The 57,671-nt window shown below is 54.2% G+C and carries 49 protein-coding genes and 1 pseudogene (1 of these 50 only partly in view); 29 read left to right on the top strand and 21 right to left on the bottom strand.

Annotated elements, in window-relative coordinates; all coding sequences use genetic code 11:
- Positions 1-281: 281 nt before the first annotated feature.
- The 5 genes from asnB to nagB all read right to left on the bottom strand — a co-directional run bounded on the left by asnB (position 282) and on the right by nagB (position 6,227).
- Positions 282-1,946 (bottom strand): asparagine synthase B, encoded by a 1,665-nt coding sequence (gene asnB / locus QLG09_RS14050; RefSeq protein WP_010428626.1) that lies wholly within the window; start codon positions 1,944-1,946, stop codon positions 282-284.
- Between the two features lie 249 nt (positions 1,947-2,195).
- Entirely contained in the window at positions 2,196-2,948 is a 753-nt protein-coding gene (nagD, locus tag QLG09_RS14055) for a ribonucleotide monophosphatase NagD (protein ID WP_020884984.1), read from the bottom strand.
- A gap of 45 nt (positions 2,949-2,993) precedes the next feature.
- A complete protein-coding gene (locus QLG09_RS14060; protein WP_014169139.1) occupies positions 2,994-4,214 on the bottom strand; it encodes an N-acetylglucosamine repressor in 1,221 nt (406 codons plus the stop codon).
- Between the two features lie 8 nt (positions 4,215-4,222).
- On the bottom strand, positions 4,223-5,371 hold the full coding sequence (nagA, locus tag QLG09_RS14065; protein WP_014169141.1) for an N-acetylglucosamine-6-phosphate deacetylase: 1,149 nt from the start codon (positions 5,369-5,371) through the stop codon (positions 4,223-4,225).
- Positions 5,372-5,426: 55 nt separating this feature from the next.
- Positions 5,427-6,227 (bottom strand): glucosamine-6-phosphate deaminase, encoded by an 801-nt coding sequence (gene nagB / locus QLG09_RS14070; RefSeq protein WP_008501061.1) that lies wholly within the window; start codon positions 6,225-6,227, stop codon positions 5,427-5,429.
- Positions 6,228-6,553: 326 nt separating this feature from the next.
- Between nagB and nagE the strand changes: the two genes are divergently transcribed.
- The gene (gene nagE, locus QLG09_RS14075) at positions 6,554-8,503 is read left to right on the top strand and encodes a PTS N-acetyl glucosamine transporter subunit IIABC (RefSeq protein WP_282488995.1); all 1,950 of its coding nucleotides are present in this window, start codon (positions 6,554-6,556) and stop codon (positions 8,501-8,503) included.
- Positions 8,504-8,672: 169 nt separating this feature from the next.
- Entirely contained in the window at positions 8,673-10,340 is a 1,668-nt protein-coding gene (gene glnS / locus QLG09_RS14080; RefSeq protein ID WP_282488996.1) for a glutamine--tRNA ligase, read from the top strand.
- 270 nt (positions 10,341-10,610) lie between these two features.
- On the opposite strand, the pseudogene QLG09_RS14085 reads toward glnS, so the two are convergent.
- Positions 10,611-10,694: pseudogene (locus QLG09_RS14085) on the bottom strand (methionine synthase); the annotation flags it as partial.
- A gap of 92 nt (positions 10,695-10,786) precedes the next feature.
- On the opposite strand from QLG09_RS14085, the gene chiP reads away from it, so the two are divergent.
- A complete protein-coding gene (gene chiP / locus QLG09_RS14090; RefSeq protein WP_086532792.1) occupies positions 10,787-12,184 on the top strand; it encodes a chitoporin in 1,398 nt (465 codons plus the stop codon).
- 47 nt (positions 12,185-12,231) lie between these two features.
- Complete coding sequence (gene chiQ / locus QLG09_RS14095; RefSeq protein ID WP_025204664.1) at positions 12,232-12,561, top strand: ChiQ/YbfN family lipoprotein; 330 nt, start codon at positions 12,232-12,234, stop codon at positions 12,559-12,561.
- A 108-nt stretch (positions 12,562-12,669) separates the two neighbouring features.
- Here chiQ and fur read toward each other — a convergent pair whose 3' ends face one another.
- The 4 genes from fur to ybfF form a co-directional block, all read right to left on the bottom strand.
- Positions 12,670-13,116, bottom strand: coding sequence for a ferric iron uptake transcriptional regulator (gene fur / locus QLG09_RS14100; RefSeq protein ID WP_014169146.1), 447 nt, complete (start codon positions 13,114-13,116; stop codon positions 12,670-12,672).
- A gap of 288 nt (positions 13,117-13,404) precedes the next feature.
- Entirely contained in the window at positions 13,405-13,935 is a 531-nt protein-coding gene (fldA, locus tag QLG09_RS14105; protein ID WP_008501067.1) for a flavodoxin FldA, read from the bottom strand.
- Between the two features lie 155 nt (positions 13,936-14,090).
- Positions 14,091-14,378, bottom strand: coding sequence for a LexA regulated protein (gene ybfE, locus QLG09_RS14110; protein WP_014169148.1), 288 nt, complete (start codon positions 14,376-14,378; stop codon positions 14,091-14,093).
- A 128-nt stretch (positions 14,379-14,506) separates the two neighbouring features.
- The gene (ybfF, locus tag QLG09_RS14115; protein ID WP_282488997.1) at positions 14,507-15,280 is read right to left on the bottom strand and encodes an esterase; all 774 of its coding nucleotides are present in this window, start codon (positions 15,278-15,280) and stop codon (positions 14,507-14,509) included.
- A gap of 183 nt (positions 15,281-15,463) precedes the next feature.
- On the opposite strand from ybfF, the gene seqA reads away from it, so the two are divergent.
- Both seqA and pgm read left to right on the top strand, forming a co-directional pair.
- Positions 15,464-16,012 (top strand): replication initiation negative regulator SeqA, encoded by a 549-nt coding sequence (gene seqA, locus QLG09_RS14120; RefSeq protein ID WP_020884977.1) that lies wholly within the window; start codon positions 15,464-15,466, stop codon positions 16,010-16,012.
- A 24-nt stretch (positions 16,013-16,036) separates the two neighbouring features.
- A complete protein-coding gene (pgm, locus tag QLG09_RS14125) occupies positions 16,037-17,677 on the top strand; it encodes a phosphoglucomutase (alpha-D-glucose-1,6-bisphosphate-dependent) (RefSeq protein ID WP_041162495.1) in 1,641 nt (546 codons plus the stop codon).
- A gap of 70 nt (positions 17,678-17,747) precedes the next feature.
- Here pgm and potE read toward each other — a convergent pair whose 3' ends face one another.
- From potE to kdpF, 9 genes are all read right to left on the bottom strand, one after another.
- Positions 17,748-19,061, bottom strand: coding sequence for a putrescine-ornithine antiporter (gene potE, locus QLG09_RS14130; RefSeq protein WP_282488998.1), 1,314 nt, complete (start codon positions 19,059-19,061; stop codon positions 17,748-17,750).
- On the bottom strand, positions 19,058-21,256 hold the full coding sequence (speF, locus tag QLG09_RS14135; protein WP_044866355.1) for an ornithine decarboxylase SpeF: 2,199 nt from the start codon (positions 21,254-21,256) through the stop codon (positions 19,058-19,060). Before speF ends, potE begins: the two co-directional genes overlap by 4 nt.
- Before the next feature lie 255 nt (positions 21,257-21,511).
- Positions 21,512-21,616 (bottom strand): leader peptide SpeFL, encoded by a 105-nt coding sequence (gene speFL, locus QLG09_RS14140; protein WP_106503839.1) that lies wholly within the window; start codon positions 21,614-21,616, stop codon positions 21,512-21,514.
- Positions 21,617-21,894: 278 nt separating this feature from the next.
- The gene (gene kdpE / locus QLG09_RS14145) at positions 21,895-22,572 is read right to left on the bottom strand and encodes a two-component system response regulator KdpE (RefSeq protein ID WP_014169154.1); all 678 of its coding nucleotides are present in this window, start codon (positions 22,570-22,572) and stop codon (positions 21,895-21,897) included.
- Complete coding sequence (gene kdpD / locus QLG09_RS14150; RefSeq protein ID WP_014169155.1) at positions 22,569-25,256, bottom strand: two-component system sensor histidine kinase KdpD; 2,688 nt, start codon at positions 25,254-25,256, stop codon at positions 22,569-22,571. The genes kdpE and kdpD overlap by 4 nt, the downstream gene beginning before the upstream one ends.
- Positions 25,257-25,832, bottom strand: coding sequence for a potassium-transporting ATPase subunit KdpC (gene kdpC / locus QLG09_RS14155; protein ID WP_282488999.1), 576 nt, complete (start codon positions 25,830-25,832; stop codon positions 25,257-25,259).
- A 12-nt stretch (positions 25,833-25,844) separates the two neighbouring features.
- On the bottom strand, positions 25,845-27,893 hold the full coding sequence (gene kdpB, locus QLG09_RS14160) for a potassium-transporting ATPase subunit KdpB (RefSeq protein WP_014169157.1): 2,049 nt from the start codon (positions 27,891-27,893) through the stop codon (positions 25,845-25,847).
- 18 nt (positions 27,894-27,911) lie between these two features.
- Positions 27,912-29,591, bottom strand: a complete 1,680-nt coding sequence (gene kdpA / locus QLG09_RS14165) for a potassium-transporting ATPase subunit KdpA (RefSeq protein WP_020884973.1) — start codon at positions 29,589-29,591, stop codon at positions 27,912-27,914.
- Entirely contained in the window at positions 29,591-29,680 is a 90-nt protein-coding gene (gene kdpF / locus QLG09_RS14170) for a K(+)-transporting ATPase subunit F (RefSeq protein ID WP_015386886.1), read from the bottom strand. The genes kdpA and kdpF overlap by 1 nt, the downstream gene beginning before the upstream one ends.
- Positions 29,681-29,987: 307 nt before the next feature.
- On the opposite strand from kdpF, the gene QLG09_RS14175 reads away from it, so the two are divergent.
- The 7 genes from QLG09_RS14175 (at position 29,988) to nei (ending at position 35,908) form a co-directional block, all read left to right on the top strand.
- Positions 29,988-30,194: a YbfA family protein gene (locus tag QLG09_RS14175; protein ID WP_014883027.1), complete on the top strand. Its 207-nt coding sequence runs from the start codon at positions 29,988-29,990 to the stop codon at positions 30,192-30,194.
- Between the two features lie 413 nt (positions 30,195-30,607).
- Positions 30,608-32,020, top strand: coding sequence for a deoxyribodipyrimidine photo-lyase (phrB, locus tag QLG09_RS14180; RefSeq protein WP_113656839.1), 1,413 nt, complete (start codon positions 30,608-30,610; stop codon positions 32,018-32,020).
- Positions 32,021-32,030: 10 nt separating this feature from the next.
- Positions 32,031-32,774, top strand: coding sequence for a type 2 GTP cyclohydrolase I (locus QLG09_RS14185; RefSeq protein WP_086532787.1), 744 nt, complete (start codon positions 32,031-32,033; stop codon positions 32,772-32,774).
- A 14-nt stretch (positions 32,775-32,788) separates the two neighbouring features.
- A complete protein-coding gene (pxpB, locus tag QLG09_RS14190) occupies positions 32,789-33,445 on the top strand; it encodes a 5-oxoprolinase subunit PxpB (protein ID WP_014169163.1) in 657 nt (218 codons plus the stop codon).
- On the top strand, positions 33,439-34,371 hold the full coding sequence (pxpC, locus tag QLG09_RS14195; protein WP_025204656.1) for a 5-oxoprolinase subunit PxpC: 933 nt from the start codon (positions 33,439-33,441) through the stop codon (positions 34,369-34,371). Before pxpB ends, pxpC begins: the two co-directional genes overlap by 7 nt.
- Positions 34,358-35,095: a 5-oxoprolinase subunit PxpA gene (gene pxpA / locus QLG09_RS14200; protein WP_044857125.1), complete on the top strand. Its 738-nt coding sequence runs from the start codon at positions 34,358-34,360 to the stop codon at positions 35,093-35,095. Before pxpC ends, pxpA begins: the two co-directional genes overlap by 14 nt.
- Before the next feature lie 21 nt (positions 35,096-35,116).
- Positions 35,117-35,908: an endonuclease VIII gene (nei, locus tag QLG09_RS14205; RefSeq protein WP_252068265.1), complete on the top strand. Its 792-nt coding sequence runs from the start codon at positions 35,117-35,119 to the stop codon at positions 35,906-35,908.
- Between the two features lie 100 nt (positions 35,909-36,008).
- Here the strand turns inward: nei and QLG09_RS14210 are convergent, their stop codons facing one another.
- Positions 36,009-37,292: a citrate synthase gene (locus QLG09_RS14210; protein ID WP_014169167.1), complete on the bottom strand. Its 1,284-nt coding sequence runs from the start codon at positions 37,290-37,292 to the stop codon at positions 36,009-36,011.
- Positions 37,293-37,933: 641 nt separating this feature from the next.
- Between QLG09_RS14210 and sdhC the strand changes: the two genes are divergently transcribed.
- From sdhC to sucD, 8 genes are all read left to right on the top strand, one after another.
- The gene (gene sdhC / locus QLG09_RS14215; protein WP_025204654.1) at positions 37,934-38,338 is read left to right on the top strand and encodes a succinate dehydrogenase cytochrome b556 subunit; all 405 of its coding nucleotides are present in this window, start codon (positions 37,934-37,936) and stop codon (positions 38,336-38,338) included.
- Positions 38,332-38,679: a succinate dehydrogenase membrane anchor subunit gene (gene sdhD, locus QLG09_RS14220; protein ID WP_010428702.1), complete on the top strand. Its 348-nt coding sequence runs from the start codon at positions 38,332-38,334 to the stop codon at positions 38,677-38,679. The genes sdhC and sdhD overlap by 7 nt, the downstream gene beginning before the upstream one ends.
- Positions 38,679-40,445, top strand: a complete 1,767-nt coding sequence (gene sdhA, locus QLG09_RS14225; RefSeq protein ID WP_014883036.1) for a succinate dehydrogenase flavoprotein subunit — start codon at positions 38,679-38,681, stop codon at positions 40,443-40,445. The genes sdhD and sdhA overlap by 1 nt, the downstream gene beginning before the upstream one ends.
- Positions 40,446-40,460: 15 nt before the next feature.
- Positions 40,461-41,177: a succinate dehydrogenase iron-sulfur subunit SdhB gene (gene sdhB / locus QLG09_RS14230; protein ID WP_014169170.1), complete on the top strand. Its 717-nt coding sequence runs from the start codon at positions 40,461-40,463 to the stop codon at positions 41,175-41,177.
- A gap of 226 nt (positions 41,178-41,403) precedes the next feature.
- Positions 41,404-44,211: a 2-oxoglutarate dehydrogenase E1 component gene (gene sucA, locus QLG09_RS14235; RefSeq protein ID WP_014169171.1), complete on the top strand. Its 2,808-nt coding sequence runs from the start codon at positions 41,404-41,406 to the stop codon at positions 44,209-44,211.
- Between the two features lie 14 nt (positions 44,212-44,225).
- Positions 44,226-45,452, top strand: a complete 1,227-nt coding sequence (odhB, locus tag QLG09_RS14240; protein WP_025204653.1) for a 2-oxoglutarate dehydrogenase complex dihydrolipoyllysine-residue succinyltransferase — start codon at positions 44,226-44,228, stop codon at positions 45,450-45,452.
- An 85-nt stretch (positions 45,453-45,537) separates the two neighbouring features.
- On the top strand, positions 45,538-46,704 hold the full coding sequence (gene sucC / locus QLG09_RS14245) for an ADP-forming succinate--CoA ligase subunit beta (RefSeq protein ID WP_006809579.1): 1,167 nt from the start codon (positions 45,538-45,540) through the stop codon (positions 46,702-46,704).
- Entirely contained in the window at positions 46,704-47,573 is an 870-nt protein-coding gene (gene sucD, locus QLG09_RS14250) for a succinate--CoA ligase subunit alpha (protein WP_014169173.1), read from the top strand. The genes sucC and sucD overlap by 1 nt, the downstream gene beginning before the upstream one ends.
- A gap of 83 nt (positions 47,574-47,656) precedes the next feature.
- Here sucD and QLG09_RS14255 read toward each other — a convergent pair whose 3' ends face one another.
- On the bottom strand, positions 47,657-48,373 hold the full coding sequence (locus QLG09_RS14255) for a GntR family transcriptional regulator (protein ID WP_025204652.1): 717 nt from the start codon (positions 48,371-48,373) through the stop codon (positions 47,657-47,659).
- A gap of 169 nt (positions 48,374-48,542) precedes the next feature.
- Between QLG09_RS14255 and mngA the strand changes: the two genes are divergently transcribed.
- From mngA to tolQ, 8 genes are all read left to right on the top strand, one after another.
- Positions 48,543-50,459, top strand: coding sequence for a PTS 2-O-a-mannosyl-D-glycerate transporter subunit IIABC (gene mngA / locus QLG09_RS14260; RefSeq protein WP_049023274.1), 1,917 nt, complete (start codon positions 48,543-48,545; stop codon positions 50,457-50,459).
- A 21-nt stretch (positions 50,460-50,480) separates the two neighbouring features.
- Positions 50,481-53,117 (top strand): mannosylglycerate hydrolase, encoded by a 2,637-nt coding sequence (gene mngB / locus QLG09_RS14265; RefSeq protein ID WP_049023273.1) that lies wholly within the window; start codon positions 50,481-50,483, stop codon positions 53,115-53,117.
- A 678-nt stretch (positions 53,118-53,795) separates the two neighbouring features.
- Complete coding sequence (gene cydA / locus QLG09_RS14270; protein ID WP_020884962.1) at positions 53,796-55,364, top strand: cytochrome ubiquinol oxidase subunit I; 1,569 nt, start codon at positions 53,796-53,798, stop codon at positions 55,362-55,364.
- Between the two features lie 15 nt (positions 55,365-55,379).
- Complete coding sequence (gene cydB / locus QLG09_RS14275; RefSeq protein WP_014169180.1) at positions 55,380-56,519, top strand: cytochrome d ubiquinol oxidase subunit II; 1,140 nt, start codon at positions 55,380-55,382, stop codon at positions 56,517-56,519.
- A gap of 14 nt (positions 56,520-56,533) precedes the next feature.
- The gene (gene cydX, locus QLG09_RS14280; RefSeq protein ID WP_049023272.1) at positions 56,534-56,647 is read left to right on the top strand and encodes a cytochrome bd-I oxidase subunit CydX; all 114 of its coding nucleotides are present in this window, start codon (positions 56,534-56,536) and stop codon (positions 56,645-56,647) included.
- A complete protein-coding gene (gene ybgE, locus QLG09_RS14285) occupies positions 56,647-56,937 on the top strand; it encodes a cyd operon protein YbgE (protein WP_020884961.1) in 291 nt (96 codons plus the stop codon). The genes cydX and ybgE overlap by 1 nt, the downstream gene beginning before the upstream one ends.
- Positions 56,938-57,085: 148 nt before the next feature.
- Positions 57,086-57,490, top strand: coding sequence for a tol-pal system-associated acyl-CoA thioesterase (gene ybgC, locus QLG09_RS14290; RefSeq protein WP_014169183.1), 405 nt, complete (start codon positions 57,086-57,088; stop codon positions 57,488-57,490).
- Positions 57,487-57,671 carry the beginning of a Tol-Pal system protein TolQ gene (gene tolQ, locus QLG09_RS14295; RefSeq protein WP_014169184.1) on the top strand. The gene runs 508 nt beyond the window's last position, so 185 of the gene's 693 nt are visible here — the first part of the coding sequence; it begins with the start codon at positions 57,487-57,489; its stop codon lies off the right edge, out of view. Before ybgC ends, tolQ begins: the two co-directional genes overlap by 4 nt.

The raw sequence follows: 57,671 nt of genomic DNA on the forward strand, positions 1-57,671 counted from the left end.
CCTGTGACCCCATCATTATGAGTGATGTGCTCTAACCAACTGAGCTACGTAGCCATCTTTTTTTCGCGTTACCTTATCGGCGTTGCGGGGCGCATTATGCGTATAGACCCTTGCAGCGTCAACACCTTTTTCAACGAAAATAGCCGGAATGTGACTGTTTGGTTAGGTTGCGAACAGCGTGACCGAATATTCGGCAATTATTGGTTATTTATCGTTTTTGGGGAGTGAAATAGGGGGCAAAAAAAATCAGGCCCCGCAGGGCCTGATTGGATGCTTTTCGATTACTTATAGGCAGACTGGTGTACGCCTACCGCACGTCCTGATGGATCGTTCATTGACTTGAAAGATTCATCCCATTCAATGGCTTTAGCCGAAGAACAGGCAACGGACGGGCCGCCCGGAACACACTCCGCCGCACTCGGCACCGGGAACAGCTCTTCAAAGATTTCACGGTACAGATACGCTTCTTTGGAGCCTGGCGTGTTGTACGGGAAGCGGAAGCTCGCGGTTTCCAGTTGCTGATCGGAAACCTGTTTTGCCGCCACCTCTTTCAGGGTGTCGATCCAGCTATACCCGACACCGTCAGAGAACTGCTCTTTCTGACGCCATGCCACGCTCGCCGGCAGGTAGGATTCGAAACATTCACGCAGGATATGTTTCTCCATTTTGCCGTTGCCGCACATTTTGTCCTGCGGGTTGATGCGCATTGCCACGTCGAGGAATTTCTTATCCAGGAAGGGAACACGGGCTTCCACACCCCAGGCAGACATCGCTTTGTTGGCGCGTGCGCAGTCAAACATATGCAGCGCCTGCAGTTTACGTACTGTCTCTTCGTGCAGCTCTTTTGCGTTCGGCGCTTTGTGGAAATAGAGGTAGCCGCCAAACACTTCGTCAGACCCTTCACCGGAGAGCACCATCTTAATGCCCATCGCTTTGATCTTACGCGACATCAGGTACATCGGCGTGGAAGCGCGAATGGTGGTCACATCGTAGGTTTCGATGTGATAGATAACATCGCGGATCGCATCCAGGCCTTCCTGCACGGTGAAGTGGATCTCATGGTGCACAGTACCGAGATGGTTTGCCACTTCCTGCGCGGCTTTCAGATCCGGTGCACCTTCCAGGCCCACAGCAAAGGAGTGCAGTTGCGGCCACCAGGCTTCTGAACGTTCCTGATCTTCAACACGACGCGCGGCGAATTTCTTGGTGATCGCGGAGATCACGGACGAGTCCAGCCCGCCGGAGAGCAGTACGCCGTAAGGCACATCTGACATCAGGTGGCTTTTAACAGAATCTTCCAGCGCCTGACGTAGTTCGGCTTTATCAGTCACGTTGTCTTTAACCGCATCATAGTCGAACCAGTCGCGCTGATAGTACTGACGGATCTCGCCGTCTTTACTCCACAGGTAACTTCCTGCCGGGAACTCTTTAATGGTGCGGCAAACCGGTACCAGGGCTTTCATTTCTGAGGCGACATAAAAGTTGCCGTGTTCATCGTGACCCATATACAGCGGGATAATACCAATATGGTCGCGGCCAATCAGATAGGCATCTTTTTCGCTGTCGTACAGGGCGAAGGCAAACATACCCTGCAGATCATCGAGGAATTCCGGGCCTTTCTCCTGATACAGCGCCAGGATCACTTCACAGTCAGAACCGGTCTGGAAGGCGTAACGGTCGCCGTACTCGGCGCGCAGCGCCTGATGGTTATAGATTTCACCGTTGACAGCCAGCGCGTGTGTTTTTTTCTCGTTATACAGCGGCTGAGCACCGGCGTTGACGTCAACAATGGACAGACGTTCGTGTGCCAGGATGGCTTTATCGCTGGCGTAAACGCCGGACCAGTCCGGGCCGCGATGGCGCATCAGGCGGGACAATTCGAGTGCCTTTTTACGCAGTTCGCCTGCGTCAGTTTTAATATCCAGTACGCCAAAAATTGAACACATAACCTTCTCCGTTAACCCTGTTGCTTTGTAATGTTGCTTGCTTATGAAAATGCCGCAAAGGGGGAGGGCGCGCAAGGGTTTTACGGGATAAAACGGAAATAGTGCAATGCTGATTGCCGAATAGTGAAAAACGAGTACGTCATGAACGCTTTTATTGATGATTATGCAATAAATCGGCTGTTTTGTTAGCTGTGGGTTTTTTTGTCGGGCGTGAAAATAAAAAACCACGCGCTGAGGCGTGGTTTGGGATCAGATAATATCAATCTCTTCGACGGAGGGATAAATCCAGCTCGGCCGGAAGGGCATGGCGTCAATATCGTCGAGCGTGGAGACACCGGAAAGCACCAGAATGGTTTCCAGGCCCGCCTGGAATCCGGCCAGGATATCGGTGCGCAGGTTGTCGCCGACAATCACCGTTTCTTCAGAGTGGGCCTGCATCTTGTTCAGCGCAGCACGGATGATCCACGGGCTGGGCTTGCCCACGTAGAACGGTTTCCGGCCAGAGATCTTTTCGATACCGGCACACAGCGCGCCGCAGGCAGGGTAAAAACCACGGCCGTGGGTATCCGGGTTGGTGGCAATAAAACGCGCACCGTTGGCAACAAAGTAGGAGGCTTTGTGCATCATCTCCCAGTTATAGGAGCGCGTTTCGCCAACGATCACAAAGTCCGGGTTCACATCTGTGATGGTAAACCCTGCCTTATATAACTCGTGGATCAGCGCCCCTTCACCCACCACGTAGGCCTTTTTTCCTTCCTGGCGCTTGAGGAAATCAGCGGTGGCCATGGCAGAGGTATAAAACACGCTGTCCGGCACGTTGACGCCTGCTGTGGCAAAGCGGTTTGCCAGGTCCTGACCGGTCTGAGAAGGGTAGTTCGTGAGAAGAACCAGAGGCATTCCTTTGTCGATGATGCGGTGAAGAAACTCCGCAGCACCTGGTACAGCAACGTTGTCGTGCATCAGCACGCCGTCGATATCACAAATTACATTCTTAATGGTCATGGACATTCCGACATCAAAAAAAGAAGGCGTTACTATAAGACCCGATCAACTTTCCAGCAAATGTTGCAACAGAATACCGTTGAGCATGGCGCGTTTAACCAGCGCAAATGCGCCTATTGCTGAGCGATGGTCAAGCTTAGAACGAACGACGGGAAGGTTCTGGCGGAAGGCTTTCAGCGCCTGAGTGTTAATGCAGCCTTCAATGGCGGGCAGCAGGACCTTCTCGGCCTCCACAATCTCACCGGCGATCACCACTTTTTGCGGGTTAAACAGGTTGATGGCGATGGCGATGGTTTTACCCAGATGGCGACCCACCTGCTCAATAACTTCACAGGCCAGCGCGTCGCCTTTGTTGGCGGCTTTGCAGATAGTCCCTATCTTGCAATCGTCCAGCGTGACGCGGCTCTGGTAACCCTGTTCAAGCAGATGGCGCACCCGCTGTTCAATCGCCGTGTTGGCGGCAATCGTCTCCAGACAGCCAAAGTTTCCGCAGTGGCAGCGTTCGCCAAGCGGCTCTACCTGAATATGACCAATCTCACCGACGTTACCGTTGCGGCCAATAAAAATGCGGCCGTTAGAGATGATGCCTGCCCCTGTCCCCCGGTGTACGCGCACCAGAATCGAATCTTCACAATCCTGGCTCGCACCAAAGTAGTGCTCTGCCAGGGCCAGAGAGCGGATGTCGTGCCCCACGAAACAGGTCACTTTAAAGCGTTTTTCCAGCGCATCTACCAGCCCCCAATTCTCAACCTTTATATGGGGCATATAACGGATCACGCCGCTTTCGGGGTCTACCAGGCCTGGCAGGATCACCGAGATCGCAATCAGTTCACGGATTTTGCGCTGACAGCTCTCGATAAAGTGTTCAATGGTATTCAGCAGCGCGTGTTCCAGCGTCTCCTGAGTGCGCTCCGGAAGCGGGTAGTGTTCTTCCGCGATGGCTTTGCTGCTCAGATCATAGAGCGTAAGCGTGGTGTCATGACGACCAAGACGGACGCCGATCGCCTGAAAATTGCGGGTTTCGGTAATAATGGAGATGGCGCGGCGGCCTCCGGTGGAGGCCTGCTGATCGACTTCTTTGATCAGTCCGCGCTCAATGAGCTGACGGGTAATTTTTGTCACGCTGGCGGGAGCAAGCTGGCTTTGTTCGGCTATCTGAATGCGCGAGATTGGCCCGTGTTGGTCAATCAGACGATAAACCGCCGCGCTGTTAAGTTGTTTAACGAGATCGACATTACCGATTTGAGCTTGTCCGCCTGGTGTCATACTTTTACTTACTCAGTGACGACCTCGTTACCATTAACGATGGTCTTGATAATTTTATAATCGTGTGTGAATGCCGTCAGGTTTGCAACCATACCTGGTGCAATTCCGCCAAGCTGTTTATCTACGCCCATCGCGCGCGCAGGATAAAGGGTCGCCATACGCAGGACTTCATCAAGCGCAATCCCGCAATGTTCAACCAGGTTACGCACCCCTTCAATCATCGTCAGGGAGGAACCACTCAGCGTACCGTTTTCATCAACACACAGTCCATTGCGGTAGTATATTGTTTTACCGGCAAAAATGAACTGCTCAATATTTGCCCCTGCCGGTGCGGTGGCATCGGTTACCAGACAGAGTTTGTCACCTTTCAGGCGCTTGGCGTTGCGAATGTTGGTGTAATCGACGTGCAAGCCGTCAGCAATAATGCCGCAGTAAACGTCCTGCTCATCGAGAATTGCCCCGACCAGCCCAGGTTCACGACCGGTGATATACGGCATCGCGTTGTACAGGTGCGTCGCAAAGGTAATGCCGGCGCGGAAACCTGCTTTCGCTTCTTTTTGCGTTGCGTTTGAATGGCCCGCTGAAACGACAATCCCGGCGGCGGCCAGTTTGCTGATAACGTCAGGTCCCGCGATTTCAGGAGCCAGCGTCACTTTGGTGATCACATCGGCGTTGGCACACAGGTAGTCGACCAGCTCAGCGTCAGGTTTACGCACGTAATCCGGGTTATGCGTCCCTTTTTTCACGATGTTCAGCCACGGTCCTTCAAGATGCAGACCCAGCGCCTGATTAGGGTGTTTTGCCAGGTAGTCGCGCATCACGCGGATACCCTGTTTCATGAGATCATCACTGCTGGTGATGAGGGTTGGCAGATAGCTGGTGCAGCCCGATTTCTCGTTGGCTTTCTGCATGATTTCCAGCGTGTCGACCGTCACCGCCTCCGCGGTATCATTAAATTGCACACCGCCGCAGCCGTTCAGCTGTACGTCGATGAAACCGGGGGAGATTACTGCTCCATTGAGTGAGCGCTGTTCAATCCCCGGCGGCAGCTCTGCCAGCGGGCAAACACGTTCAATCAGGCCATTGGCGATAACAATCGCATGGTCATCCAGAATATCATGGCCGGTATAAATCCGACCGTGGGTTAAAGCGTACATAACGACCCCCGGTTAAAAAAAGCGGCCGCCTCTTGATGAAGAGGCGGTTATTCAATTACAGACCTTTGATGTTCTCAGCTTCTAACTCGTTGAAGTATTTCAGCGTTTTCACTTTCAGCTCCATCGTGGACGGTTCGTCGCACACGATGACTGATTTTGGATGCAGCTGCAGGCAGCTGATGGTCCACATGTGGTTAACGTTGCCTTCAACGGCAGCCTGGAGCGCCTGCGCTTTCACGCCGCCCAGAACCAGAATCATCACTTCTTCGGCATCCAGCAGGGTACCTACGCCTACGGTCAGGGCGTATTTTGGAACCTGGTTAACATCACCGTCAAAGAAGCGGGAGTTTGCCACGCGCGTGTCATGGGTCAGGGTTTTAATACGCGTACGGGAAGCCAGAGAAGAGGCCGGTTCGTTGAACGCGATATGGCCATCGTTGCCCACGCCACCCATGAACAGGTGGATTTTACCGTAGGAACGGATTTTTTCTTCATACTGACGGCATTCTGCGTCAATATCAGGCGCGTTTCCATTGAGCAGGTTAATGTTTTCAGCCGGAATATCAACGTGATCAAAGAAATTACGGTGCATAAAGCTATGGTAGCTTTCCGGATGATCCTTGGGTAAGCCGACATACTCATCCATGTTGAAGGTCACAACATGTTTAAAGCTAACCTGGCCTGCTTTATGCATTTCAACCAGGGCTTTATACGCGGTCAGCGGCGTGCCGCCGGTAGGAAGGCCGAGAACGAAAGGACGATCGGCGGTGGGTTTGAACGCGTTAATACGGTTTACGATATGACGGGCGGCCCATTTACCGACTTGTTCAGCAGTTGCCAGGGGAATCAGTCTCATTGTTCACCTCAAGAGTTAAAGTAGAAGAGTGGGCGGATGGCTATCGGAACCTGAACTAAGCGTAACCTGGAACCTTTCAGGCCGGATCAATCCGTCTTGATTTTTTGAATGATAAAATAAGTTTTCACTGTTAGCCAGAGAAAGGGAGGGTTATTAACGATATTTGGTGACAAAAATCACAAAAAATACGTGTTTAATTTGCGATACGAATTAATTTTTCACACACTCACAATGCCAGTGAATCATCAACTGTATTTATCGTTGTCGACACAATAAAAACATAGTTTATGCACGAGCCTTAATAAGGGTCTCGTAGGGGGAATAGGATGAATATTTTAGGTTTTTTCCAGCGCCTCGGTAGGGCTTTGCAGCTCCCTATCGCCGTGCTACCGGTTGCAGCACTGCTGCTGCGATTCGGGCAACCCGATCTGCTTAATGTGCCATTTATCGCGCAAGCGGGTGGCGCGATTTTTGACAATCTGGCGCTGATTTTCGCCATCGGTGTGGCATCCAGCTGGTCAAAAGACAGCGCGGGTGCAGCGGCGCTGGCCGGGGCTGTCGGTTACTTCATCCTGACGAAAGCGATGGTGACGATAAACCCAGAAATTAACATGGGCGTTCTGGCAGGTATCATTACCGGTCTGGTCGGCGGGGCTGTTTATAACCGTTGGGCGGGGATCAAACTGCCAGACTTCCTGAGCTTCTTTGGTGGAAAACGTTTTGTGCCGATTGCGACAGGCTTCTTCTGTCTGATTCTGGCCGCGATCTTTGGCTACATCTGGCCACCGGTGCAGCACGCTATCCATGCGGGCGGTGAGTGGATTGTTTCCGCTGGCGCAGTGGGTGCGGGTATCTTCGGTTTCATCAACCGTCTGTTGATCCCAACCGGCCTGCATCAGGTGCTGAACACCATTGCCTGGTTCCAGATTGGTGAGTTTACCAACGCCGCGGGCGCGGTATTCCACGGTGATATCAACCGCTTCTACGCAGGTGACGGCACCGCGGGCATGTTCATGTCGGGCTTCTTCCCTATCATGATGTTTGGTCTGCCGGGCGCGGCGCTGGCTATGTACCTGGCCGCACCGAAAGCGCGTCGTCCAATGGTTGGCGGGATGCTGCTGTCAGTTGCCATCACCGCGTTCCTGACCGGTGTTACTGAGCCGCTGGAATTCCTGTTCATGTTCCTGGCTCCGCTGCTGTACCTCATGCACGCTGTGCTGACGGGTATTAGCCTGTTTGTTGCAACGCTGCTGGGTATCCATGCGGGCTTCTCCTTCTCCGCCGGCGCGATCGACTACGTGTTGATGTACAACCTGCCCGCGGCGAGCAAGAACGTCTGGATGCTGGTCGCAATGGGTCTGGTGTTCTTCGTTATCTACTTCGTTCTGTTCAGCGCAGTCATTCGTATGTTTAACCTGAAAACACCAGGCCGCGAAGATACGAAAGACGACATCGTTACTGGCGAAGCTAACAGCAATACCGAAGAAGGGCTGACCCAGCTGGCAACCAATTATATTGCCGCAGTAGGCGGTACGGATAACCTGAAAGCTATCGATGCATGTATCACTCGTCTGCGCCTGACGGTAGGTGATTCTGCGCGCGTTAACGATGCCATGTGTAAACGCCTTGGCGCATCCGGCGTGGTGAAACTGAACAAGCAGACCATCCAGGTTATCGTGGGTGCGAAAGCGGAATCGATTGGCGATGAAATGAAGAAAGTGGTTGCCCGTGGACCGATCGCGGCTTCTGCAGCGAACAGCGCGCCAGTGACGGAAGCCCCGGTGGTAAAACCGCAGGCCGTCCCTAACGCAACGACCATTGCCGCGCTGGTTTCACCGATTACCGGTGAAGTGGTTGCGATTGAGCAGGTGCCTGACGAAGCGTTTGCCAGCAAAGCTGTCGGTGACGGTGTGGCGGTGAAACCAACGGACAAAACCGTGGTGTCACCGGCTGCCGGGACCATTGTTAAAATCTTCAACACCAACCATGCGTTCTGCCTCGAAACAGAAAAGGGCGCGGAGATCGTTGTCCATATGGGTATCGATACCGTCGCGCTGAACGGTCAGGGCTTTACTCGCCTGGTGGAAGAGGGGGCCGACGTGGTGGCAGGTCAGCCGATTCTGGAAATGGATCTGGATTACCTGAACGCTAACGCGCGCTCCATGATTAGCCCGGTCGTTTGCAGCAATATCGACGACTTCAGCGGCCTGGTAATTCAGGCGAAAGGTCAGGTCGTTGCGGGCCAGACGCCACTGTATGAGATTAAAGGCAAGTAATCGCTCCTGAGTAGAGTCATGCCTTAAGCGGCGGGGGTTTTCCTCCGCCGCTTTTTTTTGCAGCAATTGCCCCCATTATTTTCTTCAGAGACGTTTTAAGGGTTGTCACTACGTCCGGCTTATAAGATCATATGCCGTTATACGTTGTTTACGCTTTGAGGAATCCACGATGAGTGAGGCTGAAGCCCGCCCGAGTAACTTTATTCGTCAGATCATCGATGAAGATCTGGCCAGTGGTAAGCACACCACAGTTCATACCCGTTTCCCGCCGGAGCCAAACGGCTACCTGCATATTGGTCATGCAAAATCGATCTGCCTGAACTTTGGCATCGCGCAAGACTACCAGGGACAGTGCAACCTGCGTTTCGATGACACCAACCCAGTAAAAGAAGACATCGAATACGTTGAGTCTATTAAGAATGACGTGCAATGGCTGGGCTTCAACTGGTCTGGCGATATCTGCTACTCCTCTGACTATTTTGATCAGCTGTATGCCTATGCGGTCGAGCTTATCAATAAAGGTCTGGCGTATGTCGACGAGCTGTCTGCTGAAGAGATCCGCGAATACCGCGGCACGCTGACCGCGCCGGGTAAAAACAGCCCGTTCCGCGATCGCAGCGTTGAAGAGAACCTGGCGCTGTTTGAAAAAATGCGTGCGGGTGGCTTCGAGGAAGGTAAAGCGTGCCTGCGTGCCAAAATCGACATGGCATCACCGTTCATCGTGATGCGCGATCCGGTTCTGTACCGTATCAAGTTCGCTGAACACCATCAGACCGGTAACAAGTGGTGCATCTACCCGATGTACGACTTTACCCACTGCATCAGCGATGCGCTGGAAGGCATTACGCACTCCCTGTGTACGCTGGAGTTCCAGGACAACCGCCGTCTGTACGACTGGGTTCTGGATAACATCACCATCCCGGTGCATCCGCGTCAGTACGAATTCTCTCGTCTGAATCTGGAATACACGGTGATGTCCAAGCGTAAGCTGAACCTGCTGGTGACCGACAAGCACGTTGAGGGCTGGGACGATCCGCGTATGCCAACCATCTCGGGTCTGCGTCGCCGTGGTTATACTGCCGCGTCTATTCGCGAGTTCTGTAAGCGCATCGGCGTGACCAAGCAGGATAACACCATTGAGATCGCCTCTCTGGAATCCTGCATCCGTGAAGATCTGAACGACAACGCGCCGCGCGCAATGGCCGTCATCGATCCGGTAAAACTGGTTATCGAAAACTACCCGCAGGGCGCGAGCGAAATGGTCTCCATGCCTAACCATCCGAACAAGCCGGAAATGGGCACCCGTGACGTGCCGTTCAGCGGTGAAATCTGGATCGATCGTGCTGACTTCCGCGAAGAAGCGAACAAGCAGTACAAGCGTCTGGTGCTGGGTAAAGAGGTGCGTCTGCGTAACGCATACGTGATCAAAGCTGAGCGTGTTGAGAAAGATGTGGAAGGGAATATCACCACCATCTTCTGCTCTTACGACGCTGAAACCCTGAGCAAAGATCCGGCAGATGGCCGCAAAGTGAAAGGCGTGATCCACTGGGTAAGTGCAACACATGCGCTGCCGGTTGAAATTCGCCTGTACGATCGTCTGTTCAGCGTGCCTAACCCAGGTGCAGCAGAAGACTTCCTGGCGACAATCAACCCGGAATCTCTGGTCATCAAGCAGGGTTATGCTGAGCCGTCTCTGAAAGCCGCTGAAGTGGGCAAAGCGTTCCAGTTCGAACGTGAAGGCTACTTCTGCCTCGACAGCCGTCACAGTACCTCGGAAAAACCGGTGTTTAACCGTACCGTTGGTCTGCGTGATACCTGGACTAAAGTCGGCGAATAATAACGCTGCTCTGGTCAATGAGAGACAAACGCCGCGTAATGCGGCGTTTTTTTATTGAATGATCATATCGTTAAGCGCGAGCAAAAATAATGTCTGCGCAATATTCAGGTCAATGTGGTGCTACTTATTTTTCTAAAAAAAGTTTGTATATTTCTGAAAATAGTGAAGACCTGAAAATAACCAGTAATTTACACAATTACTGGCTTAAATTTAATGACTTGCCCCGCCAAATCTCGTCTCCCGCTAAATGTTACAAAGCACTACGAATTATGTGCACTTCGTCATAATCCTGACTTTTGCCCACTGAAAAGCATTGATAATTCGCGTCGCGAAAAATAACCTAAAGGCGGTAGTTAATTCGAGGGTATTTCTGACTACCCCTGACCTTTTGGTCTTTTATATTTTTCGCCGTTCAGGCGTTTTAATTCGTCAAAGAGGAATAATCTATGCGTACGTTCAGTGGCAAACGTAGTGCGCTGGCGCTGGCTATCGCCGGTGTGACAGCAATGTCAGGCCTGGTGATTGCGCCAGAGGCTAAGGCAGCAGGTTTCATCGAAGATTCTACCCTCACGGGCGGTATTTATTACTGGCAGCGTGAACGTGACCGTAAAGACGTTACTGAAGACAAATACAAAACCAACCTTTCTCACTCTACCTGGAACGCCAACCTCGACTTCCAGTCAGGCTATGCCGCCGATATGTTCGGCCTGGATATTGCCGCATTCACGGCAATCGAAATGGCGGAAAATGGCGACAGCGGACACCCGAACGAAATTGCCTTCTCGTCCAGCAATAAGGCCTATAAAGAAGACTGGTCCGGCGATAAAAGCGGTATCAGCCTGTATAAAGCCGCTGCAAAATTCAAATATGGTCCAGTCTGGGCGCGCGGCGGATATATTCAGCCAACTGGCCAAACCCTGTTAGCGCCACACTGGAGTTTTATGCCTGGTACTTACCAGGGCGCTGAAGCTGGCGCTAACTTTGACTACGGTGATGCGGGTGCGTTGAGTTTCTCCTATATGTGGACCAACGAATACAAAGCCCCGTGGCATATCGAAATGGATAAGTTTTACCAGAACGATAAAAAGACCAAAGTGGATTACCTCCACTCGCTGGGTGCGAAGTACGATTTTAAAAACGACCTTGTGTTAGAAGCCGCCTTTGGTCAGGCTGAAGGTTATATCGATCAGTATTTTGCCAAAGCCAGCTACAAGTTTGATATCGCAGGGAGTCCGTTGAGTACCAGTTACCAGTTCTACGGCACGCGAGACAAAGTCAGCGATGGTGGCGTCAACGATATTTATGACGGCACGGCCTGGCTGCAGGCGCTGACCTTAGGCTACAAAGTGGGGCAGGTGGATTTGCGTCTGGAAGGGACATGGGTGAAGGCGGAAGGGCAGCAGGGCTACTTCCTGCAGCGTATGACCCCGACTTACGCATCTTCCAACGGTCGTCTGGATATCTGGTGGGATAACCGCTCTGACTTCAACGCCGACGGCGAAAAAGCGGTCTTCTTCGGCGCAATGTATGACCTGAAAAACTGGAACCTGCCGGGCTGGGCGGTGGGCGCCTCCTACGCGTATGCCTGGGACGCCAAACCGGGCGACATGGCCACACCGGATGCGTACTACGATCCGAACTACCGTCTGAAAGAGTCCTCTTACAGCCTGGATGCCATCTATACCGTGCAGGATGGACGTGCGAAAGGCACGATGTTCAAGCTGCACTTCACGCAGTATGACAACCACTCTGATATTCCAAGCTACGCGGGCGGTTACGGCAACATCTTCCAGGATGAACGTGACGTGAAATTCATGGTTATCGCACCATTCACTATCTTCTGATGAACGCTCCGGCGGGTTCCGTCCCGCCGGAATGGAGACTGCACATGATGAAAAAAATGGTAATCGTCGCGTTGCTGGCCTCGGGGCTGGTGGCTTGCGCCCAGGACCCGGCACCGAAAGAAGATTCTCGCCTGAAGGAGGCTTACAGCGCCTGCATTAACACCGCTGAAGGCTCACCGGAGAAAATTGAAGCCTGCCAGAGCGTGCTGAATGTGCTGAAGAAAGAGAAGGCGCATGAGCAGTTTGCGACGCAGGAAAATGTTCGCGTGATGGACTATCAGGCCTGCATTCAGGCGCGTAAAACCGGTAACGATCAGGAAGTGGCGAAGCGTTGCGACCAGATCTGGAAGGAAATACGCAGTAACAACGGAAATTAATTAAGCGTGTTAAGGCCCGGTGGCGCTGTGCTTACCGGGCTTTTTTTCGCCGGGTGACAGGCAAAAAAAAGCCAACCTTGCGGCTGGCTCAGAGTATGAAAGTTCGACTTATTTGGCGTCGTGTGCGTGATCGTCTTCGCGGCAATCACCTTCAGCACAGTGACCATACAGATACAGGCTATGGTTGGTCAGGCGGATACCATGACGAGCAGCGATTTCACGCTGACGTGCTTCGATGGAATCATCGCTAAATTCAATGACCTTGCCACAATCCAGGCAGATCAGGTGATCGTGGTGCTGCTGCTGGGTCAGTTCGAATACAGATTTACCGCCTTCGAAATTATGACGGGTAACAATGCCCGCGTCATCAAACTGGTTCAGCACGCGATAGACGGTTGCCAGCCCAATCTCTTCACCCATGTCGATAAGACGCTTGTAAAGGTCTTCCGCACTGACATGGTGATTGTCTGGACCCTGAAGCACTTCAAGGATTTTTAACCGAGGAAGCGTAACTTTCAGGCCAGCCTTCTTTAATGCGGTATTGTTGTCAGTCATGCGGAATCTGTCCTGTTGCTAAACGATTCACTTCTGGAGGAAGTGACAGAAAATGCACCTGGAATAATGCGTCTCATTATAGAACTGCCATGGCTAAATGAAAACTGCAAGTCTCAGGCAAAGTATGCTTATAAAAACGTGGTATCACCGACAAACTTACTCAATGGCACCCCATTTTACCTGGGAGACATTGTACAGGTCTGGGCGAAAAAGTTAAAAGATTGTAGCGATTAATTTAATCGTTTGACCCGGTTCCTGGGCGCAACCGGGGTTGCGCCACACTAACAATCAGGCGTTAAGAATATCGTCCAGGTGCAGTTCTTCGCGGATCTGCTTCACCCACTTCTCAACGCGCTCTGCGGTCAGTTCTGGCTGACGGTCTTCGTCGATCGCCAGACCCACGAAGTGGTCGTCATCGGCCAGGCCTTTAGACGCTTCGAAGTGGTAACCTGCAGTCGGCCAGTGGCCTACGATAACTGCACCATTCGGTTCAATGATATCGCGGATAGTGCCCAGCGCGTCACAGAAGTACTCAGCGTAGTCTTCCTGATCGCCGCAGCCAAACAGGGCGACCAGCTTGCCGTTGAAGTCCACTTCTTCCAGCGTCGGGAAGAAATCATCCCAGTCACACTGGGCTTCACCGTAGTACCAGGTTGGGATACCCAGCAACAGGATGTCATAGCCTTCGAGATCTTCTTTGCTGCTCTTGGCGATGTCATGCACATCGGCAACGTCTTTACCGAGCTGTTTTTGAATGTTTTTTGCGATATTTTCGGTATTGCCGGTATCACTGCCGAAGAAAATGCCGATGATTGCCATGAGTAAAATAACCTCTTGAAACTTAATGGTATGGTGGCGCAATTTGTCCACGGATAAGGGCAATAATAGCAGAACTGGCAACCCCGCGGAAACAGCTATCGCGCAGGACTGCACTCTGTGCTACATGAAAAGGGTAAGAAAGGGGATTTTCAGACTTATGCCTGGCGGCGCAACGTCTCAAGCTGGGCGATCAACATCTCTTCAATGAGCTCGCTACGGCTGATATTACGCGCTTCAGCCAGTTCGTTAAGCGCATCGACGGCGTCGGCATTGAGCTTCAGTTCGACACGCTTAAGCCCACGATTTTTATCGCGTTTAAGCTGGTTGCGTTTATTAATACGCAGCTGTTCATCGCGCGAAAGCGGATTCGTTTTCGGTCGTCCCGGTCGACGCTCATTCGCGAACAGATCTAGTGTCGTACGGTCCGTTTGTTCTTTGGCCATGATTCTGAGACTTCGGGGGAAACAAGCCGCCCTGCTATTGCCCGGGCGATGAGCGCGCCATCATACATCACCAAAAACGGCACGCCAACGACTGGAAGCCCGCAACCTTCCAGTCGCTCTCTTTTTAATCAATTCGCAGTATCAGAGAGATAGCGGCGGATGGCGCGTAACACGGCGTCAGGTTTTTCCGCTTGAACCCAGTGTCCGGCACCGGCGATGACATGGGCGCGGGCCTGCGGGAATTGCGCCAGCAAGGTGTCGCGGTAGGCGTCAGTGACATAAGGGGAGTTACCGCCGCGAATAAAGAGGGTAGGGTGTTGCCAGGCGGGCACCGTATCCCAGCCGACGATGTTGTTGTACTGCGCCCAGAGTACCGGCACGTTGAAACGCCACTGGCCGTCGACAAACGACTTCAGCAGAAACTGAATAACGCCTTCTTCATTAAGATGTTCGCGCATGACGGCTGTGGCCTGTTGGCGGGTTGAAACCCCAGCCTCTGTCACCGCAGTGATGGCAGCAAAAATGTCGTCATGACGGCGCACGTCGTAATCCACCGGAGCAACGTCGATCACGACCAGACCGTTGATTCTGTCCGGTGCCAGCGCCGTCAGGGCCATTACCGCCTTACCGCCCATAGAATGCCCGATGAGCGTCACCTTCTGAAGATGGTTGGCATCAAGCGTATCGAGCAGATCCTGGGCCATTGCCGCGTAGGTCATCTCCTCTGAACGCCCGGAAAGACCGTGATTTCGCATATCGACCTGCAAAATATCGTGATCGGTAACCAGATCGCGCGCCAGCACCCCCAGGTTATCCAGGCTGCCAAAAAGCCCGTGAACCAATACGATGGGAGAATTATTGTTCGGCGATTGTGCAGTTTGCGCTCGGGTATTCAATTTCATGGCAAAGTTCTTTTTTTACGTATGTCAGGTTAGGGTATCATGTTGACCATTCTGCCGCCCGGCTGCAAGGTTCCAGTTTAATCTGACTTTTGCCGCCAACCTGGTTTGACGCTATCCGCTGTTGGAATTTAACTTTATAATCCCAACGACTTGTATTCAGATAAGATATCGCACTGGATTAAGATGAAAACAATCGAAGTTGATGACGAACTCTATCAGTATATTGCCAGCCAGACGCGGCATATCGGGGAGAGTGCGTCCGACATTTTACGGCGCATGCTTAAAATTTCCGCCGCCTCACAGCCTGCTACCCCAGTCACTAAAGATGTCGTGTCTCAACAAAACGTTGTTGCACAAGCAAAACCTGCCGTCGCGCAAGTGAAAGACAAAGTACGTGCGATGCGCGAGTTGCTGCTCTCTGATGAGTACGCCGAGCAGAAAAAAGCGGTTAACCGCTTCATGCTGGTGCTGTCTACACTCTATTCACTGGATAACAAAGCGTTTGCTGAAGCGACCGAGTCGCTGCACGGTCGTACCCGCGTCTATTTCGCAGGCGACGAGCAAACGCTGCTGCAAAATGGCAACCAAACCAAACCTAAACATGTCCCGGGCACACCGTACTGGGTCATCACCAATACCAATACGGGCCGCAAGTGCAGCATGGTTGAACACATCATGCAGTCCATGCAGTTCCCGGCGGAATTGATTGAAAAGGTTTGCGGTACAATTTAACCCTTGCATCAGAAGGACCCGGTAATGGCAAATCACAGCCGTGCAGGCCAACCTGCACAACAAAGCGATTTGATTAACGTCGCTCAGCTGACCGCGCAGTATTACGTGCTGAAACCGGTCGTGGGCAACGCAGAACACGCAGTGAAGTTTGGTACATCTGGCCACCGCGGTAGCGCGGCGCGCCATAGCTTTAACGAACCGCACATTCTGGCTATTGCTCAGGCCATCGCGGAAGAGCGCGCTAAAAACGGCGTTACCGGTCCGTGCTATGTGGGAAAAGATACCCATGCTCTGTCTGAACCGGCGTTCATTTCCGTGCTGGAAGTGCTGACGGCGAATGGCGTTGACGTCATTGTTCAGGAAAATAACGGCTTCACGCCGACCCCTGCGGTCTCTAACGCGATCCTTGTCCACAACAAAAAAGGCGGCGCGCTGGCTGACGGGATTGTGATCACCCCATCACACAACCCGCCGGAAGACGGTGGGATCAAATACAACCCGCCTAACGGTGGACCGGCAGACACGAACGTCACGAAAGTGGTTGAAGATCGTGCCAATGCACTGCTGGCGGATGGCCTGAATGGGGTGAAACGCCTCTCTCTGGATGCAGCCATGGCGTCCGGCCATGTGAAAGAGCAGGATCTGGTGCAGCCATTTGTGGAAGGTCTGGCGGATATCGTCGATATGGCGGCCATCCAGAAAGCCGGTCTGAAGCTGGGCGTTGACCCTCTCGGCGGCTCCGGTATCGAATACTGGAAACGCATCGCAGAGCATTACAAGCTGAACCTGACCATCGTTAACGATCATGTTGATCAGACCTTCCGCTTTATGCACCTGGATAAAGACGGCGCAATCCGTATGGACTGCTCTTCCGAGTGCGCGATGGCGGGCCTGCTGGCGCTGCGTGATAAATTTGACCTGGCGTTTGCCAACGACCCGGATTATGACCGCCACGGTATTGTCACCCCGGCAGGGCTGATGAACCCGAACCATTATCTTGCGGTTGCCATCAACTACCTGTTCCAGCATCGTCCACAGTGGGGCAAAGAGGTGGCTGTAGGTAAAACGCTGGTCTCCTCGGCGATGATTGACCGCGTGGTTGAGGCGCTGGGCCGTAAGCTGGTGGAAGTACCGGTAGGCTTCAAATGGTTTGTTGACGGTCTGCACGACGGCAGCTTCGGTTTTGGCGGTGAAGAGAGCGCGGGCGCATCCTTCCTGCGTTTCGACGGCACGCCATGGTCTACCGATAAAGACGGGATCATCATGTGCCTGCTGGCGGCGGAAATCACCGCTGTCACCGGTAAAAATCCGCAGGAACACTATAACGAGCTGGCGGCACGCTTTGGCGCGCCAAGCTATAACCGTATTCAGGCTGGCGCGACCTCCGCGCAGAAAGCAGCGCTGTCTAAACTCTCTCCGGAGATGGTCAGTGCCAGCACGCTGGCCGGTGACCCTATCACGGCCCGTCTGACGGCGGCCCCGGGTAACGGTGCCTCTATCGGTGGTCTGAAAGTGATGACCGAAAACGGCTGGTTTGCCGCGCGTCCATCCGGTACGGAAGATGCGTACAAAATCTATTGTGAAAGCTTCCTCGGCGACGAACACCGTAAGCTGATTGAGAAAGAAGCGGTAGAGATTGTCAGCGAAGTGCTGAAAAACGCGTAAATCGCGGTGGGCTGATGCCCTCATGATGCAGTCAAAACGGCAACCCCAGGGTTGCCGTTTTGCTTTTGCATTAACTGTGTTTATTTTTCAATTCAAACCGTGGTGATACCAGACCGTACAGCGTCCAGCCCATAAAGGTCACCATCGCACCATATAGCATGGCTTCCTGGCCGGAAGAGTAGAGCGCATAGAAGCTGTAAATTGCCCCATTCAGCGCCACAATATTCGCCACCCTCGCTTTGCCTGCGTCCACCTTCGCCACCTTCTGAATGATGACCAGCGCCGCCATCGACAGAATATACGGAATGATATTGGTCACTACCGCCAGGTTGACCAGCACGTTGAACTGGCTGTTCAGCGACGGGCTGATGGTCATCAAAGATAACCCACTCTGGAAGATAACAATCGCCAGCATGCCCTGAACCGGTGCCTCTGCTTTGCTGACCCGGGAGAAGATTTTCGGGAAATACCCTTCGTCAGCGGATGATTTAAAGACCTGAGCAATGGTGAACTGCCAGCCGAGGAGCGAGCCGCAGCAGGACATCACCATCAGCCCCATGATCACTTTCCCGACACCCGGCGTAAACATCTGCGCAAAGGCCAGACCGAACGGTGCCGTCGAACTGGCAAGATCCATGTTCGGTACAATCCCTGCAATCACGTTGGTTGAGACAATGTAAATGGCTGCTGCGCCCAGCGTACCGCCAAGCACGGCAATCGGTACGTTCTTCTCCGGGTTTTCCACCACTTCGGCGTTAGCACACGCAGATTCCAGCCCCAGGAAGGCCCACAGCGTCATGGCGATGGAAGAGCCCACTGCGGTGAAGAACGGAACATGGTGTGGGTTCCAGGAGTTGACGTACAGCGTGGGGCTAAACCAGAACCAGCCGATGATGCACAGCCCAACCACCGGGATAATGACCCCCCAGACGGTAATACTGCTGATCTGTCCGGTAATGCGCGCGCCGCCAAAGTTTGCCACGGTGCAGATCCACAGCACGCCGATGGTGGCCAGCCCGATTTGCACCGGGGTCAGCGCCACACCGAATAGCTCCGTACCGTAACCCACGGCGGAAATGGCAATCGCCACGTTAGCGATCAGCAAAGAGACGCCGTAGGTGTAGTTGGCCATGAAGTTACCAGATTTGCCAAAGGCATATTCAGCGTAGCCGCCCATCCCGCCGGGCTTGCGGCTGAACATACCGCACTTGGCGAATGCCCAGGCCAGTGCCATTGACCCCACGGCGGTCACCATCCAGGAGATAATCGAAATGGTTCCTACTTCCGCAAGCTTGGTGGGCAACATGATGATCCCGGACCCCATCATGTTTACCATGGTGAGAATGGTCAGCTGCACCACGCCCATTTTATTGGACTTGCTCATATTTTTTCTCCTTTCAGCAGCGATGGCTGAGCGGCAGCGTGTTTGATGACGTTACAACGAACCTGCTTACGACCGTCACACTCCTCAACGTAAACGCCCTGCAGTTCTGGCGCGAAGCCCGGTAAAAGGTTGATACCCTCTTCCAGCGCAGCAAAGTAGCGCAGCACGGAACCGCCCCAGACTTCACCCGGCACAACGCACAACACCCCCGGTGGATAAGGAAGGGCACCTTCGGCGGCAATGCGACCTTCCGCATCGCGCAGTGAGACCAGCTCGACCTCACCCCGCAGGTAGGCATAGTTCGCCTCTTGCGGGTTCATCATGACGCGCGGGAAGTGAGACTTGCGGAACATCTCTTTTTGCAGCTGCTTCACGTTGTGGCGGGCGTACAGCTCATGCATTTCCTGGCAAATCTGGCGCAGGGTGTAATCTGCATAGCGCTCCGGATACTGTTTACAGACAGAAGGCAGCACCTCTTTGAGGGGGGCATCCGTCTCGAGCAGTTTTTCGAAGCGCACCAGTTGCGCGACCAGTTGCTGCAGTTTGCCCATATCCTCGGCAGGCGTGAGCAGGAACAGGATGGAGTTGAGATCGCATTTTTCCGGCACGATGCCGTTTTCACGCAGGAAGTTGGCGAGAATAGTGGCGGGGACGCCGAAATCCTCGTATTCACCGGTCCGGGCGTTAATACCCGGCGTGGTCAGCAGCAGTTTGCACGGATCGATAAAATACTGATGTTCGGCATAGCCTTCGAAGGCGTGCCAGTGTTCACCGGGCACGAAGTGGAAGAAGCGCAGGTCCGTGGCAATCTCAGCGGTGTCCCAGCTTTCCCACGGACGGCCATCAACCAGTTCCGGCACGAACGGGCGAAGATACTGGCAGTTCTGCAGGATCAGCTTACGGGCTTCGATACCGGTCACCACGCAGTCCATCCACATGTTGCGGCCGCTCTGTCCCTCATGCATGCGGGCGTTGATATCCAGTGCAGCAAACAGCGGATAGAACGGGCTGGTGGACGCGTGCATCATGAAGGCATTATTCAGCCGCTTATGCGGAACATAGCGCTGCTGGCCTTTGATGTGGCTGTCCTTCTTGTGGATTTGCGAGGTCTGTGAGAAACCGGCCTGCTGTTTATGGACTGACTGGGTGACCAGGATCCCTGGATCGTTTTCATTCAGCTCCAGCAGCAGCGGAGAGCAATCGGCCATCATCGGTATAAACTGCTCGTAACCCACCCAGGCAGAGTCAAACAGGATGTAGTCGCACAGATGGCCGATGTTATCCACGACCTGGCGAGCGTTATAGATGGTGCCATCGTAGGTACCCAGCTGAATCACCGCCAGGCGGAACGGACGCGCGTCGCGGGCACGGCCCGGCGCCACTTCGGACACCAGCTCACGCAGATAATTCTCCTCGAAGCAGTGGGCGTCGATGCCGCCAATAAAGCCGTACGGGTTACGTGCGGTTTCCAGATAGACCGGCGTTGCGCCCGCCTGAAGAAGTGCTCCATGGTGGTTGGATTTATGGTTGTTGCGATCGAACAGGACCAGGTCGCCCGGAGTGAGAAGGGCGTTGAGCACCACTTTGTTGGACGATGAGGTTCCGTTCAGCACGAAGTAGGTTTTATCGGCATTAAAGACTTTGGCCGCATGTTGCTGCGCAATGCAGGGTGCCCCTTCGTGGATCAGCAGATCGCCCATCGCCACGTCGGCGTTGCACAGGTCTGAGCGGAAAAGGGTTTCGCCAAAGAAATCGACAAACTGATTGCCGGCAGGGTGACGGCGGAAGAATTGCCCGCCCTGGTGACCCGGACAGTCGAAGGCGCTGTTACCCTGTTTGACATAGTCGACCAGAGCCCGGAAAAACGGCGGACGCAGTTGGGTTTCATACTTCTGCGCGGCCGCTTCCAGTTGGCGTCCATGGAAGTCGTTGCTGGTGTCTGATGCTTCGAATACGCCGTGGATCCGCGATAAATACTCTGCCGGGATAATTTCTTCTTTATGCGTCGCGACAAAAACAGGAATGCCAAATCCGGTTGCTTCTATTTCTTCTATACGACCAGTGAAAATATCGCTGACGGCCAGAACAATGGCGGCAACATCAATATAATCCGTGGCGTTGATATCCACCAGTTCACGGTGAGTGGTAAAGCAATCAGGGCAGGCGCGGCTGGCTGCAATTTTTAAACTTTTCATCTTTCTCTCTTTATTTTAGGTAATAACAGTCCCTCGATTTCTTGCAGAAAAGAAATCGATAATATGCCGGAAAACAGCAAACGGAGGCCGCTGATTAAAAAATCAGTAATGCGTTTTTTGCTGAATAGAATTCAGTCCGCCCGGTCGCGGATGAGCCTGAATTAAGATGAATGAGCGCACGGGTTCACAGGCAAAGGCCTGTAAAATAGGGTGTTTCAGGATAACCTGTAAGCGGGTGCGCCAGAAGTCGAAGGACTACCGGGCATTAAAGATATGAAAGTCAAAACAGTTTCGGTGGGCAAACATCATGATATGAGTTGTCCGCCTTATATGGGGCATTAAACGATTATTGTTTTCCATGTTTCATTTCCTTTCAGTAATTGAAAGCATGGACATTTTATCCTGGAAAAAGCGATTAACTGTGAAACAGATCACCGTTAACCGATCAAATCAGAAATAAATATTCGCTTTTGATGAATATCGCAGATCAAAATGCTGATATGTTGATGTTGCGTTAACGGATTGTGTTATGAATGTGCTGAATGGACATAAATACACCAAAAAATAACTCTGATATTATTTTTGCGCGTATTTTATAGGAGGGTAGGTGTTTATTTAAAAATAAAATGAATAGTTATTCAAAGCATGAACCGATAACCGATACCGGTTTCAGTTAATAAATGACGAGGACGCGCGGGGTCAACTTCCAGTTTTTGTCGAAGGTGTCCCATATATATGCGCAAATAGTGACTATGTTCCACGGCGTTTGGCCCCCACACCTGACTCAACAGCTGGCGCTGGGTGAGTACCTTACCGTGATTATTGAGCAAAACGGCGAGTAGCCGAAACTCGATGGGGGTGAGATGGATTTCCTCTTCACCGCGAACAATGCGCCGTGCTGCCAGATCAACCCGAATATCACCAAACGTGTATGTTGGGTCGGCAGGGGTGGTGGCGCTGTGACGACGCAGCGCGACACGAAGGCGAGCCTGCAGTTCGCCAATACCAAAAGGCTTAATCAGATAGTCATCCGCTCCGGCATCCAGCGCCGCGATTTTATCCGACTCTTCGGTACGGGCTGACAGCACCAGAATGGGCATCTGACTCCACTGTCGAACCTCACGAATAAAATCGATGCCGTCGCCATCCGGCAGGCCGAGATCGAGGATCACCAGATCAGGTTTGCGCGTGGCCGCTTCAATCAAACCCCGCTGGAGCGTGCCGGCGTCATGAACGCGCAGGCCATCGCCTTCCAGCGCAGCACGCAGAAACCGGCTAATGGCGATCTCATCTTCAACAATCAGAACGTTGATCACAAATCCTCTGGTAATTCATTAAGTTCTGGCGGGGCTTCCAGAGGAAGTTTAACACAAAAACGTGCGCCGCCTTCCGGGCGATTCTCCGCCGAAATGGTACCGCCATGAACGTCAATAATCGCCTGGCAAATCGCCAGACCCAGACCCACGCCGGGAATGGCCGACTCTTTATTACCGCGGGCAAATTTCTCGAAAATAGCGAACTCCTGTCCGGCAGGGATACCCGGCCCGGTATCCCAGACGTCAAGCCGTAGCGTGTGATCTTCCACTGTGGCATCCACCCCAATCCGGGCGTTTGCTCCTGCGTATTTGCCGGCATTTTCCAGCAGATTGATCAGCACGCGTTCAAACAGCGGGCCATCAACGTGAATTAACGTCAGCGGTTCGGGCATGTTCAGCGCAATATGGCGCCCACCGAGGCCTGGCTCCAGCATTTTCAGGGCGCTACCCACCACCTCTTCGAGCGTGAGCCACTCTTTTTTGAGGTTAAATCCGCCCGACTGAATACGCGCCATATCAAGCAGATTATTTACCAGGCGTGTGGTGTTCAGCACATGCTGGCGGATCTCGCTGGCCTGCAACGCATGTTTCGAGCCTTCCGCTGCCAAATCCAGCGTCAAAATTTCTGACTGGCCAAACAGCACGGTGAGTGGGGTGCGAAGGTCGTGGGAGAGGGCGGCCAGCAATGAGTTACGAATGCTCTCGCGCTCGCTTGCCAGACGGGCCTGTTCTTCGCTGGCGGTAAGCGCCAGCCGTTCCAGTGCGCTTGCCACCAGCAGGGTAAATGTCTCCAGCAATCGCTGCTGTTCGGGGATCATCAGCTGGCGCAGATTCGAAGGTTCAACGATCACCAGCCCCTGATTTTTATCGGCACTGCGCAGCGGCAGAATTTGATACGGTACGCCGGGCAGGGTGTCCGTCCCTGCACCCGCAGGGAGTCCTTTATCAAAGCTCCAGCGCGCAATGGCTTCATCCCAGGGCGTCATGCCTGAGGCCGAGGTCAGCGGGCGCAGTTTCCCGTGTTCGTCCGGGAGTAAAATCAGGTTGCTGGCGTGAAAGGTCGAGCGGATAAACTGCTCGCTGGTCTGCACAATATCCAGCGGCGTACGGCCAACCGCCAGCGATTTAGACATCTCATAAAGATGCCGTGTGCGCTGTTCGCGGTAGCGCGCGATACGGGCCTGATAGCGCACACCCGCCGTCAGATTACCGATCACCAGCCCAACGGTAAGCATCACGGCAAAGGTGAGAATGTACTGCACATCCGAAACGGCGAGCGTTCCGCGGGGCGCGATAAAGAACAGATCGAAGCTGATGACGTTGATGAACGTCGCCAGTACTGAGGGCCAGCGCCCGTAAAAGAGCGCCACCACGACCACGCCGAGCAGGTAGATCATCACCAGATTGGCCGCATCGAAGGCAATCAGCCAGTGGCTGGCAATCACGGTGATCAGCGCGCAGAGCACGACGGCGACAAGACAGCCGCGGATCTGAATTCGCCATTTATCATTAAAAGTGCGGCTGTCCGGTGCGCGGTTGGGTAAAGGGGTGGGTTTGTCATCCAGTGCGACAATTACCAGATCGAGGTCGGGAGCACGCCGGGCCAGTTTGTCAGCAAAGGATTCGCGGCTAAACCAGCGACGATGCTGACGACGGCCAATGACAATTTTCCCGAGGTTGTGCTCACGCGCGTAGCGCAGAATGGCTTTATCTTCCTGGGGATCGGAGAGGGTGGCGGTTTCTGCGCCCAGCTCCTGTGCCAGACGCAGCGAACTTAAGATCGCGCGGCGCTGGTTTTCAGGCAGCGCGTGAAGCTGCGGCGTCTCGACATAGACCGCATGCCAGACGCTGCCAAACTTGGCCGCCAGGCGCGCTGCGGTGCGGACGAGCTTTTCATTGCCGCTGCCGTGACCCACACACAGCAGAATGGCATCCCGCGTATGCCAGACGCGCTCCTGCCCTTGCAGGTCACGCCAGGCGCGCATCTGATCGTCCACGCGATCCGCCGTGCGACGCAGGGCCAGCTCGCGCAGGGCTATCAGGTTGCCTTTGCGAAAGAAATGTTCGATGGCGCGTTCGGCCTGACCTGCAATATAGACTTTTCCTTCATGCAGTCGCTGGCGCAGATCGTCTGGAGGCAGATCGACCAGCACCACTTCGTCCGCAGAGTCGAAAAAGGGATCGGGTACGGTTTCGCGAACCTGAATCCCGGTCACGCCGCTGACCACGTCGTTCAGGCTTTCGAGATGCTGAACATTTACCGTGGTGAAAACATCAATGCCTGCTTCAAGCAGCTCTTCAACGTCCTGCCAGCGTTTGGGGTGGCGCGAGCCTGAAGCATTACTGTGTGCCAGTTCGTCCATCAGGATAAGCGCGGGCCTGCGGGCGAGGGCGGCGTCGAGATCGAACTCCGTGACCAGACGCCCACGATGGCTGATACGGCGAGGCGGCTGTGTCGCCAGCCCCTTCAACAGTGCTGCCGTCTCTTTCCGGCCGTGGGTTTCCACCACGCCGATAAGAATATCGAGCCCCTGCGCCCGAAGCCGCTGGGCTTCTGTCAGCATGGCGAAGGTTTTCCCGACGCCAGCACAGGCGCCGAAGAAGATTTTCAGTTTGCCGCGATGGGCTTCAGCCGTCTGTTCGAGCAGCCTGTCCGGATCTGGGCGCATGGGCTCGTCGGTCATTTAGTTTTTCCTTAGCGCGTCCAGCGCCAGATTCAGCTCAACAATATTCACCACGGGCATGCCGATGAAGCTGACCAGCGGTTTTTGCGTATACTCTGCGACCAGCTTGCTCACCTGTTCCACCGTCAGCTGACGGGCCGCTGCGACGCGGGGGATCTGCCATGCCACCGCTTTCGGCGTCAGGCTGTAGTCCAGCCCGCTCGCAGAGGCCGTCACCAGTTCCACAGGCACCTCCCGGCTGGCCTGTGGATTTGCGGCGCGCAGGGCAGCTACACGTTCGGCAATGGCTTTATCCAGCTCCGGGTTGCTGCCGGCCAGGTTACTGCCACCGGATGCCATCGGATTATACGGGCTTTCGGCAGTGGCGGAAGGGCGTCCCTGGAAGTAACGGGCGTCGGTAAAATTCTGTCCAATCAGACGCGAACCGCGGTTTTCACCGTTTTGCACGATCAGCGAGCCGTTGGCCTGATCCTTAAACCACCACTGGCCCAGCGCGGTGGTCACCAGCGGGTAAAGCCCGCCGGTAATAAGCGACAACAGAATAAACAGAAGTATAGCGGGACGTAACATCGTCATTTGATTCACCTTTTAAACCAGCCCAAACAGCGTCAACAGCAGGTCGATAACCTTGATACCGATGAAGGGGACAATCAGCCCACCCAGCCCGTAAATCCACAGGTTGCGGCGCAGCATGGCGGCCGCGGTCAGCGGTTTATAGCTCACCCCTTTGAGCGCCAGCGGGATCAGGAAGACAATAATCAGGGCGTTAAAAATAACCGCACTGAGAATGGCTGATGCTGGCGAGTGCAGATGCATCACGTTCAGCGCATTAAGCTGCGGATAGGTGGCCGCAAACGCCGCGGGAATGATGGCAAAGTATTTTGCGACGTCGTTGGCGATACTGAACGTTGTCAGTGAACCGCGCGTCATCAGCATCTGCTTACCGATGTGCACAACTTCAATCAGCTTGGTCGGGTTCGAGTCGAGGTCGACCATGTTGCCCGCCTCTTTCGCCGCCTGGGTACCGGAGTTCATGGCCACCGCCACGTCGGCCTGCGCTAGGGCAGGGGCATCGTTGGTGCCATCACCCGTCATCGCCACCAGGCGACCTTCCGCCTGATACTGCCGAATTAATGCCAGCTTGGCTTCAGGCGTTGCCTCCGAGAGAAAATCATCCACGCCCGCTTCGGCAGCAATCGCGGCGGCGGTCAGACGGTTGTCCCCGGTGATCATCACCGTTTTGATCCCCATTTTCCGCAGCTGGGCAAAGCGCTCTTTGATCCCGCCTTTTACGATATCCTTCAGCGAAATCACCCCCAGCACATGTGCCCCTTCAGCCACCACCAGCGGCGTCGCGCCCTGACGTGCCACGCTCTCGACCAGGTTGTCCACTTCTGGTGGGAAATGACCATTGTTGGCTTCAATGTGGCGACGAATTGCGTCGACGGAGCCTTTACGGATCATGCGGTCCTGAATGTTGATGCCGCTCATTCGGGTTTGTGCCGTGAAGGGAACGAAAGTCGCATGGAGACTCTGAACGTCGCGCTGGCGCAGGTTAAAGCGCTGCTTGGCGAGGATCACGATACTGCGGCCTTCCGGCGTTTCATCGGCGAGGGAAGAGAGTTGCGCCGCATCCGCCAGCGTTTTTTCATCCACGCCGGGGGCAGGTAAGAACTCTGACGCCTGGCGGTTACCGAGGGTAATTGTCCCGGTTTTATCCAGCAGCAGAACGTCCACATCCCCTGCGGCCTCGACCGCACGTCCGCTGGTCGCGATGACGTTCGCGCCCAGCATACGGCTCATACCGGCCACACCGATGGCCGACAGCAGCCCCCCGATGGTGGTCGGGATCAGGCAGACCAGCAGCGCCACCAGAACGGTGGTGGTGACCGCGGTACCGCCGTAAGCGGAGAATGGCCACAACGTGGCGGTTGCCAGCAGAAAGACAATCGTCAGCGCCACCAGCAGGATGGTCAGGGCAATTTCGTTTGGTGTTTTACGACGCTGCGCGCCTTCCACCATGGCAATCATACGGTCAAGGAAGGTTTCACCCGGGTTGACGCTACACTGGATCACCAGCCAGTCGGAGAGAATGCGTGTCCCGCCCGTCACGGAGGCGAAATCACCCCCGGATTCACGTATGACGGGAGCGGATTCCCCGGTGATGGCACTTTCATCTACCGACGCGCCGCCTTCGATGACTTCACCGTCGCAGGGGATAATGTCCCCGGCTTCGACCAGCACCACATCACCTTTACGCAGTTCATCTGCCGGGACATGGTCCATCTGGGCACCGTATTTCGGTTCGCGTAATTTGCGCGCAAAAGCGGTCTTTTTCACCCCTTTGAGGCTATTGGCCTGCGCTTTGCTGCGGCCTTCCGCCAGCGCTTCCGCAAAGTTGGCAAACAGTACGGTGAACCACAGCCACAGGCTGATAGCGCCGGTGAACATCGCATTCCCCTGCAGATGACCCGTTCCCATGGCAATCGCCAGCGCGGTGGTGAGTAAACTCCCTATCCAGACGATAAACATCACCGGGTTGTGCCACTGCACGCGCGGGCTCAACTTTTTCACCGCATCCATGAGGGCCTGTCGAACTAACGACGGTTCGAACAGGGCCATTTGTTTACGACTCATGACAAATTCTCCGCAAAATCAGCGTAAAGAGAGGTATTCCGCGACCGGGCCTAACGCGAGGGCGGGGATAAAGGTCAGGGCGCCGACCAGCAGCACGGTACCGGCCAGCAGTCCGATAAACAGCGCGCCGTGGGTCGGCAACGTACCGCTGGTGGTCGGTTGAATTTTTTTGCTCACCAGCGACCCGGCAATCGCCAGCACCGGCACAATGACCCCGAAACGGCCCACGAACATGCAGAACGCCAGCAGACAGTTCCAGAACGGTGAGTTAGCGCTTAAGCCTGCGAAGGCACTACCGTTATTGTTAGAAGCAGAAGAGACGGCATAAAGCACTTCGCTAAAGCCGTGGATGCCAGGGTTGAAGATGCCGCTGCGTCCGGCCTCCGTCATCAGTGCCAGTGCGGTACCAGCCAGCACGAGGGCGGGGGTGACCAGAATCGCCAGCGCGGTTAACTTCATCTCACGGACATCGATTTTTTTGCCCAGATATTCCGGGGTGCGACCAATCATCAGACCCGCAATGAACACCGCCAGCAGAACAAACAGCAGCATGCCGTAAAGACCCGAGCCTACGCCGCCGAATACCACTTCACCGATCTGCATCAGCCACATCGGGATCATGCCGCCCAGTGCCGTGAAGGAGTCGTGCATAGCATTGACCGCCCCGCAGGATGCCGCCGTCGTGACCACGGCATAAAGGCTACTGGCGAGAATGCCAAAGCGGCTCTCTTTCCCTTCCATATTCATGGTGCCGTCAGCGCCCAGCGTCAGGAAATGCGGGTTACCTTGCCATTCGGCCCACATCACCAGCGCAACACAGACGACAAAGATTAGCGACATGGTCCAGAGCAGGGTGCGACCCTGACGACGATCGTTCACCACATCGCCAAAAGCAAAGCACAGCGCTGCGGGGATCAGGAAGATCGCCAGCATTTGCACTGCGTTGGTCAGTGCCGTTGGGTTTTCAAACGGATGCGATGAGTTGGCATTGAAGAAACCGCCACCATTCGTACCGAGCATCTTAATGGCTTCCTGTGAGGCCACAGGCCCCATCGGCAGAAGCTGTTTTGCCCCTTCAAGCGAGGTATAAGGGGCGTAAGGCAGCAGGTTTTGCAGCGTACCTTGCTGAATAAAGAACAGCGCGATGAGCAGAGCAATCGGAAGTAAGACCCACAGAGTAATGCGTGTGAGATCAACCCAGGCATTGCCCAGCGTACCCATATTCTGACGTGCAAACGCACGCGTCAGCGCGAAGACAACCGCGATACCGCTGGCTGCTGAGAGGAAATTTTGTACGGTTAATCCCACCATCTGGCTGAAGTAGCTCAGCGTGGTTTCGCCGGCGTAGGATTGCCAGTTGGTATTGGTGACAAAGCTGACGGCCGTATTCAGCGCAAGATGCCAGGACAAGCCCGGTAACTGTTGCGGGTTCAGCGGCAGGCTACCCTGCAACATCAGCATGACAAAGAGCGCGACCAGTCCAACGATATTCAGCAGCAGAATAGCGACCAGATACTGACGCCAGTTCATCTCCTGATCGCGTATTCCCAGTACGCGCCAGATCCCTTTTTCGATACTTCCCGTACCCGGTAAGGACACGTTGTTGATCAGCCGCGCGAGCCCCGTTCCCAGCGGTCTGGCAAGCACCAATAAGACCAGTAAAAAGCTGGCTATAAGTAAAAACGCCTGAGCAGCCATCAGAAGGCCTCCGCATTAATCAGGGCGTATACCAGATAACCCAATAACAGGAACACCAGCACGATGCCGGTAATCAGACCTGCACTCACAATCCACCTCCGAGTGACATTTGTATTTGTGTTAACGGTAGGATTTATGGCGCAAAGATTTCGCAAAAATCGGCAGGGTGGGTGTAAAAAAAGTATAAAAATGGAAAAGGCACAATTTAACTATTGGTAAGTAAATCGTTAACTTTTTTGTAACTTACTTACGGCGGAAATGTAAATATTCACTAAATGGATGAAAATAACTGGTCTGATGAGTAGTAAAATTACAAACAAAGCGGTATTATTTTAGTCAGATCACAGATTTCAAATTTTCCGGAGCATGTTTCCGGCCAACTATAGGGGAGAAAATATGGATCTTTATAAAGCGTATCCGGCTCATATCGTTTTCATGCGTCGCACTTTCGCCGTAGTGGCTGGCGTGCTGGCCCTGCCGGTGATGCTCTTCTGGAAAGACCGCGCACGTTTTTATAGCTATTTGCACCGCGTCTGGGCCAAAACCAGCGAGAAGCCGGTGTGGATGGATCAGGCCGAGAAAGCGACCTGCGATTTTTACTGATACGAAGACGACACACAGCAATAAAAAAAACCGCCTACAGCAATGTGGCGGTTTTTTTTATTCCTCAGGGTCCGCGGTCCGTTGGGCCGTTTTTGGGCTCTCGTCAGAGCGTGTGTCCACCGACTTATCACCGGTGGTGAACGGTGGAGCGGTTAGCAGCAGGGACCGCATGATGAAACGTTCTTTTTGCATTGCGTTCATTATCGCCAGCGTACTCGTGGTAAGACGTGATGAACCGACACTGTTTATTGCTTTTACCATGATGGCGCAGGACACGTAGCGTTAAGGCCGCCCCGGGCGGCCTTTTTTATTTCATCGCGTCTACACTTCATGGCAAAGTAGATAAAAGCCAGCCGCATTTTCTCTTTAGTGGCATGGCCTTACGGACATAATGGATAATTGCCAGGAGTTTTATGCCCACCCATCTGGTTTGGTTTCGCGCGGACCTGCGCGTACATGACAATCTCGCCCTTGCGGCTGCCTGCCGCTCCCCGGAAGCCCGCGTGCTGGCGGTGTTTATCGCCACCCCCGGGCAGTGGCAGCAGCATGCTATGGCACCACGCCAGGCGGCTTACCTCAGCTCACATCTGAATGGCTTGCAGTGTTCGCTTGCCGAAAAAGGGATCCCGCTCATTTATAAAGAGGTCAGTGACTTCTCCGCGCAATGCCAGGCTGTGAAGGCAATCTGTGAGCAGTACGATGTCACCCACCTTTTTTACAACTATCAGTACGAATTCAATGAACGTCAGCGGGATCGTCAGCTGGAGAAAATCCTGCAGGATGTAGAGTGTCAGGGTTTTGATGACAGCGTCATGCTGCCGCCGGGCAGTGTCATGACCGGCAACCACGAGATGTATAAAGTCTTTACGCCGTTTAAAAATGCCTTCATTAAAAGACTGAAGGAGGCACTGCCGGAATGCGTGGCTGCACCTAACGTGAGGGGAGACGCCATAACGGAGATACCCGAGCGGGAGTTTGACTATCCGCAACAGGCGTTTGATGAGACTCTGTTCCCGGCTACCGAAAAAAACGCTATCGCGAAGCTGCGCCAGTTTTGTAAAGCGGGCGCAGGCGATTACGACGCGCGCAGGGATTTTCCCGCGACAGAGGGCACCAGCCGTTTATCGGCCTGTCTGGCGCTGGGCGTGCTCTCTCCGCGCCAGTGTCTGCATCGTCTTCTGGCGGAACAACCGCAGGCACTGGACGGGGGGCCCGGCTCCGTCTGGCTTAACGAACTTATCTGGCGCGAATTTTATCGCCATTTGATGACGTATCACCCTGATTTATGTAAGCATCGTCCGTTTATACCCTGGACTGATAACGTAAAATGGCAACACAACGAGAGCCACTTACAGGCCTGGCAGAAAGGCGAAACGGGCTTCCCGATTGTTGATGCCGCGATGCGCCAGCTCAATGAAACCGGATGGATGCACAATCGGCTGCGAATGATTACCGCCAGCTTCCTGGTGAAGGATCTGCTTATCGACTGGCGTGTCGGGGAGCGGTATTTTATTTCTCAGCTGATCGATGGCGATCTGGCGGCGAATAACGGCGGCTGGCAGTGGGCGGCGTCCACTGGAACCGACGCCGCGCCCTATTTCCGTATTTTTAATCCTGCCACGCAGGGACAAAAATTTGATGCAGACGGCGAGTTTATCCGCCGCTGGTTGCCCGCGCTGAGCAATGTCCCTGCAAAAGCGATCCACGACCCGTGGGCATGGGCGGATAAACAGGGTGTGAAGCTCGATTATCCCCGTCCGATTGTTGACCATAAACAGGCGCGTGTCGCCACGCTGGCGGCGTACGAGGCCGCTCGCAAAGCTTAAGAGAGTGATGATGAAAAACAGCGAACTGGAAAGCCTGATTAACGAAAAACTGAACAGCGCCTCCTTCAGCGATTACGGCCCGAACGGCCTCCAGGTTGAAGGACGCGAAACGGTGCAGAAAATTGTCACTGGCGTGACGGCAAGCCAGGCGCTGCTGGACGAAGCCGTCCGTCAGGAAGCGGATGCCGTTATTGTCCATCACGGTTATTTCTGGAAAAACGAAGCACCGATCATTCGCGGTATGAAGCGAAACCGCCTGAAAACGCTGCTGGCAAATGATATCAACCTGTACGGTTACCATCTGCCGCTGGATGCGCACCCGGAGCTGGGCAATAACGTACAGCTCGCGCAGCTGTTGGGGATTACCGTCATGGGTGAAATTGAGCCGCTGGTGCCCTGGGGAGAGCTGGCCATGCCGGTGCCCGGCCTGGAGCTGGCCTCATGGATTGAAGCGCGTCTGGGACGCCGTCCGCTCTGGTGCGGTGACACCGGTCCGGATACGGTGAAGCGGGTTGCCTGGTGTACTGGTGGTGGTCAGGGCTTTATTGACAGCGCGGCACGCTTTGGTGTCGACGCCTTCATCACTGGAGAAGTGTCCGAGCAGACCGTCCATTCGGCGCGTGAACAAGGTCTGCATTTTTACGCGGCAGGTCACCATGCCACCGAGCGTGGCGGAATTCGCGCCCTCAGTGAATGGCTGACCGAAAATACCGATCTGGATGTCACGTTTATTGATATCCCTAACCCGGCCTGATGAGAGGTATCTGAGTGCAGCGAGCGCGTTGTTATCTTCTGGGGGAAACGGCAGTGGTTCTGGAGCTGGAACCGCCAGTGACCCTTGCCACGCAAAAGCGTATCTGGCGGCTAACGCAGCGCCTGGCCGATGTGCCTGAAGTGGTTGAAGCGATTCCGGGTATGAATAACATCACCGTGGTGCTGCGTAATCCGCATACGCTGGCGCTGGATGCTATTGAACGTTTGCAGCGCTGGTGGGAAGAGAGCGAGGCGCTGGAGCCGGATTCCCGGACAATTGAGATCCCGGTGGTGTATGGCGGCGAGCATGGACCCGATCTTGGCGTAGTGGCGGAACACTGCGGATTAACGGAAAAGCAGGTGGTTGAATTGCACGCCTGCGTTGATTACGTGGTCTGGTTCTTAGGTTTCCAGCCGGGCTTCCCCTATCTGGGGGGGCTCTCACCGCAATTGCATACGCCGCGTCGCGCCGAACCCCGCCTGAGCGTGCCGGCGGGCACGGTGGCTATCGGTGGTGAACAGACCGGCATTTATCCTCTGACGTCACCGGGGGGCTGGCAGCTTATCGGGCATACGTCCAGGCCGTTATTTGAACCAGGGCAGGAGGTTCCCATACTCCTTCGTCCCGGCGATACCCTGCGCTTTATCCCGCAGAAGGAGGGGGTATGTTAACGCTGATTCGCGCCGGGCTTTACACGTCCGTACAGGATGCCGGCCGCTTTGGCATGCGTCAGTCGGGCGTGAGCTACTGTGGTGCGCTGGACAGGCCTGCGCTGGAGATTGCTAACGTGCTGGTGGGCAACCCTGGCAGCACGGCGGCACTCGAAATTACGCTTGGCCAGTGTGTGATTGAATTCGGCGAGGAGACCTGGTTTGCCTTAACCGGGGCCGCTTGTGACGCCGAGCTGGATGGCAAAGCGGTCTGGACAGGCTGGCGGCTGCGGGCGAAAGCCGGGCAGCGTCTGACCCTTAAACGTCCTGTGCACGGTGTGCGAAGCTATCTTGCGGTCGCAGGAGGGATTGATGTGCCAGAGGTTCTGGGTTCATCCAGTACCGATCAGAAAGCCGGCATTGGCGGTCATGAAGGGCGCCTGCTGCGTGACGGCGATCGTCTGGCGATTAAACCCTCAACGCGCCACTTCTCGACGGCCCAGGGGGTAAAACAGCTGTTATGGACCAACCAGATCCGTGCCTTACCGGGGCCGGAATATCAGGAGTTCAATGAAGTCGCTCAGGAGACGTTCTGGCGTTCGCCGTGGAAGATCAGCCCCCAAAGTAACCGTATGGGATACCGCCTGCAGGGGCAGCCATTGACCCGTACGACAGATCGGGAATTGCTCTCACACGGTTTATTACCTGGTGTCATTCAGGTACCGGGTAACGGTCAGCCGATCGTGCTGATGAACGATGCGCAAACAACGGGGGGATACCCGCGTATTGCCTGCATCATTGAAGCAGATCGCTACCATCTGGCGCAAATTCCTCTCGGACAGCCGATTCATTTTGTGCAATGTTCGCTGGAGGAGGCGCTGAAGGCACGCCAGGATCAGCAGCGTTATCTGGAACAACTGGCATGGAGGCTCGATGGCAAAGATTGATTTAAACGCCGATCTGGGTGAGGGCGGAAGTGCCGATGCTGAACTGATGACGCTGGTCTCTTCGGTCAATATTGCCTGCGGGTTTCACGCGGGTGACGCGCAAACCATGCTGGTCAGCGTGCGTAATGCGATTAAGCACGGCGTGGCGATAGGGGCACATCCCAGTTTTCCTGACAGGGATAATTTTGGCCGCACGGCAATGGATCTCCCTCCTGAGACGGTGTATGCCCAGACGCTCTATCAAACGGGCGCGCTGGAGGCGATTGTGCGTTCCCAGCAGGGCGTGCTGCGCCATGTGAAACCCCACGGCATGCTCTACAATCAGGCGGCCAAAGATCCGGCTCTCGCGGATGCTATTGCCCGCGCGGTGCGGGACTGCAACCCGCAGCTCATCCTGGTGGGGCTGGCGGGGAGCGAGCTTATTCGTGCGGGACAGCGGCTGGGGTTAACCACCCGTCAGGAAGTTTTTGCTGACAGAGGGTACCAGCCGGACGGCAGCCTGGTTCCCCGTTCACTGCCCGGTGCGCTTATTACCGATGAATCACAGGCGCTGGCGCAAACGCTGGCGATGGTATGTGAGGGCTCGGTAAAGGCAATTGATGGTTCAACGGCCAGAGTCCAGGCGGATACGGTGTGTTTACACGGCGATGGTGAGCATGCGCTGCAGTTTGCACGCCGCTTACGGACGGCCTTTGCGGAGCAGGGTATTCTCGTGAGTGCATGACATAACGATAAGGACAGAAAAATGCCTGAAGGCCCGGAGATCCGCCGTGCAGCGGATAGCCTCGAGGCGGCGATAAAGGGCAAACTGCTGACGGATGTCTGGTTTGCTTTTCCTCAACTGAAACCGTTTGAAGCCCAGCTGGTGGGGCAGACGGTGACACACATTGAAACACGCGGCAAAGCGCTGCTTACGCATTTCTCCCATAACCTGACGTTATATAGCCATAATCAGCTGTACGGCGTTTGGCGCGTGGTGAAGGCAAACGAGCAGCCGCAAACTACCCGCGTGCTGCGCGTCAGGCTACAGACGGCAGACAACGCGATTCTGCTCTACAGCGCATCCGATATCGAAATGTTAACGCCAGAGCAGCTGCTCACTCATCCGTTCCTGCAGCGCGTCGGGCCGGATGTGCTGGATATGAGCCTGACCCCGGGCGAGGTGAAAACCCGTCTGGTGTCACCTCGGTTTCGTAACCGACAGTTTTCCGGACTGTTGCTCGATCAGGCGTTTCTGGCTGGATTAGGAAATTACCTGCGGGTGGAAATCCTCTGGGAAGTGGGCCTGGCGGCGCAGCATAAGGCATCGCAACTCAGTGATGAACAGCTGGAGGCGTTATCCCACGCACTGCTGGATATCCCGCGCCTGTCGTACAACACGCGTGGCGTGGTGGATGACAACAAGCACCATGGGGCATTGTTCCGCTTTAAGGTGTTTCATCGTGAAGGGAAGGCGTGTGAGCGGTGCGGCGGGATAATTGCGAAAACCACGCTGTCGTCGAGACCGTTTTACTGGTGTCCGCACTGCCAGAAGTAAAATGAAAACGGTAACCCAGGGGGTCACCGTTTTTAATGTCTTCACTCTCTCGGAGTAAGAGAGGGATGGGGTGAGGACATCAGGCCACACCCCGTTAACATCAGCGTTTGATGTCAGACTTAAAATCACGCTGCTCGTAGCCAGTATACAGCTGACGAGGACGGGCGATTTTCATGCCTTCGCTGTGCATTTCGTTCCAGTGCGCAATCCAGCCAACGGTACGTGCCATGGCGAAGATCACGGTGAACATGGAAGACGGAATGCCCATCGCTTTCAGAATAATGCCAGAGTAGAAATCGACGTTCGGGTAGAGTTTCTTCTCGATGAAGTACGGGTCGTTCAGCGCGATGTGCTCAAGCTCCATCGCCACTTCCAGCAGGTCGTCTTTTGTACCCAGCTCTTTCAGCACTTCGTGGCATGTTTCACGCATAACGGTAGCGCGTGGGTCGTAGTTTTTGTACACACGGTGACCGAAGCCCATCAGACGGAAGGAGTCATTCTTGTCTTTCGCGCGACGCACGAATTCAGGAATGTGCTCAACGGAACTGATCTCTTCCAGCATCTTCAGTGCCGCTTCGTTCGCGCCGCCGTGCGCCGGTCCCCACAGGGAGGCGATACCCGCAGCGATACAGGCGAACGGGTTCGCGCCTGAAGAGCCTGCGGTACGGACGGTGGAGGTGGAGGCGTTCTGTTCGTGGTCGGCGTGCAGGATCAGAATACGGTCCATCGCACGTTCCAGTACCGGGTTCACTTCGTACTCTTCACACGGTGTGGAGAACATCATGCGCAGGAAGTTACCGGCGTAGGAGAGGTCGTTACGTGGATAAACAAACGGCTGGCCGATGGAGTATTTGTAACACATCGCTGCCATTGTCGGCATTTTGGACAGCAGGCGGAACGCCGCGATATCACGGTGACGTGGATTATTCACGTCCAGCGAGTCGTGGTAGAACGCTGCCAGCGCACCGGTAATACCGCACATCACCGCCATTGGGTGAGAATCACGACGGAAAGCATGGAACAGACGGGTAATCTGCTCATGAATCATGGTGTGACGGGTCACGGTGGTTTTGAATTCATCGTATTGTGCCTGCGTCGGTTTTTCGCCGTTCAGCAGGATGTAGCACACTTCCAGATAGTTGGATTCGGTGGCTAACTGATCGATGGGGAAGCCGCGATGGAGCAGGATACCTTCGTCACCATCAATGAAGGTGATTTTGGATTCGCAAGATGCGGTAGAGGTAAATCCAGGGTCGAAGGTGAATACACCTTTAGAACCCAGCGTACGGATATCAATAACATCCTGACCGAGCGTGCCTTTTAGCACATCCAGTTCAACAGCAGTGTCACCATTTAGGGTGAGCGTTGCCTTTGTATCAGCCATTTACGGTCTCCTTAGCGCCTTATTGCTTAAGACTGCCAATTACCGGATTTGCATTCTGCTGATTTCTCACCGTTACCAGTTTGTTATTTGGCTTACCGCTCAGCTCACGAGGAGAAACCAGGGTACAGAGCTATGGCGCCTTGCAGGTAAAAACATGAAAAATCAGTGAAACAACAGCAAATCAGTGTCTTCGCAGTCCGAATTATTCAAACCTGTATATCACTAATAACTGTCCTGATAACTTCGGTCAATACCATCACACTGTTACATAACTATTTGTCAGGTGAAAGTGAGACCTCATAACTTTTGCGCATTATATGCCTTTTCTGATGACGTTTGTAACAATATTGTTTAACATTTGTCAAATCAGATGATTAAAAATTAAAAAGATGTTGTTATCGTGACCCTGATCACTGTTCCAGAGAAAACCCGACAAACTGTATGTAGGTTAATTGTAATGATTTTGTGAACGGCCTATACTGCCGCCAGGTCTCCGGAACACCCTGCAATCCCGAGCCACCCAGCGTTGTAACGTGTCGTTTTAGCATTTGGAAGCAATGTTTTGCATGACGCGCAGTTATAGAAAAGGAACGCTGTCTGACCCGCATCGCAGTCCGGAGGAAGGAAACAATAAGAACAGCATGTGGGCGTTATTCATGATAAGAAATGTGAAAAAACAAAGACCTGTCAATCTGGATCTCAAAACGATCCGGTTCCCTGTAACAGCAATAGCGTCCATTCTGCACCGCGTTTCTGGTGTGATTACGTTTGTGGCGGTCGGCATTCTGCTGTGGTTACTGGGTACCAGCCTCTCTTCTCCTGAAGGATTCCTCCAGGCCTCTGCCATCATGAACAGCTTCTTCGTGAAATTTATCATGTGGGGCATTCTGACTGCGCTGGCGTACCACGTTGTCGTGGGCATTCGTCATATGCTGATGGACTTTGGCTACCTGGAAGAGACTTTCGAAGCCGGTAAACGCTCCGCTAATATTTCATTTGTATTGACTGTCGTGCTTTCACTTCTCGCAGGAGTTCTCGTATGGTAAGCAACGCCTCCGCATTAGGACGCAACGGCGTACATGACTTCATTCTGGTCCGTGCTACCGCCATCGTTCTCACCCTTTATATCATCTATATGATTGGTTTCTTCGCGACCAGCGGCACGCTGACGTGGGAAATCTGGAGTGGGTTCTTCGGATCTGCCTTCACCAAAGTGTTCACCCTGCTGGCTCTGTTCTCCATCCTTATTCATGCCTGGATTGGTATGTGGCAGGTGTTGACCGATTACGTTAAACCACTGGCGATTCGCCTTCCTCTGCAGCTGGTCATTGTCGTTGCACTGGTGGTTTACGTTATTTATGGATTCGTTGTGGTGTGGGGTGTGTAATGAAACTGCCAGTCAGAGAATTTGATGCTGTTGTGATTGGTGCTGGTGGCGCAGGTATGCGTGCAGCACTGCAAATTTCCCAGAGCGGCCAGACCTGTGCGCTGCTCTCTAAAGTCTTCCCGACCCGTTCCCACACTGTCTCCGCGCAGGGCGGTATTACCGTTGCGCTGGGCAATTCCCATGAAGATAACTGGGAATGGCACATGTATGACACGGTCAAAGGTTCCGACTACATCGGCGACCAGGATGCTATCGAATATATGTGTAAGACTGGCCCGGAAGCGATTCTGGAGCTGGACCACATGGGTCTGCCGTTCTCCCGTCTGGAAAATGGCACCATTTATCAGCGTCCGTTTGGCGGCCAGTCGAAAAACTTCGGCGGCGAGCAGGCGGCACGTACCGCAGCTGCGGCTGACCGTACCGGTCACGCACTGCTGCACACGCTGTATCAACAGAACCTGAAAAACCACACGACTATTTTCTCCGAGTGGTATGCGCTGGATCTGGTGAAAAACGCCGATGGCGCCGTTGTGGGTTGTACTGCCCTGTGTATTGAAACCGGTGAAGTGGTCTACTTCAAAGCGCGTGCTACCGTGCTGGCGACCGGCGGTGCAGGCCGTATTTATCAATCTACCACCAACGCCCACATCAACACCGGTGACGGCGTAGGTATGGCTATCCGCGCCGGCGTACCGGTGCAGGATATGGAAATGTGGCAGTTCCACCCAACCGGCATCGCCGGTGCCGGCGTGCTGGTAACAGAAGGCTGCCGTGGTGAAGGGGGTTACCTGCTGAACAAACACGGCGAGCGCTTCATGGAGCGTTATGCCCCGAATGCGAAAGACCTGGCGGGTCGTGACGTGGTGGCGCGTTCCATCATGATCGAAATCCGTGAAGGCCGCGGCTGTGACGGCCCATGGGGTCCACACGCGAAGCTGAAACTCGACCATCTGGGTAAAGAGGTTCTGGAATCACGTCTGCCAGGCATTCTGGAGCTGTCTCGTACCTTCGCGCACGTCGATCCAGTGAAAGAGCCCATCCCGGTAATCCCAACCTGTCACTACATGATGGGCGGTATTCCGACCAAAGTGACCGGCCAGGCGCTGACCGTGAACGAGCAGGGTGAAGACGTTGTTATCCCGGGCCTGTTTGCCGTCGGTGAAATTGCCTGCGTATCCGTACACGGTGCAAACCGTCTGGGCGGGAACTCCCTGCTTGACCTGGTGGTATTTGGTCGTGCGGTAGGTCTGCATCTGCAAGAGTCTATTGCCGAGCAGGGTGCGCTGCGTGATGCCACCGACGATGAAATTGATGCGTCGCTTGAGCGTCTGAACCGCTGGAACGGCAACCGTAATGGTGAAGATCCGGTGGAAATCCGCAAAGCGCTGCAGGAATGTATGCAGCACAACTTCTCGGTATTCCGTGAAGGGGATGCGATGGCCAAAGGTCTTGAGCAGCTGAAAGCGATCCGCGAGCGTCTGAAAAATGCCCGTCTGGACGACACGTCCAGCGAGTTCAATACCCAGCGCGTTGAGTGTCTGGAGCTGGATAACCTGATGGAAACGGCGTTCGCTACCGCGATGTCGGCAAACTTCCGTACCGAGAGCCGTGGCGCGCATAGCCGCTTCGACTTCCCGGATCGTGACGATGAAAACTGGCTGTGCCATTCCCTGTATCTGCCAGAGTCGGAATCCATGACGCGTCGTAGCGTCAATATGGAACCGAAACTGCGTCCGGCGTTCCCGCCGAAGATTCGTACTTACTAATGCGGAGACAGGATAATGAAACTCGAATTCTCAGTTTATCGTTATAACCCGGATGTAGATGATGCTCCGCGTATGCAGGATTACACCCTGGAAGCGGAAGAAGGCCGTGACATGATGCTGCTGGATGCCTTAATCCAGCTGAAAGAAAAAGATCCGACACTGTCGTTCCGTCGCTCATGCCGTGAAGGCGTTTGTGGCTCTGACGGTGTGAACATGAACGGTAAAAATGGTCTGGCCTGCATCACGCCAATTTCAGCGTTGCAGCGCGCGGGCCAGAAAATTGTTATCCGTCCTTTGCCAGGTCTGCCAGTCGTTCGTGATTTGGTGGTAGACATGGGGCAATTCTATGCACAATATGAGAAGATTAAGCCTTACTTATTGAATAATGGGCAAAATCCACCGGCTCGTGAGCACTTACAGTCTCCTGAGCAGCGTGAAAAACTCGATGGTTTGTACGAGTGTATTCTCTGTGCATGTTGCTCGACCTCTTGCCCGTCGTTTTGGTGGAACCCGGACAAGTTTATCGGCCCGGCCGGTCTGCTGGCTGCCTATCGCTTCCTGATCGATAGCCGCGACACCGAAACCGACAGTCGTCTGGAAGGACTGAGTGATGCTTTCAGCGTATTCCGCTGCCATAGCATCATGAACTGCGTCAGTGTATGTCCTAAGGGACTGAACCCGACGCGCGCCATCGGCCATATCAAGTCGATGCTGCTGCAGCGCAGTGCATAAGTAACAGGAGGGGAGCGTTGTTCCCCTCGCCCTGACCCTCTCCTGACAGGAGAGGGGATAAAATGTAGGAAACCTCTAAAAACTGCCCCGAGGTGCAGACAGTTTTTAAAGGTTCCTTCGCGAGCCCAAGACAACATAAGAGCTCGCAGGTGAACCCCGGCACGTACGTGTTGTACGTGGTAGTTTCTACGGCGAAAGTAAGCATAAAAATGCTTAAGGGATCACGATGCAGAACGGCGCAATGAAAGCCTGGCTGGACTCTTCTTACCTCTCTGGTTCAAACCAGAGCTGGATAGAACAGCTCTATGAAGACTTCTTAACCGATCCTGACTCAGTGGACGCAAACTGGCGTTCCATGTTCCAGCAGTTACCTGGCACTGGAGTCAAACCGGATCAATTCCATTCCAAAACACGTGATTATTTCCGTCGTCTGGCGAAGGATGCCTCACGTTACTCTTCTGCGATTTCCGACCCTGACACCAATGCGAAGCAGGTTAAAGTCCTGCAGCTTATCAACGCTTATCGCTTCCGTGGTCACCAGCATGCGAATCTCGATCCGCTGGGACTGTGGAAACAAGATCGTGTGGCGGATCTCGATCCGGCGTATCACGATCTGACCGAGGCCGATTTCCAGGAAAGCTTTAACGTAGGTTCCTTTGCCATCGGCAAAGACACGATGAAGTTGGGCGAGCTGATTGACGCGCTCAAGCAAACCTACTGCGGCTCCATCGGCGCGGAATATATGCACATCACCTCTACAGAAGAGAAACGCTGGATCCAGCAGCGCATCGAATCTGTGGCGGGCCACGCGAATTTCTCTGCTGAAGAGAAAAAACGCTTCCTCAGCGAACTGACCGCAGCAGAAGGCCTTGAACGCTATCTGGGCGCGAAATTCCCGGGTGCGAAACGCTTCTCGCTGGAAGGCGGCGACGCGCTGGTACCTATGCTGAAAGAGCTGATTCGCCACGCGGGCAAAAGCGGTACCCGTGAAGTGGTGCTGGGTATGGCGCACCGCGGTCGTCTGAACGTACTGGTCAACGTGCTGGGTAAAAAACCGCAGGACCTGTTCGACGAATTCGCGGGCAAACATAAAGAACACCTCGGCACCGGTGACGTGAAGTACCACATGGGCTTCTCGTCTGATATCGAAACCGAAGGCGGTCTGGTTCACCTGGCGCTGGCGTTTAACCCGTCACACCTGGAAATCGTGAGCCCGGTGGTTATCGGTTCTGTGCGTGCGCGTCTGGATCGTCTGGACGAGCCGAGCAGCAACAAAGTCCTGCCAATCACCATTCACGGTGACGCGGCGGTCACAGGGCAGGGCGTGGTTCAGGAAACGCTGAACATGTCCAAGGCGCGTGGTTACGAAGTGGGCGGTACCGTTCGCATTGTTATCAACAACCAGGTGGGCTTCACGACCTCTAACCCACTGGATGCGCGTTCTACCCCGTACTGCACCGACATCGGTAAGATGGTTCAGGCGCCAATCTTCCACGTTAACGCGGATGACCCTGAAGCCGTGGCGTTCGTTACCCGTCTGGCGCTGGACTACCGTAACACCTTCAAACGCGATGTGTTCATCGACCTGTTCTGCTACCGCCGTCATGGCCACAACGAAGCTGACGAGCCAAGTGCAACGCAGCCGCTGATGTATCAGAAAATCAAAAAACACCCGACGCCACGCAAAATCTATGCTGACAAGCTGGAAGGCGACAACGTGACGACGCTGGAAGATGCGACCGAAATGGTCAACCTCTACCGCGACGCGCTGGATGCGGGTGAATGCGTAGTGAAAGAGCTGCGCCCGATGAACATGCACTCCTTTACCTGGTCGCCGTACCTCAACCACGAGTGGGATGAGAGCTACCCGAACAAGGTAGAGATGAAGCGCCTGCAGGAGCTGGCTAAACGCATCAGCACCGTACCAGACGCTATCGAGATGCAGTCTCGCGTAGCGAAAATTTATGCTGACCGTCAATCAATGGCGGCGGGCGAGAAGCTGTTCGACTGGGGCGGGGCGGAAACACTGGCTTACGCAACGCTGGTTGATGAAGGCATTCCTGTTCGTCTGTCCGGTGAAGATGCGGGCCGTGGCACCTTCTTCCACCGGCACGCGGTTGTTCACAACCAGACTAACGGTTCAACCTATACTCCGCTGCAGCATGTCCATAACGGTCAGGGTCAGTTCAAGGTATGGGACTCCGTCCTGTCTGAAGAAGCGGTACTGGCATTCGAATACGGCTACGCCACCGCGGAACCGCGCACCCTGACTATCTGGGAAGCGCAGTTCGGTGACTTCGCCAACGGTGCCCAGGTCGTTATCGACCAGTTCATCTCGTCCGGCGAGCAGAAATGGGGCCGTATGTGTGGCCTGGTGATGCTGCTGCCACACGGTTACGAAGGTCAGGGCCCGGAGCACTCCTCCGCCCGTCTGGAACGTTATCTGCAGCTCTGCGCTGAGCAGAACATGCAGGTCTGCGTGCCGTCCACTCCGGCTCAGGTCTACCACATGCTGCGTCGTCAGGCGCTGCGCGGTATGCGCCGTCCGCTGGTGGTCATGTCGCCAAAATCCCTGCTGCGCCACCCGCTGGCGGTGTCCAGCCTGGACGAACTGGCGAACGGCACCTTCCTGCCTGCCATCGGTGAGGTTGACGAACTGGATCCGCAGGCCGTTAAGCGTGTTGTGATGTGTTCTGGTAAGGTTTATTACGACCTGCTGGAACAGCGCCGTAAGAACGACCAGAAAGATGTCGCCATCGTGCGTATCGAACAGCTTTATCCATTCCCGCACCAGGCGGTGCAGGAAGCGTTGAAACCGTATGCTCACGTGCATGATTTTGTCTGGTGCCAGGAAGAGCCGCTCAACCAGGGCGCCTGGTACTGCAGTCAGCATCATTTCCGTGAAGTCATTCCATTTGGGTCTGCCCTGCGTTATGCAGGTCGCCCGGCCTCCGCCTCTCCGGCGGTAGGGTATATGTCCGTTCACCAGAAGCAGCAACAAGATCTGGTCAATGACGCGCTGAACGTCGATTAATTAAAGGATACATAATGAGTAGCGTAGATATTCTTGTTCCCGACCTGCCTGAGTCCGTAGCAGATGCGACCGTCGCCACCTGGCACAAAAAACCGGGCGATAGCGTTAAGCGCGATGAAGTGCTGGTAGAAATCGAAACTGACAAAGTGGTACTGGAAGTACCGGCTTCAGCGGATGGCATTCTGGATGCAGTCCTGGAAGACGAAGGGACAACCGTAACCTCCCGTCAGATCCTGGGTCGCCTGCGTGAAGGCAACAGCGCGGGCAAAGAGTCCAGCGCGAAGTCTGACGAAAAAGCGTCTACCCCAGCCCAGCGTCAGCAGGCCTCTCTGGAAGAGCAAACTAACGACGCGCTCAGCCCGGCGATCCGTCGCCTGCTGGCCGAGCACAACCTGGATGCGGCTGCCATTAAAGGCACCGGTGTTGGTGGTCGTCTGACCCGTGAAGATATCGAGAAGCATCTGGCGAAAGCCCCTGCCCAGGCAGAAGCTAAAGCGCCAGCAGCGGCAGCGGCGCCGGCAGCACAGCCTGCGCTGGGTGCCCGTAGCGAAAAACGCGTGCCGATGACTCGCCTGCGTAAGCGTGTGGCTGAGCGTCTGCTGGAAGCGAAAAACTCCACCGCGATGCTGACCACCTTCAACGAAGTGAATATGAAGCCAATCATGGACCTGCGTAAGCAGTACGGTGACGCGTTTGAAAAACGTCACGGTATCCGTCTGGGCTTTATGTCCTTCTACGTGAAAGCGGTTGTTGAAGCGCTGAAACGCTACCCGGAAGTTAACGCCTCTATCGATGGCGATGATGTGGTTTACCACAACTACTTCGACGTCAGCATGGCAGTCTCTACGCCACGTGGTCTGGTTACCCCGGTTCTGCGTGATGTCGATACTCTGGGTATGGCTGACATCGAGAAAAAGATTAAAGAGCTGGCTGTAAAAGGTCGCGACGGCAAGCTGACCGTAGACGATCTGACCGGCGGTAACTTCACCATTACCAACGGCGGCGTTTTCGGTTCACTGATGTCTACCCCGATCATCAACCCGCCGCAGAGCGCGATCCTGGGTATGCATGCCATTAAAGATCGTCCAATGGCGGTAGACGGCAAAGTTGAGATCCTGCCAATGATGTATCTGGCACTCTCTTACGATCACCGTCTGATCGACGGCCGCGAGTCCGTGGGCTTCCTGGTTGCCATTAAAGAGCTGCTGGAAGATCCAACGCGTCTGCTGCTGGACGTCTAGTTTTAGCAGTCTTGCCCGGCGGCGCGTTGTCTGCCGGGCCTACAAAAGCACTACCTAACGATTACCTGAAGGATGGATAGAACACATGAACTTACATGAATATCAGGCCAAACAGCTGTTTGCCCGGTATGGCTTACCGGCTCCGGTGGGTTATGCCTGTACTACCCCGCGTGAAGCAGAAGAAGCCGCATCTAAAATCGGTTCCGGCCCTTGGGTAGTTAAGTGTCAGGTTCACGCTGGTGGCCGTGGTAAAGCGGGCGGTGTGAAGGTTGTTAAGAGTAAAGAAGAGATTCGTGCGTTTGCTGAACATTGGCTCGGCAAGCGTCTGGTAACGTACCAGACAGATGCGAACGGTCAGCCTGTCAACCAGATCCTGGTTGAAGCTGCAACTGACATCGCGAAAGAACTGTACCTGGGCGCGGTTGTTGACCGTAGCTCCCGTCGTGTGGTGTTCATGGCGTCTACCGAAGGCGGCGTGGAAATCGAGAAAGTGGCAGAAGAGACGCCACACCTGATCCACAAAGTGGCGATCGATCCGCTGGCAGGCCCAATGCCTTACCAGGGCCGTGAGCTGGCGTTCAAACTGGGTCTGGAAGGCAAGCTGGTTCAGCAGTTCACCAAGATCTTCATGGGTCTGGCCACCATCTTCCTGGAGCGCGACCTGGCGCTGATCGAGATCAACCCGCTGGTCATCACCACTCAGGGCGACCTGATCTGCCTCGACGGCAAACTGGGCGCTGACGGCAACGCACTGTTCCGCCAGCCGGATCTGCGTGAAATGCGCGACCAGTCTCAGGAAGACCCGCGTGAAGCGCAGGCTGCACAGTGGGAACTGAACTACGTGGCGCTGGATGGCAACATCGGCTGCATGGTTAACGGCGCAGGCCTGGCGATGGGCACCATGGACATCGTTAAGCTGCACGGCGGTGAGCCTGCAAACTTCCTCGACGTGGGCGGTGGCGCAACCAAAGAGCGTGTAACCGAAGCGTTCAAAATCATCCTCTCTGATGACAACGTCAAAGCCGTGCTGGTTAACATCTTCGGCGGTATCGTGCGTTGCGACCTGATCGCAGACGGTATCATCGGTGCGGTAGAAGAAGTGGGTGTTAACGTCCCGGTTGTGGTGCGTCTGGAAGGTAACAACGCTGAACTCGGCGCGAAAAAACTGGCTGACAGCGGCCTGAATATTATTGCAGCGAAAAGTCTGACGGATGCAGCTCAGCAGGTTGTTGCCGCAGTGGAGGGGAAATAATGTCAGTTTTAATTAATAAAGATACCAAGGTTATCTGCCAGGGCTTCACCGGTAGCCAGGGGACTTTCCACTCCGAACAGGCGATTGCCTACGGCACGCAGATGGTTGGCGGCGTAACGCCAGGTAAAGGCGGCACCACGCACCTGGGCCTGCCGGTATTCAACACCGTGCGCGAAGCGGTTGAAGCGACGGGCGCGACCGCGACCGTTATCTACGTTCCGGCTCCGTTCTGCAAAGACTCGATTCTGGAAGCGATTGACGCGGGCATCAAGCTCATCATCACCATCACCGAAGGTATCCCGACGCTGGATATGCTGACCGTGAAAGTGAAGCTGGATGAAGCTGGCGTGCGCATGATCGGCCCGAACTGCCCGGGCGTTATCACCCCAGGCGAATGCAAAATCGGCATCATGCCGGGTCACATTCACAAACCGGGTAAAGTGGGTATCGTCTCCCGTTCCGGTACGCTGACCTATGAAGCGGTTAAGCAGACTACCGACTACGGTTTCGGCCAGTCCACCTGTGTGGGCATCGGTGGTGACCCCATCCCAGGTTCTAACTTCATTGATATCCTGAAAATGTTCCAGGAAGATCCGCAGACCGAAGCGATCGTGATGATCGGTGAGATCGGCGGTAGCGCAGAAGAAGAAGCGGCTGCGTATATCAAAGAACATGTGACCAAGCCGGTTGTCGGTTATATCGCAGGTGTGACAGCGCCGAAAGGTAAGCGTATGGGTCACGCAGGCGCGATTATCGCAGGCGGTAAAGGTACGGCTGATGAGAAATTCGCCGCGCTGGAAGCCGCAGGCGTGAAAACCGTTCGCAGCCTGGCGGATATCGGCGAAGCACTGAAATCCATCATTAAGTAAATCCTCTCTGCTCCCTGTAAAAGGGAGCGTTGAAGTAATAAGTGTCCGTTTCGACATGGTTGGCCGCTGTAAAGCGGCCTTTTTTAATGCCTGCGTTTCGCGACCAGCGTGAATTTGTAATCGTCGCTGTTAAACACGTTACGGCTGTATTCAAACACCCGCCCATCCTTCAGAAAGCCGCGTGACACCTTTTCCAGTATCGGTTTTGCCGGATCCAGCGCCAGCGCGTCGATCGCCTCCTGAGAGGGCACGATCGGAACCAGTTCCTGTTCACTGCGATCGATAACCATCTTCTTGATCTGTTCGATGTAGTGATATTTGGAATTTTCCATCACCTCCCAGGTGAGGTCGGCGAACATCGCCAGCGGCATCCACGTCTCTTCCAGATTCACCGGTTTTTGCTTAATAAAGCGCACCCGTTTGACATGCCACACTTTGTCATCCGGGCGAATGTTAAGCGTCTCAGCCAGTTTCACATCCGCTTTGATCACTTCGAATGTTTTTACGTCGCTGTGGGTATCGACGTTTCGGTCCGCCAGTTTTTCATAAAAGCCGGTAAGCTGATAAATGTCGTAATTGACGCGCTCCTCTCTCACATAGGAGCCGCTGCCCTGAATGCTCTCGATAATCTGCTCTTCAGTGAGGAGCTTCAGTGCCTGCCTCACCGTGACGCGACTGACGCTAAATGTCTCCTGCAGGCTGGATTCCGTCGGTAACGCATCACCGGGTTTTAACTCACCGGCGGTAATTTTCTCGCGAAGCGCATCCGCTATCTGCCGGTACATCGGTTTATTGCCCATGTCGTCTGCCTTCTAATACCTTTTCACGGAATTATGCCTCCAGCACAGAATTTGTAAATAATACAAATTAAATACAAATTATCGGTGTTAGTGAAAATGATCACATAAAGGTATCAGTTCGTCTGTCACAATCGATCCTGAACAATTACCCTTGAGTGTGAGGATCCTGATGAACCTGACGACCCTGACCCATCCCGACGCTGTCTGCGTGCAGGCGCAGTACACCAGTCGTGATGAAGCAATACGCCAGCTCACGATGCGGCTGGTGACGCTCGGCAAAATTACCGACGGCAATGCGTTTTTAACCGAAGTCTTTCATCGGGAATCGCTAGGCCCTACCGCGCTCGGCGAAGGGCTGGCAGTCCCGCATGGTAAATCAGCGGTGGTGAAAGAGGCGGCTTTTGCCGTAGCCACCCTGTGTGAACCGCTGAACTGGGAAGGCGTGGATGGCCCGGAAAATGTCGAGCTGATTTTCCTGCTTGCCATTCCGCCGGCTGAAGCTGGCTCAACCCATATCCAGGTGCTGACGGAACTTACTTCTCGTCTGGCGGATGAAACTCTTCGGGCGCGCGTCATGGCGGCTACCACGGCAGCAGCGCTACTCGCCGCGCTGGACGACGTGCCACAGGAAGATGGCGTTGTCGCGTTCGTGGATGCGCCAACCATCGTTTGTGTAACTGCATGCCCCGCCGGCATTGCGCATACCTATATGGCAGCTGAGTATCTGGAAAAAGCGGGGCGTAAGCTTGGCGTAAACGTGGTGGTGGAAAAGCAGGGGGCGAACGGTATCGAAGGGCGGTTGACCGCGCAGCAGTTACGCACTGCGCAGGCCTGTATCATTGCCGCAGAAGTGGCCCTCAAAGAGAGCGAGCGTTTTCAGGGTATCCCGACGCTGTCCGTGCCGGTCGCGGAACCGCTTCGCCATGCCGAAGCGCTTATTAAGCGTGCGTTGGCCTTACCCCCCGCGGGAACGGATCGCCAGGTGCACACCGGCAATGATGTGAGCAAAAGCCTTAAAACGGAGCTTAAGCAGGCCCTGCTCAGCGGTATTTCCTTTGCCGTGCCGCTGATTGTGGCGGGAGGCACGGTGCTGGCCGTCGCGGTATTGCTGGCACAGATGTTGGGATTACAGCATCTGTTTGAGCAGGAGAACTCATGGCTGTGGATGTATCGCAAACTCGGCGGGGGGATGTTAGGCACGTTAATGGTGCCGGTGCTGGCCGCGTATACCGCCTACTCGCTGGCAGATAAACCTGCCCTGGCGCCGGGTTTTGCGGCCGGTCTTGCCGCCAATATGATCGGTTCAGGTTTTTTAGGGGCGATTGCAGGTGGCCTGATTGCCGGCTATCTGATGCGCTGGGTGAAAAACCATATCCGTCTGAGTCAGCATTATAACGGCTTTTTAACCTATTACCTCTACCCGGTGATTGGCGTGCTGGGCGCGGGCAGCCTGATGCTGTTCGTGATCGGCGAGCCGGTCGCGTGGATCAACACCTCCCTCACGGCATGGCTTAACGGGCTCTCCGGTGCCAATGCGCTGCTACTGGGTACTCTGCTCGGTTTTATGTGCTCGTTCGATTTGGGGGGACCGGTCAACAAAGCGGCCTATGCGTTCTGTCTGGGGGCCATGGCCAACGGCGTTTACGGGCCGTATGCCATTTTTGCTTCCGTCAAAATGGTCTCGGCTTTTACCGTCACGGCTTCAACCATGCTGGCACCGCATCTCTTTAAACCGTTTGAAATCGAAACCGGCAAGTCGACGTGGCTGCTGGGCCTTGCGGGGATCACCGAAGGGGCAATTCCGATGGCCATTGAAGATCCGCTGCGGGTGATTGGCTCGTTTGTTGTTGGCTCGATGGCAACAGGGGCGATTATCGGTGCAATGGGCATCGGGTTGTCTACGCCGGGGGCGGGCATCTTCTCTCTCTTTTTACTGCATGACGCGGGGATGGGGGGCGCGATCGCGGCGGCAGGCTGGTTTGGCGCTGCGCTGGGGGGAACGATGCTCTCTACGCTCATCTTACTGTTCTGGCGACGTCAGGGCGTAAAAAAAGGCAAATACCTGACGGAAGACGTCACGCCATAAATTCATTTACAGGAAACGAAGATGAAAGCTGTATCTCGCGTTCATATCACGCCACATATGCACTGGGACCGTGAGTGGTATTTCACCACCGAAGCGTCGCGGATCCTTTTGGTCAATAACATGGAGGAGATCCTGACCCGTCTGGAGCAGGACGAAGAGTATAAATACTACGTTCTCGATGGACAGACCGCGGTACTGGAGGATTACTTCGCCGTTGTGCCGGACAACCGGCCCCGGGTAAAAGCGCTGGTTGAGCGCGGAAAGCTGATTATCGGGCCGTGGTATACCCAGACCGACACCACGATAGTCAGCGGCGAATCGATCGTTCGCAATCTGATGTACGGGATGCGCGACTGCATGGAATTCGGTGAGCCGATGAAAATAGGGTATCTGCCGGATTCGTTTGGCATGTCCGGGCAACTTCCGCATATCTATAACGGCTTTGGTATCACCCGCACGCTGTTCTGGCGCGGATGTTCTGAGCGTCACGGCACCGATAAAACAGAATTTTTATGGCAGAGCGCAGACGGCAGCGAAGTTACGGCGCAGGTACTACCGCTGGGCTACGCGATTGGTAAGTACTTACCGGAGGATGAGGCGGGGCTGCGTAAACGGCTCGATACCTGGCTTACATTGCTGGAGAACGCTTCCGTGACGAAAGAGATTCTGCTGCCTAACGGTCACGACCAGATGCCCCTCCAGCAGAACATTTTCGCGGTGATGGATACCCTTCGAAAGATGTACCCGCAGCGGAAATTTGTGATGAGCCGGTTTGAGGAGGTCTTTGAACATACTGAAGCGCACCGTGACGAACTGGCGACGCTGAAAGGGGAGTTTATCGACGGCAAATACATGCGTGTACACCGGACAATCGGCTCCACACGGATGGACATCAAAATTGCTCATGCCCGCATTGAAAACAAAATCGTGAATATCCTCGAACCGCTGGCGGCGCTCGCCTGGATGCTGGGCTTCGAGTATCACCACGGATTGCTGGAGAAAATGTGGAAAGAGATCCTCAAGAATCATGCTCACGACAGCATTGGCTGCTGCTGCAGCGACAAAGTGCATCGTGAGATTATGGCCCGGTTTGCGCTCGCTGAAGACATGGCCGATAACCTCACGCGTTTCTCGATGCGCAAGATTGTCGACAATATGCCGCAAAGCGAGGCCGACAAGCTGGTGATGTTCAATCTGATGCCCTGGCCCCGTGAAGAGGTGATTAACACCACCCTTCGTCTGCGCGCGAGCCAGTTCCGGTTGCGGGATGATAAAGGCAATGAGATCCCCTGTTTTATTCGCAGCGCCCGGGAAATTGACCCGGGGCTGATTGACCGGCAAATCGTGCACTATGGTAATTACGATCCGTTTATGGAGTTTGATATCCAAATCTGTCAGATCCTGCCCGCGATGGGATACCGCACGCTTTACATCGAGCCCCAGGCTCCTGAAAAAAGGCTGCCCGCGAGGGCAAAAACGGATGCTCTGCTGGAAAACGCCTTCTGGCAAATTGATATAAATGACGATGGCACGCTGCGCCTGCGTGATAAAGAATCCGGACTTATTTATGACCGCGTACTGGAAATTGAAGAGGGGTCGGATGATGGCGATGAGTACGACTACTCGCCTTCCCGGGAAGAGTGGCGGCTCACTTCAGCGCACGGGCAGCATCATGTTGAGGTGATACAGGAAGCCTGGCAGAGCAGGGCGGTGATCCAGCATCGCATCGCCGTTCCGGCAAACCTGGCCGAGCGGTCGGCCCGCCTGCGCAATGGCGCTCTTGCGGTGGAATTTGAGGTCACTCTCAGCCATAACAGCAGGCGTGTAGATGTTGTGGCGCGTCTGGATAATCAGGCTGACGATCACCGGGTCCGCGTACTTATTCCGACGCCGTTTATGACGGAGCAGGTACTGTCAGATACGCAGTTTGGCTCCATAACGCGCCCGGTTCGCGATGACGCGATGGCTAACTGGCAAGAAGAGGGCTGGAAAGAGGCACCGGTTCCCGTCTGGAATTTACTTAACTACGCCGTGCTGCAGCAAGAACGAAACGGGCTCGCCCTGTTGACAGAAGGGTTACGCGAATTTGAAGTGGTCGGGGAGGCAGAAAAAGCGTTTGCTCTGACCCTTCTACGCGGTGTGGGCGTGCTGGGAAAGGAAGATTTGCTGTTGCGCCCGGGCCGACCGTCCGGCATAAAAATGGCCGTTCCGGACTCGCAGCTTCGGGGCAGGCTCGATTGCCGTTTTAGCCTTCTGAGTTTTAGCGGCTCTCCCGAGAACGCCGGCGTTGCTCAGCAGGCGAAAGCGTGGCTTACCCCCGTCCAGTGTTATAACAAAATCCCCTGGGATGCCATGAAGCTTAACCGTGCGTCGTTCAGCACGCCAGACAGATACAGCCTGCTGACCCTTTCGCCGACAGGCTGTGTTATGAGCGCGATAAAAAAGGCGGAGGATCGGGAAGCGCTTATCCTTCGTCTGTTCAATCCGTCGGAATCTGTGTCCTGTGATGCCTCTCTATCGTGGAATCAGGCGCTTAAAGGCTGTTGCGAGACGGATTTAAATGAACAGGTGCTGACTGGCAGGGGAGAAGAAAAGGGCATTACGGGCCTGTTCAGACCTGGGCAATCGCGGACTTTTAGCCTGAAAACGGAAAGGTAGCGTCTGAAGTGAACAAAAGGCTGCACGCAGGGCAGCCTTTTTTATTGAATAGTCACATTGAGGTGTTAATTTTAAGCGTGTCGCAGGTAAAATAAATGTAATTATCTGCGGCTGTCGTCGCACAATGGAAAAAAAACGTGCTGACGACTACCTTTATACGTTAAGGCGAATGTAAAGATGCGTTGTTCTTCAGCGTTAAAATAAATCACGTCTGTTTATATTCTTTCTTGCTTTTGATAACTCCAAATATCTCGTTGTACACATAGCATTAACAAGGTTTTTACCATTCACACCACATTTAAACATGGTTAACAGAAACGGTGATTTTTGATTTAAATCAAAGTTTAATCCTTGGAAAAAGGTGTCGAAAGGCGGTAAATTGTCCCCGATCAAAATGGCTGAAAAGTGGTAATTTTGCTATAAATTGATCGCCGTCGAAAAACGTAAATGTGATTCAATAAAAACCTGTTTATTGTAAGGGTTTTGCAGCGTATTATATTTGCGGGATCAATTTGAGTTTTTTATTAACGTATTTGTAACCTATCGTCATTGCTTTTATCCTTTCTCAGGCTAAGCGCGACGACATGGATGCGAATAATTTGTATTGGGGCATGTGTGTGAATCCTTTTCTAACGGGGTTCACTCTCGGAGTCTTCATGCGATGAGCAAGGAGTCATGATGTTAGATATAGTCGAACTGTCGCGCTTACAGTTTGCCTTGACCGCGATGTACCACTTCCTGTTTGTGCCACTAACGCTCGGTATGGCGTTCCTGCTGGCCATCATGGAAACGGTCTACGTCCTCTCCGGCAAACAGATTTATAAAGATATGACCAAGTTCTGGGGCAAGTTGTTTGGTATCAACTTTGCACTGGGCGTGGCTACCGGTTTGACCATGGAGTTCCAGTTCGGGACTAACTGGTCTTACTATTCTCACTACGTTGGGGATATCTTCGGTGCGCCGCTGGCCATTGAAGGTCTGATGGCCTTCTTCCTCGAATCCACCTTTGTAGGTCTGTTCTTCTTCGGTTGGGACCGTCTGGGCAAAGTCCAGCATATGGCGGTGACCTGGCTGGTGGCACTCGGTTCGAACCTGTCCGCACTGTGGATCCTGGTCGCGAACGGCTGGATGCAGAACCCTATCGCGTCTGATTTCAACTTCGAAACTATGCGTATGGAGATGGTCAGCTTTGCCGAGCTGGTGCTGAACCCGGTCGCACAGGTTAAATTCGTTCACACCGTGGCGTCTGGCTATGTGTGCGGCGCGATGTTTGTACTGGGCATCAGCTCTTACTACATGCTGCGTGGTCGTGACTTCGCGTTTGCTAAGCGCTCCTTTGCTATCGCTGCAAGCTTCGGTATGGCTGCAATCCTCTCTGTTATCGTGCTGGGTGATGAATCCGGTTACGAAATGGGTGACGTGCAGAAAACCAAACTGGCCGCTATCGAAGCCGAATGGGAAACCCAACCCGCGCCTGCTGCCTTTACTCTGTTCGGTGTTCCCGACCAGGATGCACAGGAAAACCGCTTCGCCATTCAAATTCCTTACGCGCTCGGCATCATTGCCACCCGCTCCGTCGACAAGCAGGTGACGGGTCTGAAAGAGCTGATGGTGCAGCATGAAGGCCGTATTCGTAACGGTATGAAAGCCTACGCGCTGCTGGAGCAGCTGCGTGCGGGTTCTACCGACCAGGCCGTGCGTGACCAGTTCAACGATGTGAAGAAAGATCTGGGTTACGGTCTGCTGCTGAAACGCTATACCCCGAACGTCTCCGACGCGACGGAAGCGCAGATCCAGATGGCGACCAAAGACTCCATTCCACGCGTGGCGCCACTGTACTTCGCATTCCGTATCATGGTGGGCTGCGGCATCATCATGCTGCTGATCATTGCGGCGTCCTTCTGGTCCGTGATTCGTAACCGCATCGGTGAGAAAAAATGGCTGCTGCGTACCGCGCTGTATGGTATCCCACTGCCGTGGATTGCTATCGAATCCGGCTGGTTTGTTGCGGAATATGGCCGTCAGCCATGGGCGATCGGTGAGGTGCTGCCAACGGCGGTAGCGAACTCCTCTCTGACTGCAGGCGATCTGATCTTCTCCATGCTGCTGATTTGTGGTCTGTACACCCTGTTCCTGGTGGCTGAACTGTTCCTGATGTTCAAGTTCGCGCGCCTTGGCCCAAGCAGCCTGAAAACCGGTCGCTATCACTACGAGCAGTCCGGTGCGACTACTCAGCCGGCACGCTAAGACAGGAGTCATCAAATGATCGATTATGAAGTATTGCGTTTTATCTGGTGGCTGCTGGTCGGTATTCTGCTGATCGGTTTCGCAGTCACTGACGGTTTCGACATGGGGGTGGGGATGCTCACCCGTTTCCTCGGTCGTAATGACACCGAGCGTCGAATCATGATTAACTCCATCGCCCCGCACTGGGACGGTAACCAGGTGTGGCTGATCACCGCAGGCGGCGCGCTGTTCGCTGCCTGGCCGATGGTCTACGCGGCTGCGTTCTCCGGTTTCTATGTGGCGATGATTCTGGTGCTGGCTTCTTTATTCTTCCGTCCGGTTGGTTTCGACTACCGTTCCAAGATTGAAGACACCCGCTGGCGCAACATGTGGGACTGGGGCATCTTCATTGGTAGCTTCGTTCCACCGCTGGTGATTGGCGTGGCGTTCGGTAACCTGCTGCAGGGTGTACCGTTCCACATCGATGAATACATGCGTCTTTACTACACCGGTAACTTCTTCCAGCTGCTGAATCCGTTTGGTCTGCTGGCAGGCGTGGTGAGTGTGGCAATGATCATTACTCAGGGTGCGACCTATCTGCAGATGCGTACCGTAGGTGAATTGCATCTTCGCTCTCGTGCAACGGCGCAGGTTGCTGCGCTTATTACCCTGGTGTGCTTCGCACTGGCCGGCGTATGGGTGATGTACGGTATCGACGGTTATGTCATTACGTCTGCAATTAACCACACGGCACCGTCTAACCCGCTGACGAAAGAAGTAGCACGTCAGGCTGGCGCGTGGCTGGTGAACTTCAACAATATGCCTGTTCTGTGGGCTATTCCGGCACTGGGTGTGTTGCTGCCGCTGCTGACGATACTGACGTCACGTCTGGAAAAAGGTGCCCTGGCATTTGTATTTTCCTCACTGACGCTGGCGTGCATTATTCTGACTGCGGGTATCGCGATGTTCCCATTCGTCATGCCGTCCAGCACGATGATGAATGCAAGCCTGACCATGTGGGATGCAACGTCCAGCCAGCTGACGCTTAACCTGATGACGTATGTTGCTTGCGTGTTCGTACCGATTATCCTGCTGTACACCGCCTGGTGTTACTGGAAAATGTTCGGTCGTATCACGAAAGAAGATATTGAAAGCAACACTCATTCTCTGTACTAAGTAAGGAGCTGAATATGTGGTATTTCGCATGGATTTTAGGGACGCTTCTTGCCTGTGCATTTGGTGTCATTACTGCCCTGGCGCTTGAGCACGTCGAAGCGTCTAAAGCAGGTGAAGACAAATACTAATGAACATTATCGCGACGCTTTACGCGGTAATGGATAAGCGCCCGTTAAGGGCGCTTTCTTTAGTGATGGCATTACTGCTGGCAGGTTGTATCTTCTGGGACCCTTCGCGCTTTGCAGCGAAGACCAGCGAGCTTGAGATCTGGCACGGCTTCCTCATTATGTGGGCGGTGTGCGCAGGTGTGATCCACGGCGTAGGCTTTCGTCCGAAAGCGCTGCACTGGCAGGGGATTTTCTGCCCACTTATCGCCGATCTGGTGCTTCTCGCTGGCTTGATTTTCTTCTTCTTCTGAATAAGAAATGTCCGTTAATGATATGGGCTTACCCTGGCCCATAAAAATTTACTCTCCGTTTACTTTCTCCCATTCCAAACCATCTTTCCCGCGCGTATAGTAGCGAAGTTTAAAAGCTCTAACTTTTGTTGCATTACCGGGATGTAAAGTGAATACAACGCTGTTTCGATGGCCGGTTCGTGTCTATTACGAAGATACCGATGCCGGGGGTGTGGTTTACCACGCCAGCTACGTTGCTTTTTATGAACGGGCACGCACAGAGATGCTGCGCCATCATCACTTTAGTCAACAGGAGCTGTTGGCTGAGCGAGTTGCCTTCGTGGTTCGCAAGATGACGCTTGAGTATTTTGCGCCTGCCAGACTCGACGATATGCTCGAAGTCCAAACTGAAATTACATCAATGCGCGGAACCTCAATGGTTTTCACGCAGCGGATAGTCAATGCAGAAAATACGGTACTGAACTCAGCTGAAGTCCTGATCGTCTGTGTTGATCCAACCATAATGAAGCCTCGTGCGCTTCCTAAGTCTATTGTCGCGGAGTTTAAGCAGTGACTGACATGAATATCCTTGATTTGTTCCTGAAGGCAAGCCTTCTGGTTAAACTTATCATGTTGATTTTGATTGGTTTTTCAATCGCATCCTGGGCCATCATCATCCAGAGAACGCGTATCCTCAATGCGGCTGGCCGTGAAGCAGAAGCGTTTGAAGATAAGTTCTGGTCGGGTATTGAGCT

Origin of the sequence: Enterobacter sp. V89_11 (assembly GCF_029967775.1) — a bacterium.
Lineage (GTDB): Bacteria > Pseudomonadota > Gammaproteobacteria > Enterobacterales > Enterobacteriaceae > Enterobacter > Enterobacter ludwigii.

Coding starts and splice junctions, on each gene's coding strand:
- ybfE (WP_014169148.1), bottom strand. CDS start 14,378: ATGGCCAAAGAACAAACGGACCGTACGACACTAGATCTGTTCGCGAAT.
- QLG09_RS14175 (WP_014883027.1), top strand. CDS start 29,988: ATGGATCTTTATAAAGCGTATCCGGCTCATATCGTTTTCATGCGTCGC.
- ybgE (WP_020884961.1), top strand. CDS start 56,647: ATGAACATTATCGCGACGCTTTACGCGGTAATGGATAAGCGCCCGTTA.
- nagE (WP_282488995.1), top strand. CDS start 6,554: ATGAATATTTTAGGTTTTTTCCAGCGCCTCGGTAGGGCTTTGCAGCTC.
- cydX (WP_049023272.1), top strand. CDS start 56,534: ATGTGGTATTTCGCATGGATTTTAGGGACGCTTCTTGCCTGTGCATTT.
- ybfF (WP_282488997.1), bottom strand. CDS start 15,280: ATGAAATTGAATACCCGAGCGCAAACTGCACAATCGCCGAACAATAAT.
- sdhC (WP_025204654.1), top strand. CDS start 37,934: ATGTGGGCGTTATTCATGATAAGAAATGTGAAAAAACAAAGACCTGTC.
- sdhB (WP_014169170.1), top strand. CDS start 40,461: ATGAAACTCGAATTCTCAGTTTATCGTTATAACCCGGATGTAGATGAT.
- fur (WP_014169146.1), bottom strand. CDS start 13,116: ATGACTGACAACAATACCGCATTAAAGAAGGCTGGCCTGAAAGTTACG.
- pxpA (WP_044857125.1), top strand. CDS start 34,358: ATGGCAAAGATTGATTTAAACGCCGATCTGGGTGAGGGCGGAAGTGCC.
- QLG09_RS14255 (WP_025204652.1), bottom strand. CDS start 48,373: ATGGGCAATAAACCGATGTACCGGCAGATAGCGGATGCGCTTCGCGAG.
- sucD (WP_014169173.1), top strand. CDS start 46,704: ATGTCAGTTTTAATTAATAAAGATACCAAGGTTATCTGCCAGGGCTTC.
- kdpC (WP_282488999.1), bottom strand. CDS start 25,832: ATGACGATGTTACGTCCCGCTATACTTCTGTTTATTCTGTTGTCGCTT.
- cydA (WP_020884962.1), top strand. CDS start 53,796: ATGTTAGATATAGTCGAACTGTCGCGCTTACAGTTTGCCTTGACCGCG.
- glnS (WP_282488996.1), top strand. CDS start 8,673: ATGAGTGAGGCTGAAGCCCGCCCGAGTAACTTTATTCGTCAGATCATC.
- pxpC (WP_025204656.1), top strand. CDS start 33,439: ATGTTAACGCTGATTCGCGCCGGGCTTTACACGTCCGTACAGGATGCC.
- nagB (WP_008501061.1), bottom strand. CDS start 6,227: ATGAGACTGATTCCCCTGGCAACTGCTGAACAAGTCGGTAAATGGGCC.
- mngA (WP_049023274.1), top strand. CDS start 48,543: ATGAACCTGACGACCCTGACCCATCCCGACGCTGTCTGCGTGCAGGCG.
- pgm (WP_041162495.1), top strand. CDS start 16,037: ATGGCAAATCACAGCCGTGCAGGCCAACCTGCACAACAAAGCGATTTG.
- sucC (WP_006809579.1), top strand. CDS start 45,538: ATGAACTTACATGAATATCAGGCCAAACAGCTGTTTGCCCGGTATGGC.
- phrB (WP_113656839.1), top strand. CDS start 30,608: ATGCCCACCCATCTGGTTTGGTTTCGCGCGGACCTGCGCGTACATGAC.
- cydB (WP_014169180.1), top strand. CDS start 55,380: ATGATCGATTATGAAGTATTGCGTTTTATCTGGTGGCTGCTGGTCGGT.
- chiP (WP_086532792.1), top strand. CDS start 10,787: ATGCGTACGTTCAGTGGCAAACGTAGTGCGCTGGCGCTGGCTATCGCC.
- sdhA (WP_014883036.1), top strand. CDS start 38,679: ATGAAACTGCCAGTCAGAGAATTTGATGCTGTTGTGATTGGTGCTGGT.
- speFL (WP_106503839.1), bottom strand. CDS start 21,616: ATGGAAAACAATAATCGTTTAATGCCCCATATAAGGCGGACAACTCAT.
- nagA (WP_014169141.1), bottom strand. CDS start 5,371: ATGTACGCTTTAACCCACGGTCGGATTTATACCGGCCATGATATTCTG.
- sucA (WP_014169171.1), top strand. CDS start 41,404: ATGCAGAACGGCGCAATGAAAGCCTGGCTGGACTCTTCTTACCTCTCT.
- asnB (WP_010428626.1), bottom strand. CDS start 1,946: ATGTGTTCAATTTTTGGCGTACTGGATATTAAAACTGACGCAGGCGAA.
- QLG09_RS14210 (WP_014169167.1), bottom strand. CDS start 37,292: ATGGCTGATACAAAGGCAACGCTCACCCTAAATGGTGACACTGCTGTT.
- sdhD (WP_010428702.1), top strand. CDS start 38,332: ATGGTAAGCAACGCCTCCGCATTAGGACGCAACGGCGTACATGACTTC.
- nei (WP_252068265.1), top strand. CDS start 35,117: ATGCCTGAAGGCCCGGAGATCCGCCGTGCAGCGGATAGCCTCGAGGCG.
- chiQ (WP_025204664.1), top strand. CDS start 12,232: ATGAAAAAAATGGTAATCGTCGCGTTGCTGGCCTCGGGGCTGGTGGCT.
- potE (WP_282488998.1), bottom strand. CDS start 19,061: ATGAGCAAGTCCAATAAAATGGGCGTGGTGCAGCTGACCATTCTCACC.
- fldA (WP_008501067.1), bottom strand. CDS start 13,935: ATGGCAATCATCGGCATTTTCTTCGGCAGTGATACCGGCAATACCGAA.
- QLG09_RS14185 (WP_086532787.1), top strand. CDS start 32,031: ATGAAAAACAGCGAACTGGAAAGCCTGATTAACGAAAAACTGAACAGC.
- nagD (WP_020884984.1), bottom strand. CDS start 2,948: ATGACCATTAAGAATGTAATTTGTGATATCGACGGCGTGCTGATGCAC.
- odhB (WP_025204653.1), top strand. CDS start 44,226: ATGAGTAGCGTAGATATTCTTGTTCCCGACCTGCCTGAGTCCGTAGCA.
- kdpA (WP_020884973.1), bottom strand. CDS start 29,591: ATGGCTGCTCAGGCGTTTTTACTTATAGCCAGCTTTTTACTGGTCTTA.
- mngB (WP_049023273.1), top strand. CDS start 50,481: ATGAAAGCTGTATCTCGCGTTCATATCACGCCACATATGCACTGGGAC.
- seqA (WP_020884977.1), top strand. CDS start 15,464: ATGAAAACAATCGAAGTTGATGACGAACTCTATCAGTATATTGCCAGC.
- kdpB (WP_014169157.1), bottom strand. CDS start 27,893: ATGAGTCGTAAACAAATGGCCCTGTTCGAACCGTCGTTAGTTCGACAG.
- speF (WP_044866355.1), bottom strand. CDS start 21,256: ATGAAAAGTTTAAAAATTGCAGCCAGCCGCGCCTGCCCTGATTGCTTT.
- kdpD (WP_014169155.1), bottom strand. CDS start 25,256: ATGACCGACGAGCCCATGCGCCCAGATCCGGACAGGCTGCTCGAACAG.
- QLG09_RS14060 (WP_014169139.1), bottom strand. CDS start 4,214: ATGACACCAGGCGGACAAGCTCAAATCGGTAATGTCGATCTCGTTAAA.